Raw genomic sequence first — 44,793 nt, forward strand, 5'->3', positions numbered from 1 at the left:
CAGCGTCGCCGCCGCGACCGCGTCCTGCACCGCCAGGTTGATGCCGACGCCGCCGATCGGCGACATCGCGTGCGCCGCGTCGCCGATGCAGAGCAGCCCGTCGACGTGCCACTTGCGCAGCAGGTTGAGCCGCACGTCGAGGAACTTGACGTCGTCCATCGTCTTCAGCTCGTGCACCCGGTCGGCGAACTCGGGGCAGATCTGCGTCACGTTCTCCCGGAACGCCTCGATGCCCTGGGCACGCAGGTCCTCGCCCTTCGGCGCGAGGTAGGCGACCTGGTAGAAGTCCGGCCGGGGGAGCGGCACCGCGAAGCGCCGGTCCCGCATCTTCGGCATCAGCATGCCGCCCTGCTCCGCCTCTTGGCGGGACAGCCGGAACCACCAGACGTCGAACGGGCAGTCGTACTCGTGGGGCACCAGGCCGGCCTCTCGGCGGGCCAGCGACCACCGGCCGTCCGCGGCGATCACCAGGTCGGCGCGGATTTCGCCGGTCTCGCCACTGGTCGTGCGGTAGGTGATGCCCACGACGCGGCCGTGCTCGCGGACCAGGCCGGTGCACTCGGTCTCCATCCGCTGGACGAAGGTCGGCTCCTTCCGGGCGCTCTCGGCGAGCAGGTCGAGGAAGTCCCACTGCGGCACCATCGCGATGTACGGGTGCGCCACCTTCAGCCGGGTGAAGTCGGCCAGCTTCATCAGCTCGCCGTTCTCCTGGGGGAACCCCGCCGCGGTCAGCTCGCTGTGCGGCAGCGCGTCGAACTTCTCGCCGAGCCCCAGTTCGTCGAGCAGGGTGAGCGTCGACGGGTGCACCGTGTCGCCGCGGAAGTCGCGCAGGAAGTCGGCGTGCTTCTCCAGCACTGTCACCTCGACGCCGGCCCGGGCCAGCAGAAGTCCCGCGACCATCCCGGCCGGCCCGCCACCGATGACGACGCAGGTCGTGCGCTCGGTCATCTCGACCATCTCCCTTATTCATCACTTGTTGAATAACCTGAGGATGCACCCTCGCGAGGCCGGCGTCAAGCGGTGTGGCGAGGGATACGCTGATCGGGCGACGAGCGGGGTGCCGGTGGTCCGTCCGTGTCCTCGTGTGTTTCATCCGCGTTTCGCGGAGGGCCGGGGGCGAGAAACCGTCCAAACGCGACCGTTCGGCGGAGCTGGTCCACCATCGTGGGTACGGCTTCGCCCCCGGACTGCTGACGGACCCTTGTGGACAGACGAATTCCCCTTGGGTGGCAAGGGTTTCCGGCCGGAAAGCGCCGGCACCGGCCGGTCCGCGGCGAGGTGCGCCGCGGGCGGCGCGCCGTGGCCGGATAACCAAAAGAAGACGGTTCGCCAACTGGGAGTAGAGCCGGTGCGCCGGAACAGGCGAGCGGCAATCACCTCTTTGGCAGCGTCGCGAACGCGGCGGTTGCCCTAGCCTCACTGGGTGGATTTCGCCCTGGCACCCCGGACCCCTTCGCGAACCGCCCCGCCCGCCGCGGTGGCGCACGAACCCTGGGCGCCCCCCGAGCTCCGGCTGGTGTGCCTGGACATCGACGACACGCTCATCGACTGCACCGCCGCGATCCGCCGCAGCCTCCACATCCTCACCGGCCGGGGCGATCTGTGGCCGTTGTGGGACTTGATCACCGAAGAGCACGTCGCCCTGGTCGTCGCCGGCGAGCTCGACTACGCCACGATGCACCAGCGGCGCACGGACTGCTTCCTCGCCGAGATCGGCATCTTGGCCGACGCCGAGCAGGTCAGTTCCTTCGAGCGTCGCCGAAGAGAGCTGCTCGACCACTCGTGGCAACTGTTCGACGACGTCATCCCCTGCCTGGAGTGGCTGCGCACGGCCGGGCTGACCTTGGCCGCCGTGACGAACGCCTCGGGCGTCCACCAGCGGAAGAAGATCGCCGACCTGGGCCTGGCGCCGTTCTTCGACCACATCGCCATCGCCGGCGAGCTGGGGGTGGCGAAACCCGATCCGGTGATGTTCCACACGGTCTGCCTCGGCATGGGCTGCGCACCGGCCCAGGCGGTCCACGTGGGGGACAAACTGGACACCGACGCGATCGGCGCCCGCGACGCGGGCCTCGGCGCGGTGTGGCTCGACCGCGACGGCATTGGCGAGCGCGCGCCCGAAGGCGTCCACACCGTCGCCGGCCTCGCCGAGCTGCCTGAGCTGCTGGTTTCGGAGTACGCCACGATCGGGGTCCCCGCCCAGCGCGGCACGGGCACCCCCGCGTTCACCGTCCGGAACGGCGTGCTCTAGTATTTCTCCTCGTGCGGTGCTGAACCGGCCAGCCGGGGCGGTACCTCACTGGGGTATGGTGTAATTGGCAGCACGACTGGTTCTGGTCCAGTTAGTCTAGGTTCGAGTCCTGGTACCCCAGCTGCGGAGAGTGACCCCCCTGCGGGGCGAGAAATCGCCTCTGGTAAGTTCTCTCCAGCAAGAAAAACAGAAAAGCCCCTGGGAAACCAGGGAAGATCCTAAGCCCCCGTCGTCTAGCGGCCTAGGACGCCGGCCTCTCACGCCGGTAGCGTGGGTTCGAATCCCATCGGGGGTACCAGCAACACTCCGAACTCGGTTGGTCGATCTTCGACCAGCCGTGTTTGTCGTTTCCGGGCCGCCCGCTTCGGCCGGAAACGCTTTCACCGCAAGGAATCGGACGCCGATCGCGCATCCCTCGCCTCGAGTGCATTGTGGACGCCGCCCGGTCGGCGGTAAGGATCCGGTCAGCTCGGCGCACAGGTCTCCGGGGCACCGTGAGAGCCGTCCACGACCCCGGAGCGTGGACTCCGCTCGGACAACGGAGGAGATACGCATGCGTCGATCCACCAGGCCCCTCGTCACGCGGGCCGTGAAAACGCTGCTCGCCATGACCCTGCTGGTCGCCGGCTTCGGGGTGGCTGCCCCCGCCGTGGCGTCCGCGGCCCCGGCGAACACCGCGGTCACCGCCGCCGCGGCCCCGATGGCCGGGAGCTTGAGCGCGGCTCCGCGGACCGCCGCGAGTGCTGTCTTCACCTGCAACTACTTCTCGCGGTCGCCTTTCGTGGTCGTCGACTTCACCTGCCAGGTCACCTCGGGGGCCATCCGCGTCTACATCATCTGCTTCAACGGATCGCGGTACAACAGCGCGCCGCTGCCCGCGGTGGGGACCTACAACGTCCGCCTCAGCTGTCCCGTGGGGCGGGTGAACCTCCTCGGCTGGGAGTCCCTCACCTAGGCCGAGCCGTCGGGTCCGGGACGCCGGACCCGACCGCCGCGGCGTAGCCGCGCAACAGCGCGTGGCAGCTGTAGTGGCCGGGAGCCTGCTCGGTGAGGACGTTGGCGAGCGTCAGCTCGGCCAGCAGCGGCTCGACCCGGTCGGCCGGGATCCCGGCGAGGCTCGCCGCGGCCGCGACGGTGACGTCCGGCCCGGGAGATGCGCCCAGCAGGCGGAACAGCCGGCGCGCCCCCGGGCTCAAGGCGGCGTAGGACCAGGAAAGCACGCTGTGGAGGTCGGTTCCCGGGTCGTCGCCGGACAGGGCCGACAGCCGGGACCGCGCGTCGCGAAGCTCCCGGGCCAGGACGGCGAGCCGGAGCCGGGGCCGGGCCGCGGCCCGGGCGGCCGCGATCGCGAGGGCCAGCGGCAACCGCTCGCACGCCGTGACGATCCCGGCGACCGCCGCGGGTTCGGCGTCCGTGCGGGTCCGGCCCAGCCGGGCTGCCAGCAACTGCCGTGCCTCGGCGTGGGACAGCAGGTCCAGCGGGAGGAGACGGGCCCCGTGCGCGGCGACGAGCCCGGTCAGTGTCGTGCGGCTGGACACCAGGACGAGGCAGCCGGCCGTGCCCGGGAGCAACGGCCGCACCTGCTCGGCGTCGCGGGCGTTGTCGAGCACGACGAGCATCCGCCGTCCCGCCAGCAGACTGCGGTAGAGCGCGGCCCGGCCGTCCAGGCCGGCGGGCACGCGCGCGGCGGGAACGCCGAGGCCGTCGAGGAGCAGCCGCGTCGCCTCCGCCGGATCCGTCGCCTGCCCGCTCCGGTCGAACCCGCGCAGGTTCACGTACAGCTGCCCGTCGGGGAACCGGGCGCGGACGCGGTGGGCCCAGTGCACGGTGAGCGCGGTCTTGCCGACGCCCGCGGTCCCCGACACCGTGATCACGCGCTCGGCGGCCAGCTCGTCGAGGCGGGCGATCTCCGCGCGGCGGCCGGCGAACCCCGCGACGTCGGCCGGGAGCTGGGCCGGCACGACCAGGGGACCGTCCGCGGCCGGCGGCACCGGCAGGGGTTCCCCGGCCAGCAGCGCCCGCCGCAGGGAAAGCAGCTCGGGGCCGGGCGAGACGCCCAGTTCCCGGCGCAGCCGGTCGCAGGCGGCCCGGCACTCGGCGATCGCTTCGCCGGTCCGGTGGCCGGCCGCCAGGGCCCGGACGAGTTCCGCGGTCAGCCGTTCCGCGTGCGGGTGGTCGTCGGCCAGGTCCCGCAGCACCGGGACGACGGCGCCGGGCCGGCCGAGGCGCAACGCGGCGCGGGCCCAGGCGACCACCGCGTCCAGCCGTTCGGACTGCCAGCTGTCCCGCTGCCGCGCCGCCCAGTCGCCGCCGAGACCGGCCAGCGGCGTGTCCTGCCACAGTTCCTGTGCCTCGGCCAGGAGCGCGACGCGCTCGGTGTCGGGACAGCCGGGACGGCGGGCGGCTCCGGTGAGCCGGCGGAACCGGTGGAGGTCCACCTGGCCCGGGTCCACGTGCAGGACGTACCCGCCGGGCTGCCACGACACCGGCGGCTCGGGCGCGCCGGCACCGGCGAGTACCTTGCGCAGCCCGGCGATGCGCGTCCAGACCGCCTGGTGGGCCTGCGCCGGCGGGTGGTCGCCCCACACCCGGTCGATCAGCTTCGCGACCGGTACCGGCCGGGGCGCGGCGACGGCCAGGACCGCCAGCATCAGCCGCAGCTGCCGCCGTCCGGTCGGCACCGGCGTCCGGTGGGTCAGCACCGCCACCGGGCCCAGCAGCCGGATCTCCATCCCGCAACCCCCTGTGCGCTCGTCGAAATCCGGCGACGAGTCTGCCCCGGCCCGCTTTGGTGATGCATTGGTCCGCAGGTCAGCCGGTGGGCCGGCCCACGACGAGCCGCAGGTCGCGGGGCTCGAGCCCGGCCAGGTGACGGCGGACCCGGTCCGCGTCGGCCGTGCGCTGCTGGACCCGGTACAGCTCCAGCGCCCGTTGCCAGGACCGGCGCGCGCACTCGGTCTCGCCGAGTGCGAGGTGGGTTGCTCCGGTGAAATCCAGCACGGTGCCTTCGTAGTAGGTGTTGCCGACCTCGCGCAGCAGGGCGACGGCGTCGCGGTAGAGGGCGAGGGCGTGCCGAGGCGGGCCGGTGTGCTGGGTGATGAAGCCGAGGATTCCCGTTGCCAGCCCTTCGTCCTCGCGGTACCCGTGCCGGCGCGCCGACTCGAGCGCGGCCTCGGTGTTCACGCGGGCTTCCGTGAAGTCGCCGAGCCGGGCCAAGTACCAGCCCGACACCGTCAGCTCCCGCGTTACGCCGGCCGGCATGCCGAGGGCGCGGTAGAGCCGCAGTGCCTCGCCGGCGTGCTCCAGCGCCCGGTCGTCCGCCCCGCGCAGCGACCACGACCAGCCCAGCGCGTGGTGGGTGTACGCCTGCCCGGCGAGATCACCGCTCCGCTCGGCCAGCGCGAGGTGGCGCCGGGCTTCGGCGTGCCGCCCCAGCTCGGCGAAGATCGCCCCGAGGAGCTGGTGGGTGCCGGTGTGCACGGCGGGGTCGTCGAGCTCGTTCGCGGCTTCCTGCCCGGACTTCCACGCGGCGAGCGCGGCCTCGAAGCGCCCCTGCCGGTACAGGAACGTCGTCTGCAGCCAAGCCAGCTGCCACCGGACGACCGGCCGGCCCTGCGCCGCGGCCAGCCGCTGGACGGCGAGCAGGTTGTGCTGTTCGGCCGCGAACCAGGCGAGCGCCGACGGCTGGTCGGCCAGCGCGAGGACCTGGCAGCCCGGATGCGGTTCGCCGAGCCGGATCGGCGGGAGCAGCGGCTGCAGCAGCCGGTCCCCGGCGTGCGCGGTGTGCAGGTAGAAGTCGGTGAGCCGGCGCAGCGCGGCCGTGCGGACCGCGGCCGGAAGATCGGCTTCGGCGCGCTGCGCCGCGTCCAGCCGGATCAGGTCGTGCATCCGGAAGCGGCCGGGAACGTGTTGCTGCACAAGGGAAGCCTGTTCCAGCTCACGTAGGAGGCCCAGGGTGCCGGCGGCCGGCTTCGCGAGCAGGCAGGCCGCCGCGGGCACGCCGATGTCCGGTCCGGCGGCGAGTCCCAGCAGGCCGAACGCGGCGGCGGCTTCGCCGGAAAGGGCGTGGTACGACCACGAGAGCACGGCACGCAGGTTGACGTCGGCGTCGGCGGTGTCCAGCGCGGCGAGCCGCCCGGTTTCGTCGCGCAACTCGGCGGCCAGCGCGGCGAGCGGGAACCCGGGGTGCCGGCCGGCGCGGGCCGCCACGATGCCGATCGCCAGGGGAAGGCCCGCGCAGTGGCCGAGGAGTTCGGCGACGGCACCGGGATCGGCGGTGACGCCGTGCCGGCCGAGGTGCCCGGTCAGCAGCTGCCGCGCCTCCGCGCCGGTCAGCACGTCGAGGGCGAGCGACCGGGCACCGTGCGCGGTGACCAGGCCGTCGAGCCGGTGGCGGCTGGTGACGAGCACCACGCACGCCGGGCTGCCCGGCAGGAGGGGCACGACCTGCCCGGTGGTGCGGGCGTTGTCGAGCACGATCAGCATCCGTTTGCCCGCGAGCACACTGCGGTACAGCCCGAGCTGTGCCTCCCATTCCGGCGGCGTGGCTTCGGCCGCGACGCCGAGGGCGTCGAGGAATCCCCGCAGCGCCGTGGCCGGCGGCACCGGTTCGCCACCGGGGTCGAAGCCGCGCAGGTTCACGTACAGCTGCCCGTCGGGGAACGACGCGGCGTGCTCGTGGGCCCAGTGCAGCGCCAGCCACGTCTTGCCGATGCCGCCGGGACCGTTGACGACGACCAGGGGCACGCCCGCGCTCCCGGGCTCGGTCAGCGTGGCGGTGACGTCGGCGAGCTCGGCGGCCCGGCCCGTGAACGACCGTGGGGCGGCGGGCAGCTGGCGCGGCACGGGCACGGCCGGGCTCCGCCCGACGGCCAGCGCCGGGTCCGTGGTGAGGATCCGCTGGTGCAGGCGCCGCAGCGCGGGACCCGGATCGGTGCCGAGCTCGCCGGCCAGCCGTTCGCGGACGCGCCGGTAGTGCTCGAGGGCGTCGGCCGCGCGGCCGGTGCGGTAGAGCGCGAGCATCAGCTGCCCGGCCAGCCGTTCGTCCAGGGGTTCGTCGCGGGCCCGCTCGGCCAGGCCGGGCAGCAGCTCGGCGTGCTTTCCCTGGCGGAGCCGGATGTCGGCGAGGTCGAGCTCGGCGGCCCGGCGCCGCTGGACGAGCGTCGCCCGGAATTCGGCCAGCCACGGGACATCCGAGCCGGCGAAGGGTTCGCCGTGCCACAACCGAAGTGCTTCGTCGAGCAACGCGGCGGCGCGCGGGCTGTCACCGGCCGTCCGCGCGTCCGCGAGCAGCCGGTCGAACCGGTGCAGGTCGACGGTGCCGGGGTCGGTGGTGAGCTGGTAACCCGGGTGCCGCCAGGTGATCGAGAAACCCGGCACGGGCGCGAGCGCGGCGCGCAGCAGGGCGACGCTGTGCTGGAGCGCCCCGCGCGGCCGCCGCGGCAGGCGCCGGTCGCTCCACACGCGGTCGATCAGCCGGTCGGCCGCCACGACGTGGTTCGCCTCGACGAGCAGCAACGCCAGCACGGATCGCAGTTGCGCGTAACCGAGGTCGATCGGTTCCCCGGCCAGCCGCGCTTCGACGCGGCCGAGCAGCCGGAACTCCACCGTCGCCGAGCCGCCCCCCGCTGCCACCGGTCCAGCCTCGCGGATCCCGGCCCCGGGGCTCAACCGTTACCCCGGGATACGCCCAGGACGACGATGATCGCGCAACCGGCGGGCAACCGGAGTGGGCGACGCCCGGGTGGGGGTTCGTCGCGTCCTGCCGGGTGAAGAGGCAGTACCGCGGCGCGATCGGGTGGTCTCCTGGTTGGGCCTTTCCGCTGTGCGGCAGTTCCGTGTGTTCCGAAGTGACGGACGACAAAAGGATCGCCCATGTGCAGTTATGCGCTCGACAACGCAGCCGCCGAAACCGCGGACCGCTTCACCGCCCTCGAATTCTGCTACGACGCGGCCACCGAGAAGTCCTTGCGGCAGACCGGACTCACCACCGGGTGGAGCTGCCTGGAAATCGGCGCCGGCGGCGGCTCGATCGCACTGTGGCTGTCGGACATGGCCGGGGCCGGCGGGCGGGTCACCGTCACCGACATCGCGCCCGGTCAGGCGAAGCCGGAACTCCTGACGCGGGCGGGCGTCCGCGTGCTGCGGCACGACGTGGTCGAGGACGCCCTGCCGGAGGCGGAGCTCGATCTCGTCCACGCCCGCCTCGTGCGCCGGCGCTTTCCGGAAAGTGATCCTTTCCCGGTGTGTGCCGGTGGCGGCGGCCGTCGACATCCCCGCCACCTACCTGCGCGGGCGGGCCGCCAACACGCCGGCCCGCTCCTTCCCCATCAGGTCCGGTACGACGGCCGCCGCGGGGTTCTGTCCCGAGACCGTCCTCGAAGCCGGCCCCGACCGGGTCGTCTCGACCCGGCCGCTGGCCGGTACCCGGGCGCTCGGTGCCGACGCCTGCGTGCCGGCGTCGGTCGTGGCGAACGAACTGCTTTCGGTCGAGGAACGGGGGAGCGTGCAGCACCTCGCGTCGCGGGTCAGCGGGACGCTCTCCGGCGGCCAGACCGCTTGGGACGCCCTGGAAGCGGTCTTCCCCGGGGTCACCGCTTCGGGCATTCCCAAGGCCGAGGCGCGCGAGTACATCGCCCGCACCGAACCGAGCCCCCGCGGGCTGTACGCGGGAGTCGTCCTGACGGCGTCCAGCGACGGCGCTCTCGACGCCGGCCTGGTCCTGCGCGCGGTGTTCGAAACGGACGGGCGGTGGTGGCTGCGCGCGGGCGCGGGCATCATCGCCGAATCACGGCCCGATCGGGAATACGAAGAAACCTGCGAAAAGCTGCGCAGTGTCGCACCCTATCTCGTTCCCGGCCGGCGGCGTGCCCTTTGAGGCGGCCTTTCCCGCCCCAAGGCCGGTAGCGCGCCGGGGGTGATCTTGGGTTTCCTTTTCCCAGGAGCCGATCCGGTCGGCTCTCCGGCAGAGGGAATCCACCATGACCGGTTACGCCGGAATGGACCGCGCCCGTTATCCGGGTCCGGTCACCATGCAGAAACTCATGAGCGAAACGAATCTCTACTGGACGGGCTACTACCTGACCCCGGCCCCGTCGCAGGGCCACCCCCTCGGCTGGATGGGCACGCGGCCGCGGCTGGCGGACATGGGCTGGGGCTTCGCTCCGGTCTACGTCGGACAGCAGGATCCCGCGGCGGGAACGGGGAACAGCACGATCCTGACGTCCGCACAAGGCGGCATCGACGCCGAGAACGCCGTCGCGCTCGCTTCGGGCGAAGGCTTCGGAACCGGCTCGGCCGTCTTTCTCGACGTCGAGATCGGCGGCCCGGTCAGCCAGGCGAACCTGGACTACATCGGCGCCTGGCTGGAGGGGGTGTTCTCGGCCGGCTACACCGGCGGCGTCTACGGCAACGCCGCTTCCCGGGTCACCGACCAGGTGCGTGCCCTCGATTCCCGGGCGCTCCTCTGGGGGATCGGGCTCGGCCGCTACTCCGCCCCGGCCGCGACGACGCCGCCCTACCCCGAGCCCGACCCGGCCGGGTGCGGCTTCGCCGACGCGTCGCTGTGGCAGCTGCTGCAAGGCAGTGTGCTGCGGGACGCGAACGGGACCGCCCTGAAGGACGACTTCGGCGCGCCGCTGACGATCGACCTCGACAGCGCCCTGAGCCGTGACCCGTCGTCGCTCACCACGCCGCCGTCGGCGACCGTGCCCGAGGTGGCGTCGGTCAGCCCGGACAGCGGCGGCCAGGCGGGCGGGGAGCAGATCACCGTGCGCGGGAGCGGGTTCACGAACGCGACGGCCGTCGGGTTCGGCGACACCGGCTCGCCGGACTTCGTCGTGGCGTCCGACGAAGAACTCACCGCCGTCGCCCCGCCGGGGACCGGGAACGTCGAAATCTCCGTCTTCGGCCCGGGAGGCGTCTCGGCGCCGAACTCCCCGTCCGACGAATACGCCTACCTCAGCTGATCACCCGAGCCAGAAACGGATCCGTCATGACCGCTCCACTCACCGCCGCCGGCCCGCTTTTCGGCCCCGACTTCGTGCTCGTCGTCGCCAACGACGAAAACGGCGTCCCGCAGACGCTGCAGATCTACCCGGACGCCAACAACCTCGCTCTCCGTTCCGCGGGCCTGCCGGCGCAGTACTACTGGCAGCCCGCGCGCATTCAGCTCGCGAAAAAGCCGTCCGCTCCCGAGGACTTCGACTTCGGGATGACGATCTTCAAGGGCCTGATGACGTCGGAGACCACCGTCGGCACCGAGGACGAGACGGAAATCGGCGGTGGTTTCTGCACCTTCACCACGACGCTCGGGATTTCCGAGAGCGTCATCGCGAACGCCCTGAAGGCGCTCAAGGAGGGGCAGCATTCCGCGCCGGTGCCCCGGATCTCCGGGCTCTTCTTCGACCACGGCCCGAACGACCCGGACCCGCTGCTGGGCCCGGTCACGGTGCTCGAAAACACCGTCACGATCAACGTGCCGCTTCCCGACACCGAGACCCAGGCGAAGGCACCGCTCTACTTCAACGCGCAGGGCGGCGGCAAGGGGTCCATCGAAGAACACGGCTTCAGCTCGTTCCTGGTGACCCTGAACGAATACGCGGCGGGCATCGTGGCCGGCGGCCTGAAGAACGGCAACCCGCCCTTCCTGGTCACCGCGAGCCTGCACGAGATCTTCTACGTCAACCAGGCCACCGTCACCGTGCACGTCGACGTGGACAAGGTCTACGACGCCGTGTCCTTCGCCGCCGGCGGCGGCATCTTCGGCGGCATCTTCAGCGCCACGCTCGAACACAGCTATTCGAGCCTGATCACCAGCGGCGGCATCCGGGTCGAGATCGAGAGCAACGACGCCGTCATGAGCCCCGAGGCCAAGCAGTGGCTGATGAAGAACGCCGACGACATGCGCACGGCGGCCTTCAACCTGGTCAAGCAGGAGATCTTCGACTGGAAGCCCAACGAGCTGGCGCCGGCCAACCTCGGCAGTGACCGCGGCTGGTTCAGCAGCATCTTCGGCGGTGCCTCGGTATCGCTGAAGTCGACCTACCAGCGCCGCGGGCTGAAGTTCGACCAGCAGATCTCCCTCAAGGGAACGATGTCGGCCACCCACACCGTCTCCGGCGATCTCACCGACCTCGGGCCCGCGGTCAAGGCCCACCTGGAGCGCTACCTGGCCGTCGTCGACATCGGCGAGTACTTCAAGAAGATCCAGGTGGCCGGGGCGAGCGCGGTCAACTTCGGCGAGAAGCTGCCGGACGGCACCGATCTGCGGGACCCGATCCAGTCGGTCCAGCTCGAGGTCAGCTACCCCGACTACTCGGCCGCGCAGAACGGGCAGGTGAACCTGGTCACCCAGGCGCAGGGGCAGCACTACCTGCTCGGCCAGCCCGGGCAGAAGGGGCCGACGCAGCTGGCGATGTGGACGAAGGACAACCCCCGCGACATCGTCAACATCTCGGCCCTGCGCCTGGACAAGGACCTGCCGAACTGGCCGGCGGACCAGGTGAAGCTGACCAAGACCATCGTCTTCGACGGCGACGACCCCCGGGTCGAGCTCGCCGACGGCACCAGCGTCTACACCATCGTGACGACCGGGACCGCGCACGCGCCGAAGCTGACGGCCGACGAGGTCGGGTACGTCTTCGTCCGGTTCCTGCCCGACCGGGTCCTGCAGAAGGACAACATCACCATCACGGTGACCGCGCGGATCGGCGCCCGGACGGACACGATCACGATCACCAAGCAGAACCAGAAGGTCGCGCTCTGGGAGATCTTCTCCGACAAGTACGTGAACGAGACGTCGTTCAGCTACGGCCTGCAGGTCGAGGTGACCGGCCCGAACTTCACCGACGAGCCGGTCGTGTGGGGCACCACCACGCCGATCACCGTGCCGCTCAACAGCGGCCGCCTCAAGTGCCTCAACCCGCTGCGGCTGGTCCTGCCGGCGCCGCCGTCGGACAAGGTCGACGTGATCAACACCTACATCAAGAACTACCCGGTGAGCTGACCATGACCACGACCGGCCGCCTGACCACCGGCGTGACGGTCTCGTCGACGATGCTGGAGGCGGCGGGCATCACCGCCGGCTCCGGCACGTCGAGCGGGACGCTGCCGCCGGGAACGTCCATTCCGGACCCGAGTGACGCCGCGATCATCTGGTGGGTGCCCGAATACGTGCTCGCCACCGACCCCGACACGGCCTTCGCCTTCACCGCCCACCAGGACGACGCCGACGCGCAGGGCAACCCGTTCGCGACCGCCGAACTCACGCTGTCCCTGCGGAAACTGCCCACGCCGTCGGGCGGCGAGGCGATGCTGGCGGCCGTGTCCGACGGCGGCGATCCGGGCGGTGGTGTCCGCGAGCCCGACCCGACCTACCGGGACCTGCCGCTCAGCAGTGCCGCGGCCGTGCTTTCCCTGCCCTACCGCGACTCCGGCGGAAACCTCCAGGCACTGACGTTCCCAGGGCAGGTCACGACCTCCGGCGACGGTCTCGTCGTCACGGTCAAAGGCCTGCTCGGCAGTACCGTCATCCTCGCCTACACGGCGCTGACCGCCACCGGCGACATCAGCGTCGAGCTCGACTGCGCCTACCCCGGCCTGCCCGGCAAGGGCCGCACACACGTCGACTACCTCGTCCCGCCCGCGCTCGCCGCGGACGACCCGGGGGTCGGCGCGCAGCCGAGCCTGCTCAACGGCAACCGGACGACGTTCGCGATCGGGCTGAAGTACGCGTCGCCGTCCTACACCCCGCGCTACACCGTCACGGCGGGCGGCGCCACGGCGACGATCACCAGCGCGGCCCAGCTGAAGAACTTCGACGTCCGCCAGTCGGAGTACTTCGAGGTGACCGCGCTCGGCGACATCGCCTCGAAGTACCCCTCGTTCCGGGCGCTCTACCTCGGCTCGGTCAGCGGCACGGCCTTGGCCGTTCCGGCGGCGTACGGCACGATCCGCGGCCGCGACGGGTGCGCCCAGGAGTGCGACGCCGTGCTGGACGCGGGGGCGAGCGGCGGCTGCACGTTCCAGCTGTCGTTCGACCTCGGCCCGGTGGTCGACCCGGTCGACCTGGAACGGCTGCGGGCCGACCTGGCGGCCGCACCGCTGGTCCGCGGCCGGTGGACCTACCTGACCATGCCGTCCCTTGTGGACACTCGAAGCCCGCTGGCGTTCTCTTCGCCGCTGGTGGACCACGTCGTCTTCACCGGCGGGGTCGCGCCGCAGACCTTCGCGCTGACCGCGTCCATCGGCGACGGCGGCGACGGCCTCCCGGCCATCGTCAAGGCCAACCTGGTCCTGAAGCAATTGTGCAGCCCGGTCACCGAGCCGCTGGTGGGGCGGTTCGCGCTGCGGCTCGACGAGGCCCACGAGGAGACGATCCCGGCGACGGTGGTGCTGAACCTGCGCACCACCGCGGGATCCGACGGCGACATCGCGGTCGACGTGACCGACCCCGCGGCACCGGTCGTCCGCAACGCGATGCCCAGGACCGGTCTCCGCCTGACCGGGTTCGCCGCGCGCACCGGCGGCGTGCTCACGACGACCGCGCTGGACACCGTCCTGGCACCGGGGGAGACCGCCAAGCTGGCTCCGCCGCCGGACACCGACGCGATCTTCGTCCGGCGCACGCTGGCGGTGCCGAACCCGCTCCCACCGGGCGCGCTGACCGACTACGTGACGGTCAACACCGAGACCGTGCAGGCCGCCCACCACGTGATCGGGCTCAACGCGACCGGCGTGGACTTCGCCAGGGCGAAGCTCAAGGAGATCGCCGTGGCCGTCACGCTGACCGGGCTGCCCGACCTGGCCGTCCCGGTCCTGCACCTCGCCCCGGGCGCCCAGGCGGCGAGCACCCAGGTCGACATCCCGATCCTCTACGGCCTGACCGAGGTGGCCGCGGCGCTCGCGATCACCCTGGTCAGCTCGGAACCCGGGACCGCCGATCGCCGGGTGAGCCTCACCCACGACTTCGGTGAGCACCCGATCCGCGTCCTGACCAGGGGCGAGCTCGGCTTGCCCGGATGACTCACGCCGGGCGCGGATCCCCGTAGCGGTCGGCGATCGCGGCGGCGCGGTCGCGCAGGGCGGTGCGCAACGACGTCGGCGCCAGGGCTTCCGCGTCCGTGCCGAGCTGCCACAGCGCCCACTCGGCGTGCCGCGAATCCTGGAACGTCACTTCCAGCCGCAGCCGGCCGTCCGCCTCCGGTTCCTCGGCGCGGACCGCCACCGCGGTGTTCAGCAGGTCCTCCCGCCGGGCCGGGTGGACCAGGACGAGCACGGCGAGGTGGCCGTCGGCGAGGAACCGCGCACAGCGCTCGCGCCAGATCCGGGCCAGGTCCACCCGGTTCGGCCGCTCGGCCGGCTCGGGGAGGTCTTCGGCGGCCAGCACCCGCGAAAGCCGGTAGGTGCGGTCCTCACCGGATCGCGTGGCCAGCAGGTACGTCCGTTCGCGGACGGTCACCAGGCCGATCGGGTCCACCGTGCGCCACCGGGGTTCGGAGTCCGTGGCGGCGTAGTGGATGCGGAGCTTGTGCCCGGCGAGCACCGCGCGCCGGACCGTGAGCATCGTCCCGCCGGGTAGTTGTTCGGTGACCGCCCGGCGGGAGAGCAGGTCCGTCTCCGGCTCGACGAGGAACCGCTGGGCCGCGTCGTTCGCGGTGACCCGGTGGCTTTCGGGCAACGCGTCGACCACCTTGCGCATCGCCGAGGCGAGCGCCGGGCCGAGGCCGAACACCTGCTCGCGTCCCGATCCGGTGGTCAGCAAGGCCAGGGCCTCGTCGTGGTTCAGCCCGGTGAGCTCGGTCCGGAACCCGGGCAGCAACGCGAAACCGCCGTGCCGGCCGCGTTCGGCGTAGACCGGGACACCCGCCGCGGACAGCGCCTCGATGTCGCGGAGCACCGTCCGGGTGGACACCTCCAGCTCGCGGGCCAGCGCGTCCGCGGTCAGCCGGCCGCGCCGGCGCAGCAGGAGCACCAGCGAAACCAGCCGGTCGGCGCGCATGCGGAAACCCTAGCGAAATCACGACACAGGATGTCGTGATTCGCCGAGAGGCTTCCCGCGGGTATCCGATGATCCGAATGGAGCTGAAGTGGCAGTCGAACGAACCGCGGTCAACCCGGTGACGTGGTCACTGGGGATGGGGTTCAACCAGGGCGAGCTCGTTTCCGGGCACACCCGGACCCTGTACTGCTCGGGGCAGACCGCGATGAACGGCGAGGGCAAGCCGGAGCACGACGGCGACCTGGCCGCGCAGCTGGCGCTGAGCCTCGACAACCTGGAGGCCGTGCTCGCCGAGGCCGGCATGTCGCTGGCGAACCTCGTCCGGCTGAACGTCTACACCACCGACGTCGACCTGCTGTTCCCGCACTACGGCGTGCTGGCGGCGCGGCTGGGCGCCGCCGGGGTGGCACCGGCCACGACGATGCTCGGGGTGACCCGGCTGGCGATCCCCGGCCAGCTGGTCGAGCTGGAGGGCACCGCCGTCGCCTGAGGCGACCATCCACTGTGGACATCGCTGCTCCCGGGGGCGGCCGGGCCTTGACACACGGTCCTTGTCATTCATACATTCGATGTCCGGTTGTATGAATGACGTGGGGAGTTGGTCCGCATGCGGCTCGGCAAGACCGCCGTCGTCCTCGGGGGCAGTGCCGCCGGTCTGTGCGCCGCCGGGGCGCTCGCCGGGCACTTCGACCGGGTGCTGGTCCTGGAACGCGACGAGCTCCCGGCCGGTGCCGAACACCGCCGCGGCGTGCCGCAGAGCAAGCACCCGCACTTCCTGCTGAACTCGGGACGGCGGGCGATCGGCGCGCTCTTCCCCGGCTTCGAGGACGACCTCATCGCCGCCGGCGGGCTGCACCTGATGCCGTCCATGGACGCCGCCTACCTCGACGGCGAGGGGTGGTCGGCCCGCAAGCGCGGGTCGATGACCATGGTCTACGGCTCCCGGATCCTCATCGAGCGGGTGTTGCGCGACAAGGTGCGGGAGCTGGCCAACGTCGTCGTCCGCGAGGGAGTCACGGTCACCGGTCTGACCACGCGGGACGGCGGCGTCACCGGGGTCGACTTCACCGCCGCCACCGGCGACGAGCACGTCGACGCCGACTTCGTGGTGGACGCGCTGGGCCGTGGTTCCTCGGTGGGCGACTGGCTGGCGGCGGCGGGCTGGCCCCGGCCGGAAGTCCAGACCCTCGACGCCAAGGTGACCTACACCTCGCGCTGGTACGAGCTGCCGGCGCGGCGGCCCGCGTCCTGGTGGTGGCGGCACCTGGTGATCATGCCGACCCCGGACAAGGGCGAACACCCCGCCGAGCACGAGTTCCTGGTCAACTTCTTCCCGATCGAAGGCAACCGCGTCATCGCCTGCATGGGTTCGTGGGGCCTGGAAATGCCTCGGACTCCCGACACCTTCGTGGAAACCGCGCGCCGGGTGCGGACGCCGTTGTTCGCCGCCGCGATGGACCGGTGCGAGCCCGTCTCGGAAGTCCACCTGACCCGCTCGACCGGCAACAAGTGGCGGCGCTACGACCGCCTCCGCACCCCGCCGGCCGGCTTGGTGTTCGTCGGCGACTCGATCTGCGCGTTCAACCCGTTCTACGCCCAGGGGATCAGCTCGGCCGCGGCGTCGGCCCTGTTGCTGCGCGACCACCTCGCCCGCGCCGGGCGGCTCGACCCGGGGTTCTCCGCGCGGTTCCTCGCCGCGCAGCGCAAGCTGCTCCGCGTGCCGTGGCGCTTGGCGATGGCCAGGGACCAGGGTTACGCGTGCGCGGTGGGCACCGAGCAGCTGCCGGAGTGGCGGCGGCGGATCGTCGCGGCCGTGTCCGCTCCGGCGTTCAGCCTCATCGTGGGGGCCGCCCGCGAGTACGACGTGGTCGACGAGCACTTCGCCAAGGTGTTCAACCTCGACGAGTCGCTGGGGGAGATGATGCGCAACCCGCGCGTGCTCGCCGGGCTCGTGCGCTACCGCGTCCGGGCGGCACTGGGCAGGCACCGCGTCCCCTTCGGATTCGACCCGCAGGCCGAACCGCCGGCCACGGACTACTCGCCCGGCGCCCGCGAAAGCACCGCGACGACGGCGGCCGCGCGGTGAGCGCCGGGTGCGGGCCGGAGGCCGACGCCGTCACCCGCGGCCTCGGCTTCGACTGCCACGACGTCGCGCCGGTGGTGTCCGTCCGCCCGCCGTGGGCCCTCGCCCACTGGACGATGCCGCTGCTGGAGGTGCTCGTCGTCGGCGGCGCGGTTTTCGCGCTGGTGCACGCGGTGCGGCGGCACCGCGCGGGCGACCCGGTCAACCTGGCGCTGTGGTTCGCCTCGCTGGTCTACCTGTTCGTCACCGAACCGCCGCTGTACTTCCCGGAGTGGTTCGGCCTCGACCGGCTGTACGGCTTCATCTTCGCCCACAACCGGTTCACCGTGCAGTTCATGGGGGACCGGCTGCCGCTCTACATCGTGGCGTTCTACCCGGCGTTCAGCCAGCTCGCCTACGAGCTCGTCCGGTCGTTGGGGATCTTCCGGCGTCGCGGCGCCCTGGCCGGCTCGGTCGCCGTCGCCTTTGCCTGCCAGGTGTTCTACGAGGTCTTCGACCAGCTCGGCCCGCAGCTGAAGTGGTGGGCCTGGAACCCGGGCAACGACGTCGTCAACCATCCCGCGCTGGCGTCGGTGCCGATGACGAGCATGCTGCTGTTCGCGTCCGTTTCCCTGGCGGCCATGACGTATCTGGTCGTGCGCCTGACCGGCGGTGGTCCGCGTCGCGGGTGGCCGCTGGTGTGGCGCACCTCGGCGGCCGGCGTCCTCACCCCGCCGGCCATGGCGGTCGCCGGCATCCCGTCGAGCCTGGCCGGCACGAACACCACCGCGCGGGCCTGGATCCTCGGCGTCGAACTGGGTCTGGTCTGGCTGGCCGGCGCCGGGATCGTCGGCTCGCACCTGCGGTCCCCGGACCGCGGGCCGGCCGAACCGTTGTCCGCCTTCGCCCGCTTCTACCCGGCCGGCTACCTCGGGGGGATGGCGGTGTTCTGGATCGGCGCCCTCCCGGCGTACTTCGCCGCTCACGACGGCGTCACCGATGAGGGCACCCCGATCGGGAGCGGGCTCTACGCGCTCGCCTGCTTCGCCGGGGCCGGGCTGCTGCTGGTCGCGCTGTACCGCGAGGCGCACGCCAAGGCCCCTGCTCCGGCCTGAACGGCCGTGCTCGGGGAAGATGGAGTGCATGGGGCACCACGGATGGCAGGGCAACCCGCCCGGCACGGAAGACGAGGCACGCCGCCGGATCGTCGAAGCGGCGACGGCGTGCCTCGACCGCGTCGGCCTGGCCAAGACCAGCCTGTCCGACGTCGCCGCCGAGGCCGGCGTGACCCGGCAGACCGTCTACCGCTACTTCCCGAGCCTCAAAGACATCCTCCGCGCGGTCGCCCTGGCCGGGGTCGAAGAGTTCGCCGGGCGGATGGAACGCCACCTGGCCCGGTTCGGCAGCGCCGCCGAGGCCGCGGTCGAGTCCGTGGTGTACGCCGTCCGGACTGTCCCCGGTGAGCCCCACCTGGGGCTTCTGCTGCAGGCGGGCGAAGCCGACTTCTTCACCGACGGGGTCATTTCCCCCTTGGCGTTTTCGTTCGGCGCGCGGATCCTCCGCAACGTGCCGGTCGACTGGGCGGGTGCGGGGATCGAAACCGAGGACGACCTGCGGGGGCTCGCCGAAGTCCTGATGCGGCTCTTCATGTCTTTCCTGCAGTACCCGTCGGCACCGGCACTCACCGACGACGGGCTGCGGGCGCTGGTCCGCCGGTGGATCGGACCGGCCCTGCGCGGGTGATTCCGCCGCGCGCGGAAATCCTGCGGAAAACTTCGCGAACTTCGCGGAGCCGACGGCGGTGGTGATGCCGGGCACGGCCTCCGTTGGCGGCGAGGGTGTTCAGCCCTGGCCGCCAACGGGTCGGCTGCCGTGATCTTCCCCCAGCGATCTCCCGGCCATCGCGTTACTTCTTCGCGGCGGCGACCTTCTTGCGCGGGGCACGCTTGCGCGGGGCGGCGGGCGCTTCGGCTTCCTCGACCTGGGCCGCCTCGTAGGCGGCGATCACCTCGGAGGAAAGGCGTCCCCGCTCGGAGACCTCGTAGCCGTTCGCGTTGGCCCAGGCACGGATCTGCTGGTTGCGCTCGCGGTCGGTGGTGCTGGTCGTGGTGGACTGCCCGGTCGCGACCCGGACCTTCCGGCCACCGATGCGACGGCCGGCCGCGATGTAGCGGGCCAGTTCGTCGCGCAGGGCGGTGGCGTTCTCGTCCGACAGGTCGATTTCGTAGGTGACGCCGTCGAGACCGAACTGAACGGTCTGGGCGGCGGTGCTGCCGTCGATGTCGTCCAGGATCTCGACGAGGACTTTCTGGGCCACGTGAATGCTCCTCAGTTGGATGTGCGTCCGGGGAACGCGACGTGTGACAAGTTGCACAATGGTCGGCGTTCTTCGGTGGAGTGTATCCACCCGAGGATAGGTACGGCAATTTCCCACCGGTCTCGCGGAACGGCCGGTGGCCCGGATGGTCCGGAAAGGACCGGCCGCCCGGGGGTAATAGGCGTAAACGCGCCTCAGGTTCCCGACGGCGTGGAGCCCTGCTCGCCGTGGTGGTAGGGCGGATCCGTGACCGGCACTTCGCCGTCTTCGCCTTCGACGGGATCGCGCAGATCGGCGTCCTGCGCGGCCTCTTTCGCCTCCTTGATCTGCTGCCGGCTCCGGGCGAGTTCCGCTTCGGGGCCTTCCGGGGAGTTTTCGCTCGCGGTCATCGCCACTCCTTGCCGAGGTCGTCACACAGCTTTCTCACAGGAACGGCTACCCCGGAAGGCGGGAACGCAACCGTCGGCGGTGTTCACCCCAATGAGTGGGCGCCGGAATGGGCCGTCGGGGAGCGGCGGGGGAATTCTTCCGGGACCGGTTCCGGGGTCCCCTGCCCGCCGAGGAGCCGAGAACGGCGTTCAAGCGTGTTCCCGGTCGACTCGGGCCGGGAACGGCCGTAGAACGTTGATGAGGCCGCGTGCCGGGGGCCTGGTGTCGCACATCCGGGGCGCTGACGGCGGCCCGAGATGCGCCCCAATGTGGCGTTGGTTGCGTCCAACGCACCCAATGTGGCGTTCGGTGCGTCCAACGCACCCAACGCCACATTGGGGCGCTTGGGACGCACGGCTCCACGCCGGCGCCGGCCCCTGCCGCCGGACCGGGGGCAGGCCCCGGAATGCCGAAGGGCCCCGCACCAGGCTGGTGCGGGGCCCTTCTGGGAGATGGAACGGGTGTTACTTCTTCTTGGCGGCCGACGTGCGCTTGGCCGGGGCCTTGGCGGCGGCCGGCTTCTTGGCGGCGGCGGTCTTCGTCGCGGCCGGCTTGGCGGCGGCGGTCTTGGCCCGCGTGGTGGTCGCCTTCGCCGTGGTGGCCTTGGCCGCCGTGGTCTTCGCCGCGGCCGCCTTCGGGGCCGCCTTGGTGGCGGTGGTGGCCTTGGCGGCCGGCTTCGCCGCGGTGGCGCGGGTCCGCGTGGTCGTCGAACGCGTGGTGGCCGGCTTGGCGGCCGCGGCCCGCGTGGTGCGGGTCGTCGTCGCCTTGGCCGGGGCCGCCGCGGCGGCGGTCTTGGTGGCCGTCGCCCGCGTGCTGGTGGTGGCCGCGGTGGCGCGCTTGACCGGGGTGGCCTTGGGCAGCTTCTTGGTGCCGGAGATGACGTCCTTGAACGTGGTCCCGGCGCGGAAGGCGGGCACGTTGGTCTTCTTCACGCGCACGGCCTCACCGGTGCGCGGGTTGCGCGCGGTGCGAGCGGCGCGGGCGCGCTTCTCGAACACCCCGAAGCCGGTGATGTTGACCTTTTCGCCCTTGTTGACCGTCCGGATGATGATGTCGACCAGACCGTCAACAGCCTGCGAAGCCACCTTCTTGTCGCCCAGACGCTCCGACAGCGCCTCGATCAGCTGGGCCTTGTTCGTCATTCCAGTCCTCCATAGTGGAACTACTAGTCACGGCCCATCTCGGCCGACACTGCACACGGTATTACCAATACCGCACAAAATCCAACTGGGGGTCGAAATATTTCCTTGTGCGGGGGCGGGTTCCGCCCCCTGCGGGCCCCCGGCCGGGCGCCGGCGGGAACGTGAACCGGATCCCCGGCACGGCTCTGAGCAGGCAAAACGCACCGACCGGGCCGTCCACAGTGGTCGTCCATATAGGACCCGAGGCCCCTCCGGAGAACTTTTCGCCCGACACGCCGGTCCGGGGTGTCGGAGCGGGTGGCCGAGCCCACAGCGGGCCCGATCCCGCGCGGCGGCGGAGGATCGCGGCCCGCCCGGAGGGCCCGCCGGCGCCGCTTCGCCGTGGAGCCAGGCGGAAGCGGACGGCGGCGAGCCCGGCGCGGCCGGACCGGCGTTGCGGCGCAACCGGTGTGCCCGCCGCGGGGAGTCCACCGGATTGCCTGCGGGGCCGGAAAGATCTTCCCCGAAGGGTGAACTCACTCGTTCGGCGCAGCCGGGCCCCGCCGAAACCCCGGGCGTCACAGCAGCCACAACGCCGTGTTGGGCGCGGGACTGTCGGTCCGGCGGGCTAGTCTGCCGCTCGGAGCAGGCCCAGAGGAAGCGCCGGGTGTGACAGGGAGAACCGTGGACCAGGAGACGCTCACCACCGTGGTCGGACGGGTGGCAGGCACCGAGGACTCGACGCCGTTGCAGTTCTGCGTGGCCATCGACCCGGACGCCTATCTGCAGCTCGACGACGTCGTCGTGACCCGGCGGGAACTGCCCGGGCTCGGCGAAGTCACCTCCTACGGCGTCGTGACGCAGGTGAGCGCGCGGCACGAAGGGGCCAGCTTCGGCAGCGACGTCTTCCTGATCTCCGACGGGGTCCTGCCCGCGCAGGTGCAGGAGATCGCCGAGATCGCCACCACCCGCGTCGAGCCCGAATGCTACGTGCCGCCGCGGCCGGGGTCGGTCGTGTCCCGTGCGGTGGGAGAGGATCGCGCGCAGGCACTGTACTTCGACAACATGACCCGCCAGGTGGCGGTCGGCCTGGGCCGGGACGGCGAACCCGTCTACCTCAACATGGACTTCCTCGACGGCACCCGCGGCGCGCACGTCAGCATCAGCGGCGTCTCCGGCGTGGCCACGAAGACGTCGTTCGCGTTGTTCCTGCTGCACTCGATCTTCCGCGGCGGCGCCCTGCCGAACGCCCACAACGCCAAGGCCCTCGTCTTCTCGGTCAAGGGCGAGGACCTGCTGTTCCTCGACACGCCCAACGTCCACCTCGACGAGAAGCTCAGGGACGAGTACCTCAAGCTGGGGCTGCCCGCGGAGCCCTTCGCCTCCGTCGGCTTCTACGCGCCGCCGACGCCGTCGGACACCACGGGGAAGCCTTACGTCACCGGGCGGACCTCGGGGGTCGGCGCGTTCTGGTGGACCATCGCCGAGTTCTGCGCCAAGGACCTGCTGCCGTACGTCTTCGCCGACGCCGAGGACGAGCGCAACCAGTACACGATGGTCATCCACCAGGTCGCGAACCGCCTGCGGCAGGACAGCGTCCCGGCGGGCAAGGACGGCTCCGCCACCGTCGACGGCGTCCTGTGCCGCACCTACGCCGAGCTGATCGACGTCATCTGCGACCGCGTCACCGACGAGGAAACCCGCGCGAGCTGGGCGGGTGCGGTCACCGGCGCGGGCACGGTCAACGCGTTCATCCGCCGGCTGCGGTCCAGCCAGCGCGCGCTCTCCGGGCTCATCCGCGGCGACCTCGCCGACCACCCGGCGCGCCAGTTGTCCACGGAGAACCAGCAGGTGACCGTCGTGGACATCCACAACCTCGTCGAACGGGCGCAGCGGTTCGTCGTCGGCGTCACGCTCGCCGCGGAGACCGCGCGCAAGGAAGCCGCGGGTCCCGGCGGGCTGCTGTTCACCATGCTGGACGAGCTGAACAAGTACGCGCCGCGCGAAGGCAGCAGCCCCATCAAGGAGGTGCTGCTGGACATCGCCGAGCGCGGCCGCTCCCTCGGCGTCATCCTGATCGGCGCGCAGCAGACCGCCAGCGAGGTCGAGCGCCGGATCGTAAGCAACAGCTCGGTCCGCATCGTCGGCCGCCTCGACGCCGCGGAGGCCTCGCGCCCCGAGTACGGCTTCCTGCCGCAGAGCCAGCGGGTCCGCGCGACGCTCGCCACGCCGGGCACGATGTTCGTGAGCCAGCCGGAGATCCCGGTGCCGATCGCCGTCGGCTTCCCGTTCCCGGCCTGGGCCACGCGGCTTTCCGAGGCCGGCGCCATCCCGGCGGCCACGACAGGGTCGTCTACGGCGAAGAAGGCCGATCCCTTCGCCGGCCTGCCCACGCGCGGTGCCGATCCGTTCGACGACGACCCGCCTCCGTTCTGAGCCCGCCTTCGCCCGCTACCGAAACGGAAGGAAGCCGTGTGAAGTTCCTGCACACCTCCGACTGGCACATCGGCAAGACGCTCAAGGGCCGCAACCGCCTCGACGAGCAGCGCGCCGTGCTCGGCGAGATCGTCCGGATCGCCCGCGAACAGGCCTTCGACGCGATCCTCGTCGCGGGCGACCTCTACGAGACGTCGGCGCCGTCGGCGGCCGCGCAGGAACTCGTGGTGCGGGCCCTGATGGCGCTGCGCGAAACCGGTGCCGAGGTGATCGCGATCGCCGGGAACCACGACCACGCCGCGACGTTCGAGGCGTACCGGCCGCTGCTGCTGGCCGCGGGCATCCAGCTCACCGGCGATCCGCGGCCGGTGCACGACGGCGGTGTCTTCTCGTTCGACGCGCGTTCGACGGGGGACCGCGTCAACGTCGCCGTGCTGCCCTTCCTTTCCCAGCGCTACGCGGTGCGTGCCGCCGAGCTGCTCACCGGGACCCCGGCGGACAACGCCGGCCAGTACGACCAGCGCGTGCGGGACATCCTGGAGCACCTCAAGACGGGTTTCACGCCCGGCGCGGTGAACCTCGTCATGGCGCACCTGACGGTCACCGGCGGGACGATGGGCGGCGGGGAACGCGCGGCGCAGTCCATCTTCGAGTACCACGTGCCCGCGACGGCGTTCGGTGCCGAACCGCACTACGTGGCGCTGGGCCACCTGCACCGGCGCCAGTCGCTGCCCGCCGCGTGCCCGGTGCACTACAGCGGTTCGCCGTTCGCCGTCGACTTCGGCGAGCAGGACAACACCAGCGTCGTGCTGTCGGTCGAGGTGACGCCGACGACGCCGGCGAAGATCACGGACATCCCGCTGACCGCGGGGCGGAAGCTGCGGACGGTCCACGGCACGGTGGCGGAACTCGCCGGCCGCGCCGAGGAGTTCGGCGAGGACTACCTGCGCGTCTACATCCGGGAAGCGACCAGGGCCGGGCTGCGGGAGGAGATCCAGGAGGCCCTGCCGAACGCCCTGGAAATCCGCATCGACCCGGAGTTCGCCGCGCCGGTGACGACGTCGGGCGGCGACCGCGCGGTCGCGGACCGTTCGCCGGGGGAGCTGTTCGCGGCCTACTGCGAAGAACGGACGGTCGAGGACAAGCGCGTGCAGGCGCTCTTCGCGCGGCTGCACGACGAAGAGACGAGCGGGGTGTGACATGCGGCCAGTGCTGCTGGAGATGACCGGCTTCGCGTCCTTCCGCGAGAAGACCGAAGTCAGCTTCGAGGACACGGACTACTTCGCCCTCGTCGGCCCGACCGGCGCGGGCAAGAGCACCGTCATCGACGCGCTCACCTTCGCCCTCTACGGCTCGGTCGCGCGCTGGGACCACGAAGGCCTCGTCGCGCCCGCGCTCGCCCCGACGACCAACCGCGCCACCGTGCGGCTGGTCTTCGACGCCGGCGGCGACCGGTACCACGTCGTCCGCGAAGTCCGGCGCGGCGGCGGGAAGAAACCCACGGTCAGCGTCAAGAACGTGCGCCTGGAACGGCTCGCCGACCCCACCGCGCTCGGCGGTCCCGACGACGACGCCGAGGCGGTCGCCGCGGACTCCGAGGTCACCCCGGCGGTCGAACGCCTGCTCGGGTTGACGTTCAAGCACTTCTGCACCTGCGTGGCGCTGCCCCAGGGCGACTTCGCGGAGTTCCTGCACGCGAAGGCCGCCGACCGGCAGAAGATCCTCATCAAGCTGCTGGGCCTCGAGGTCTACGAGCGCGTCGGCCGCCGCGCCGGCGTGACGGCGGAGCAGCAGAAGCAGCGCGCCGCCGTCCTCACCGAACAGCTCGGCAGCTACGCCGACGCCACCGAAGAAGCCGTCGAGGCGCTGGCCGCGCGGATGACGGCGCTCGCGGACCTGGACGCGCGGGTCAACGCGGCCTTGCCGGGACTGAACGACGCGACGCGCACGCACGACGACGCCCGGCAACGCGTCGCCACGCTGACGAAGGAACTGAGCGTCCTCGACGCGCTGGAGCGTCCGGAAGGCGTCGAAGATCTCGAAACCCGGCGCCGGACCGCGGCGGACGCGGCGACGGCCGCGCGGGCCGGGCTGGAAAAAGCCGAAACGGCGGACGAAACGGCCCGTGCCGCGCTGGCCGCCGCACCCGGCCGGGCCGAGCTGGAACGGATCCGCGCCGCGCGTGCGGAACTCGTCGAAGCCGAGAAGGCCCTCCCGGGGCTGGAAGAAGCGGCGAAGACGGCGTCGGCCGAGAAGGAGGCCGCCGCCAAGGCCGTGACCGAAGCCGTGTCCGTCGCCGAGACGGCCCGGGCGACCCGGGACAAGACGGCTCGCGCCGCCGAGGAGGCGACCGCCGAAGCGGCGCGTGCCCGGCAGGACCGCGACCGGCTGGCCGGGCTGCGGCCGCCGTCCGATCTCGGGGACCTGACCGCGGAAGCGGCGCGGGTGGCGAAGCGCACGGCGGACGCGGCCGCCCGCCTCGGCGCGGCCGAAGCAGCCGATGCCGAGGCACGCGCCGCGTTGGCCGCGCAACCGGACGTCGCCCCGCTCGCGGCCGCGCGCTCCGACGCCCGCACGCTCTACGCGGTGTGCGAAGCACAACGGAAGGCCGCACCCGAGCAGGCCGCGCACCGCAAGGAACTCGAAGCGGCGCGAAGCGCCTTCGCCCACGCTGACGCCGAAGTCACGGCAGCGAAGACGGCGGTGACCGAAGCAGAACGAGCCGGGCAGGCGCTGAGCCTGCGGGCCGGGCTCGCCGTCGGCCACCCGTGCCCGGTGTGCGAGCAGGAAGTCTCGGCGCTGCCCGACGCGGGCGGCCATGCCCACCTGGCCGAGGCCCGCGAACGCCTCGAGCGGGCCGAACGCGACCGCACCGCGGCCGAGTCCGCGCTGCGCAAGCTGGAACGAGCTGTGGACCGCGACGCCGACTCGGCCGCGTCGGCGGCCGCCCAGGCGGAGGAACTGCGTGCGGTGCTCGCCGAGGTAGCCGGACCGCCGGAGTCGGCGGTGCTGCGGCGGCCGGTCGAGGCTTCCTTCTCCGAGCAGGACTACGCGGACCTCGTCGCCGCCGTGCGCGAGCGCGGCGAGTGGCTGTCCGCGACGATCGAGGGCCGCACCCGCGTCGCCGAAGCCGCGAACGCCGCGGACAAGGAGCTGGCGGCGGCCCGCGCCGAACGCGCGGCGGCCCAGCACGAAGCGGACGTCGTCGAGAAGTCGTTCGCGGCGGCCCGGGAAGCACTGCGCGCGGCCCGCGATCCCCTGGTGGAGCTGGGCGCGCCGGCGATCGACGGCGACGACGTCCCGGCGGGCTGGCAGCGGCTCACCGCCTGGGCGGCCTCCGCGCTCGAGGAGCGGCGGACGGCGCTGGCCGCGCTCGAAGCGGCCGCCGAAGCCGCGGGCAAGGAAGCCGCCGTCGCGGCGGACGACCTCGCTTCCGCCGAGCGGAACGCCGAGCAGCGGCGGGCCCGTGCGGTCGACGCGGGACTGGCCGAGCAGTCGGCGACCACCACCCTGGACACGACCCGGCGCCGCCACGGCGAACTCGTCACGGCCCTGACGGGAGCGCCGTCCGCCGAGGTCGTCGCCGAGCAGCTCGCGAAGATCGCTTCCCTGGAAGAAGCCGCGAAGAAGGCGGACGCGGACCTGCGCACCGCCCGCGCGGCCGCGAAACAGGCCGCGGAAGCCCAGGAACGTGTTGCCCAGCAGGTCGACGCCGAACGGCAGAAGCTGTTCCGGGCACGCGACCCGCTGGTCGGCTTGGGTGCCCCGCCGATCGATGGTGACAGTCTCCTCGGCGCCTGGACGGCGTTGACGGACTGGGCGGCCGGGCAGGCGAACGCCCACCGCGACAGCCTGGCCGTCGCGAAGGCGGCCGAGAGCGAAGCCGCCGAAGCACTTCATGCGGCCGAGCGCGCTGTCGCCGACGACGTCACCGCGCTCGACGTCCCGCTGGAGCCGGGTCCTGTGCGGGAGCGGGTCCCGGTGGCCGTCGCCACCGCGCGAGCGCGGGCCGAAGCCGACCACACGGAGATGAAACGGCGTGTGGCGCACGTGGCCGGCCTGCACGGCGACATCGCGGCCGCGGAGTCCGAAGCGCAGGTCGCGCGGCTGCTCGCGGATCTCCTGCGCTCGGACAAGTTCCCGCGCTGGCTCATCGCCGGGGCCCTCGACACGCTGGTCGCCGAGGCGTCGGCGTCGCTGCTGGAGCTGTCGGGCGGCCAGTTCGAGCTGACCCACGACAAGGGCGACTTCCTGGTGGTGGACCACAACGAGGCCGACGCCCGCCGCCCGGTCAAGACGCTGTCCGGCGGCGAGACGTTCCAGGCGTCGCTCGCCCTGGCGCTGGCGCTGTCGTCGCAGCTGGGCGCGATGGCCGCGGAAGGCGCGACACGCCTGGAGTCGATCTTCCTCGACGAGGGCTTCGGGACGCTCGACGAAGCTACCCTCGACGTCGTGGCGTCCACTTTGGAGAACCTCGCCGCCACCGGCTCGCGGATGGTCGGGGTGATCACGCACGTGCCCGCGCTCGCCGAGCGCGTCCCCGTGCGGTTCCTGGTGACCCGCGACGGCACCGGCTCGCACATCGCCAGGGAGGGCGCGTGACCGCGGTCGCCGGGATGCACTTCAGCATCGACGCCTGGGACCCGGGCTACGGCAGCTCGATGGAGGCCGAGGAGCTGGCGCGGTCGGGCGCCGAAGTCGAGCTCGACGTCGAGGTCCCGGCGGCCGAATGGGCCCCGATCGACCCTTCGCCGGTTTCACCGCCCGAGGCCGTGTTGTTCGTCGACGGCGTCCGCCGCATCGACGCCCGCGTCTGGATCGACGACCCGGGCGCGGCGAACTCCGCGTCCATCGGCGTCTGCGCGTCCTACGCCGCCGGGGTGGTCTGCTGCTGCGCGGGCCGGGCGCACGTCGTCGGCACCGACGTCCGGCGCGGGCTGTTCACGGTCGCGCCCGAGGCCGACGACATCGCGACTCCGGCGGGCGTCTACCGGGCGTTCCGGGCGACGGCCAAGGAGGACAAGCCGCTGCCGGTGGTGCTGTCCTCGGCGCTGCAGGAGCAGCTGGCCGAAACCGAGCTGGACACGGCGACGGAGGCCCGGAAGGCGATCGCCGGGCACGCCGGCGACGACCTGCTGGTCGTGGACGGCCCGCTGAGCGGCCGCACGCACCTGCCGCGCGCGGTCGGGTTCATCAAGAGCCACCAGACGACGTACCTGCCTGGCGACCTCAACGCGCTGGTCGGCCGGCTCGGCCCGCACCAGCGCACGCCGGTGTTCCTGATGGGCACGACGTGGGTCCGGCACTCGTGGTACCTGCGCCTGCCGTCGGCGGGCGGCCCGCCGTGGTCGGGGGTCGTGCGGGTGGAGGCGGCACCGCACCTCGGGCGGCCCGAGGTCGCCGCGCTGGCGAACCTCACGCAGTCCGTGCTGGGCCGGTTCGCGTCGGTGCCGTACAAGGACTCCCGGGCACCGCAGAACCTCTACCCGATCGCCGGCCTCGAACGCGACCTGCGGCACCGCCTGGGGGACCAGCAGTTCGTGTACCGGGCCCTGCGCCTGGCCGCGGCCCGCTGAGTCCCGGGGCGCCGGATGTCTTGAACGACTCGTTCAGGACATCCGGCGACAGGAAAGAGTCGTTCAAGACACCGGGGCCGGGGGCGACGGCCGTGCACCGGCCACCGTGTCCTTTGTGGATGATCAGCCCAGCGAGCCGTCCCCGGTCTGCGGCGCCCCGGCCGGCTTGACCGCGACCTGCGGCTTCGCCTGTTTCGGCGGCGCGGGCTTCGAGGCGGCCGGCGGCTTCGGCTTGGCCGTCCGGGACGGCATCGGGGTGCCCAGGATGACGAACGAGCCGGTGGCCACGCGCCCGTCCGAACACGTGAACTTCGCGGTGTAGCGGCCGGGGTTCTTGATCGCCGTGGTGTGCCCGCCGGCGCGGCCCCAGTTCCCGCCTTCGGTCCACTTCAGCGGCGCCGCGAACCCGTCCGACGTCACCGGCGTCGCCGGGCTGCAGCCGCTGAGCGCCGCGTGCGTCTCCGCGTCGACCCGGCCGCCCGGCTCCACGTGCTGGGTCAGTCCCCAGCTCACCTCGGCCGCACTCGCCGGTGCGGCCACCGCGAGTGTCGCGGCGCTCGCGGCCATTAGGCCGATCAGGGTTTTCTTGACCATCGTCGTTCCCCTCTCCTCGGGTACCTCTTCCACGCTTGAGCCGGGGAAACGGTTGGTCCCCGTCTCCATTCACGAATATGAACAACAATCGAGCCTATGTTTCCCGGTCACGTATGCGTTAGCTTGGGCTCCCGTTTTGACGAGGGAGACTCGATGCGCAACGGACCGCTGGTTCTCGTCGTGGTTCTGGCTTTGTCGCTGGCGGCCCCGGCGGTGGCGGAGGCACAACCCTGGCGTGACGCCCGCCAGTCACCCGAAAGCCGGGCGGTCGAGCTCATCGCCGCGATGACCCTCGACGAGAAGATTTCCCAGCTGCACCTGCAGCCCGACGCCGAACACCAGCGGTTCGTGCCGCCCATTCCGCGGCTGGGCGTGCCCGGTTTCCGGATCGCCAACGGCCCGGCCGGTATGGGCCCGGCCGACGACAAGCCGCAGAAACCGGCGACCGCGCTGCCGGCGACCATGGCGCTGGCGTCGACGTTCGACACCGGCCTCGCGCGCCGGTACGGCCGCCTGATCGGCGACGAGACCCGCGCGCTCGCGCACAACGTCTCCGAAGGCCCCGACATCAACATGGCCCGCGTCCCGCGCAACGGCCGGACGTTCGAGGGGATGGGCGAGGACCCGGTGCTCGCCGGGGCGCTGGCCGCCGCCGACATCCGCGGCATCCAGGAAAACGGCACGATCGCCGAGGTCAAGCACTACGCGGCGAACAACCAGGAGACGAACCGCCACGGCGTCGACGAGCGCATCGACGAGCGGACGCTCAACGAGATCTACCTGCCGCACTTCGAACAGGCGGTCAAGCAAGGCCGCGCGGGCTCGGTGATGTGTGCCTTCCCCAAGATCAACGGCGTCTTCGTGTGCGAGAACCCCGCGTTGCTGCAGGACAAGCTGCGCGGTGAGTGGGGCTTCAAGGGGTTCGTCCAGTCGGACTGGGGTGCCGCGCACAGCACCGTCGGCTCGGCGAACGCGGGCATGAACCTGGAAATGATCGACGGCACCTGGTATGGCGAGAAGCTGAAGCAGGCCGTGCTCGCCGGGCAGGTCACCGAGAAGCGCGTCGACGAGCTGCTGCTGCCGCGGTTCCGCACGATGTTCGCCTTCGGGCAGTTCGACCACCCGCCGGTGCTCGCCCCGCTGCCGACCGCGGAGCACGACGCCGCGGCGAAGCAGTTCGCCGAACGGGGCATGGTGCTGTTGCGCAACGAACACGCGCAGCTCCCGCTGGACGCGGGCGTGCGGTCGATCGCCCTGATCGGGCCGTTCGCCACCAAGGCCAAGACCGGCGGCGGGGGCAGCTCGGCCGTCATCCCGACGTCCACAGTGGACCCATTGGCGGGGCTCCGGCAGCGCGTTCCCGGTGCGTCGGTGACCCTGGACGACGGCAGCGACCCGGCGCGGGCGGCCGCGCTGGCGCGGGGCGCGGACGTCAGCGTCGTGATGGTGGGGGACAACGAGACCGAAGGCAAGGACCGGCCGAGCCTCGCTCTGGACGGCAACCAGGACGCCTTGGTGAGCGCGGTCGCCGCGGCCAACCCGCACACGGTGGTCGTGGTGAAGAGCGGCGGGCCGGTGCTCATGCCGTGGGCGGCCGGTGTCCCGGCGATCCTCCAGGCCTGGTACCCCGGCCAGCAGGACGGCGCGGCGGTGGCGGCGGTCCTCTTCGGCGACGTCAACCCGTCGGCGAAGCTGCCCATCACGTTCCCGGCGGCGGACGCGGACACCCCGGCGAACACGCCGGCGCAGTTCCCCGGCGTCGACGGCGTCGCCACGTATTCGGAGGGCTTGCGGATCGGCTACCGGTGGTTCGACGCGCAGGGCCGCACGCCGCTGTTCCCGTTCGGGTACGGCCTGTCGTACACGACGTTCGCGTTCTCGGGGCTTTCGGTGCGCAACACCGGCGAAGGCGCGACGGCGACGTTCACCGTCCGCAACACCGGCCGGCGGGCGGGAGCCGAGGTCGCCCAGCTCTACCTGGGCTTCCCGGCGGCCGCGGGCGAGCCGCCGCGGCAGCTCAAGGGCTTCGAGCGGGTCGAGCTGGCGCCGGGGCAGTCCCGCCGGGTGACGATCCGGCTCGGCGCGCGCGACTTCTCGGTCTGGGACACGGCGAGCCACGCGTGGCAGCCGGTGCGAGGCGGGTTCACGGTGCAGGTCGGCGACTCGTCACGGTCCCAGCCGTTGCAGGCGCAGCTCAAGCGATGATGGCGGGGTGACGTTCTTCGGCATCCAGGGGTACGAACCGCGGTGGCTCGCCGGCCGCAGTGGTCCCTCGGCGACGATCCGGCGTTCCCCTTGTGTGGCGCACCGGCGCGCGCACTGAACTGGCCGCGCCGCGGTTCGTCTTCGCGGGCGGCGGGATGACGATCCACAACGCCTTGGACGAGAACGGCTTGGAGTTCGGCGAACCGGATCCCGCCTACCGCAGCCACCGGCCCGCTCATGTCTTGAACGAGTCGTTCAGGACCTGGGGTGTCTTGAACGACTCGTTCAAGACACCGGTTGTTGTCAGGCCGCGGCGAGCGTCCCGCCCAGTGCGCGCACGCCTTCGTCGGTCAGCTCGGCGCGCGTCCACTGCCCGACGGCCACGACGGCGCCCCGCGCGGGCCGGATCAGGCCGGCCCGCGCCAGCTCGTGCGCCGTCGCCTGGTCGCAGCACGGCAGGCCGTCGACCCGCAGGTCCGGTTCGCAGCTGCAGGTCAGCTCGGCCCGCCCGGCGCCGACCGCCCGCAGCATCGCCAAGGCCCTTCGGTTCATCATGTCGTCCCCCTCGGTTGGTGCTGACCTGAAGGAGACGTGTCCGGCGTCACCGAATACGCCACTTTCGCGAGGTTCCCCCGAACGGGGGCACGCGAGGTCACGAAGAGGGAGTCAGAGGCGTTCCTGCAGGGCGTCCGCCGCGGCGAGGAGGTCCGCCGCCCAGCGGGCACCCGGCTTGCGGCCGATGCGCTCGATCGGGCCCGACACCGACACCGCCGCCACGACCGTGCCCGCGGAGTCCCGCACCGGCGCCGAGATGCTCGCCACGCCCGGCTCGCGCTCGGCGACGCTCTGCGCCCAGCCCCGCCGCCGCACTTCCAGGAGCGTCCGCTCGCCGAAGACCGCGTCCGCCAGGATCGTGCGCTGCGTGTGCGGATCGGCCCACGCCGCGAGCACCTTCGCGCCCGAGCCGGCCGTCATGGGCAGCCGCGAGCCCACGGGCACCGTGTCGCGCAGCCCGCTCGGCGGCTCCGCCGTCGCGACGCACACGCGCTGGACGCCGTCACGCCGGTACAGCTGCACGCTTTCGCCCGTGACGTCCCGCAGCTTGGGCAGCACGACCCCGGCCGCGTCGAGCAGGGGGTCCGTCGAACCGCCGGCCAGCTCGGCCAGCGCGGTACCGGGGCGCCAGCGCCCGTCCGGGCCGCGGCGCAGCAGCCGGTGCACCTCCAGGCCGACCGCGAGCCGGTGCGCGGTGGCCCGGGGCAGGCCGGTCCGCGTGCACAGTTCCGCGAGGCCGCAGGGGTCGTCCGCGACCGCCTGCAGGACGGCCACTGCTTTGTCCAGTACTCCGATACCGCTATGCTGTCCCACGACCCGATACTAGCGTCCCGCACTTTGGGAAGTCCAGCATCTGGGAAAACCCTGAACTCGAGCTGCGCCCCTCCTTCGCGGCTCGCATTCGCCCCCGCGGTGCGCGCCCGAGTTCCGACGTCGAACCGTGGAAGGAGCCGGAGATGACCAGCCCGACCGGCAAGGCCCGCACGCTGGCGGAGAAGGTGTGGGAAAGCCACCTCGTGCGCCGAGGCGAAGGCGCCGAACCGGACCTGCTCTACATCGACCTCCACCTGCTGCACGAAGTGACCAGCCCGCAGGCCTTCGACGGCCTCCGCCTGGCCGGGCGGCCGGTGCGCCGCCCCGACCTCACCATCGCGACCGAGGACCACAACGTCCCGACCGTCGACATCGAGCTCCCCATCGCCGATCCGGTCTCGCGCACCCAGGTCGACACCCTTCGCCGCAACTGCGAGGAGTTCGGCGTCCGGCTGCACCCGATGGGGGACGCCGAGCAGGGCATCGTGCACGTCATCGGCCCGCAGCTGGGGCTCACGCAGCCCGGCATGACCGTGGTCTGCGGCGACAGCCACACCTCCACGCACGGCGCGTTCGGCGCCATCGCCTTCGGCATCGGCACCTCCGAGGTCGAGCACGTGCTGGCCACCCAGACGCTGCCGCTGCGTCCTTTCAAGACGATGGCGATCACGGTCGACGGCGAGCTGCGCCCCGGCGTCACGGCGAAGGACATCATCCTCGCGGTGATCGCCAAGATCGGCACCGGCGGCGGCCAGGGCTACGTCCTGGAGTACCGCGGCAAGGCCATCGAGGCCCTCTCGATGGAGGCCCGGATGACCGTCTGCAACATGTCGATCGAGGCCGGCGCCCGCGCCGGGATGATCGCCCCGGACGAGACGACGTTCGAGTACCTGAAGGGCCGTCCGCACGCTCCGCAGGGCGCTGACTGGGACGCCGCCGTCGCCGCGTGGAAGGAGCTGCGCACCGACGAGGGTGCCGAGTTCGACGCCGAGGTGCACCTCGACGCGAGCGAGCTGACGCCGTTCGTCACCTGGGGCACCAACCCCGGCCAGGGCCTCCCGCTGGGCGCGGAGGTGCCCGACCCGGAGCTGATCCCGGACGAGAACGACCGCATCGCCGCCGAAAAAGCCCTGTCCTACATGGATCTCAAGCCCGGCACGCCGCTGCGGGAGATCGCGGTCGACACCGTCTTCCTCGGCTCGTGCACCAACGGCCGGATCGAGGACCTGCGGGCGGCGGCCGAGGTGCTGCGCGGTCGGAAAGTGGCGGACTCGGTCCGGATGCTGGTGGTTCCCGGCTCGATGCGGGTCCGCAAGGCCGCCGAGGCCGAGGGGCTCGACCGGGTCTTCACCGAAGCGGGCGCGGAGTGGCGCCAGGCGGGCTGCTCGATGTGCCTCGGCATGAACCCGGACCAGCTGAAGCCGGGCGAGCGCAGCGCGTCGACGTCGAACCGCAACTTCGAGGGCCGGCAGGGCAAGGGCGGCCGGACGCACCTGGTCTCGCCGCTCGTGGCCGCCGCCACGGCCGTCCGGGGCACGCTTTCGTCGCCGGAAGACCTGCTGACCGCCGCCCGCTGACCCACCCGAGGAGCTACTGCCATGGAACCGTTCACCCAGCACACCGGCGTCGGCGTCCCGCTGCGCCGGTCCAACGTGGACACCGACCAGATCATCCCGGCGGTCTACCTCAAGCGGGTGACCCGGACGGGCTTCGAAGACGGCCTGTTCGCCGCCTGGCGCGGCGACGAGGACTTCATCCTGAACCAGGAGCCGTTCCGGAACGGGAGCGTGCTGGTCGCGGGACCGGACTTCGGAACCGGTTCCTCCCGCGAGCACGCCGTCTGGGCGCTGATGGACTACGGCTTCAAGGTCGTCATCTCCGCCCGGTTCGCGGACATCTTCCGCGGCAACTCGGGCAAGGGCGGCCTGGTGGCCGCCCAGTGCGAGCAGCACGACGTCGAGCTGCTCTGGAAGCTGCTCGAGAACGAGCCGGGCACCGAGGTCACGGTCGACCTCGAGACCAAGACCGTGCGGGCCAAGGACTTCACCGCGCCGTTCCAGATCGACGACTACGTCCGCTGGCGGCTGCTGGAAGGTCTCGACGACATCGCGCTGACGTTGCGCCATGCCGGTGAGATCGACAGCTTCGAGGCGGGCCGCCCGTCCTGGAAGCCGACGACCACGCCGGTGACCGCCGGCTAGCCCGTTTCGGAGGCGGGATCCCTTGCCCAGCAAGGGATCCCGCCCCGCCTGGCCCCATCGCCAAACGGTCCTCCGCGAGCCCTTCTGCCGGGCGTCGCGCGAGGCGGAACCCGTCCCGGGACAAGGGAAAGTTCCGCGTACCGTTTGGAATTTGTGCTGCCTTGGTAATACCGTGTCGCTAGTCGGCCCGATGCGGCCGTGGAGCCTTCCTGGAGGACTGGACATGGCCAACAAGGCCCAGCTGATCGAGGCGCTGACCGAGCGCCTGGGCGACAAGAAGGCCGCTTCCGAGGCGGTCGACGGTCTGGTCGACATCATCATCCGGACGGTCAACAAAGGCGAAAAGGTCAACATCACGGGCTTCGGGGTGTTCGAGAAGCGCGCCCGCGCGGCGCGGACTGCCCGGAACCCGCGGACCGGTGAGGCGGTGCGGGTCAAGAAGACCAACGTGCCGGCCTTCCGCGCCGGGACCACCTTCAAGGACGTGATCTCCGGCGCGAAGAAGCTGCCGAAGGCGACCCCGGTCAAGCGGGCCACGACGGGCACCCGCGCGGCGGCGGCGACCTCTCGCGCAGCGGCGGCGAAGCCCACGACGACGCGCTCGACGACGACGCGCACCCGAGCGACGGCGGCCAAGCCGGCCACGAGGACGACGGCGGCGAAGCCGGCGGCCACGAGGACAACGGCGGCCAAGGCGGCCCCGAAGACCACGGCGGCGAAGTCCACCACGACGCGGGCGAAGGCGGCTCCGAGGACGACGGCCGCGAAGAGCACGACGGCCGCGAAGCCGACGACGGCGGCGAAGTCGACCACGGCGGCGAAGAGCACGACCGCCGCGAAGCCGGCGGCGGCGAAGACCACCACGGCCCGGAGGACCACGGCGGCCAAGGCGACGGCCGCGAAGACCCCGGCCAGGCGGACCTCGACGGCGGCGAAGAAGGACTGACTCGCCCGAAACTGTCGGCCCCCTGCGGTAACGTGAAATTCGGGGGTCCCCCTGGCGGGCTACCCGCCGCTAGGCGAGCGGTTTTTCGGCTGGGCCCCGCGCGAGCTTCGCGCGGGGCCCAGCCGCATCTCCGGCACCGGAAGGGATCGGCGGGGCGCAAGCCGGAAGGGTTGTGCTCGCGCCCCGCGCACCTGATCAGCCGCACCGAGACAGGGGCGGCATACCTACGCGGCTGTCTCGCGCACTGGGCGGTCGGCCCACGTACTCGGAGGGTCGGCTCGCGTACTCGAACAGTCGGCTCGCGTACTCAGGCAGTCGGCTCGCAACCGACTGTCCCGGCACGCGAGCCGACCATCCAGGTACGTGAGCCGACCGCCCAGGTACGTGAGCCGACCATCCAGATACGTGAGCCGACTGTCCGGGTACGCGAACCGGCCGCCGGAGGCGTGAAGTGGCAGGCGCGGCGAAAGTCACTCAAAGCCAACGACCGCCGCCCGGACGGGACCCGTATACCACCCGCACGGCGGAACCCGCGCGGCCGAAAGCGGTTCCGCCGAATTTCGCGAACTCGCTTGAGCGCCCGGCCGAGTGATGCCACGCTGCCTTCCTCGGGGCCCGCGTCCGGCGGGGCCGGCGGTGTGCGAGGCGAACCTGGGGGCGACCACCATCGACATCCGGCTGCTCGGCCCGTTCCAGGTGCTCGTCGACGGTTCGCCGGTCGTGCTGACCAGTTCCCGCCAGCGCGCGCTGCTCGCCACTCTCGCGCTGGCCGCCGGGCGTCTGGTGTCCATCGATGCCCTCGCCCGCGGGGTTTGGGGCGAGACCCCACCCGCGCACATCCGGGGCAGCCTCCAGACCTACGTCATGCGGCTGCGCCGGCTCTGCGGCGAAGACACCGTCGTCACCGAGCCGGACGGTTACCGGCTGGTCGTCGACCCGTCCCGGGTGGACGCGCTGCGGTTCCTCCGCATCCTCGACCAGGCCGCGGCCACGACGGACTCCGCCCGCCGCCGGGAGCTGGTCACCACCGCGCTCGCCGGCTGGGGCGGTACTCCGCTCGAAGGCGTCGGATCGCCCGCGCTCGCCGCGGAATGGGGACCGCTGCTGACCGAGCGCTACCTCTTCGCCGTGGAACAGCGCATCGACCTCGACGCCGGGCTCGTGCCCGACGCGCGGCTCGTCGCCGAGCTCACCGATCTCGTCGCCCAGCACCCGCTGCGGGAGTCGTTGTGGGAACGGCTGGTCCGGGCCCTCGCCCGCTCCGGGCGCCGCGCCGAAGCGCTGGCCCGCTACGCCGGCCTGCGGGCGTTGCTGGCCGACGAACTGGGCGTCGAACCGGGCGAAGGGTTGCGCCGCCTGCACGCCGAACTGCTCGCCGTCGACGCCGGGCCCGCCGTCCACACCGTGCCGCGGCAGCTGCCCTTCGACGTCGCCGGGTTCACCGGCCGCGAACCGGAGCTCGCCGAGCTGGACCGGCTGCCGCCCGGTGGGGCCTCCGGCATCGTCGTCATCGAAGGGACGGCCGGGGTCGGGAAGACGTCGCTGGCCGTGCACTGGTCCCACCGCGTCCGCGACCGCTTCCCCGGCGGCCAGCTGTTCCTCGACCTGCGCGGCCACTCCGCGGACACCCCCGTCACGCCGGACGTCGCGCTGGCCGGGTTCCTGCGCGCCCTCGGCGTCCCGCCCGACTCCCTGCCCTCCACAGTGGAGGAACGCTCGGCGCTGCTGCGCAGCAGGCTGGCCGGCAGCCGCACCCTCATGCTGCTCGACAACGCCCGCGACGCCGACCAGGTCCGCCCGCTGCTGCCCGGCACCGGCAACCTCGTCGTCGTGACCAGCCGCAACCAGCTGCGCGGGCTCGTCGCCCGCGACGGTGCCCGCCGCATCGCCTTGCGCTCCTTCGACGACCGCGACGCCACCGCGTTGCTCGCCGGGAGCGTCGGCCCGCAGCGCCTCGCCGCCGAGCCCGGCGCCGTCGCCGAACTCGTCCAGCTCTGCGGCCGGCTGCCGCTGGCGCTGGCCCTCGCCGGGGAACGCGCTTCCCGGTTTTCCGGCGTCTCGCTCGCCGGGATCGTCGAAGAACTGCGCGACCAGCGGCTGCGGCTCGACACCCTGCGCGATCCCCAGGACGCCGGCACCGACCTGCGGGCCGCGTTCTCCTGGTCCTACAAGGCGCTGCGCCCGGCCGCCGCCCGCTTCTTCCGCCTGCTCGGCCTGCACCCCGGGCACGGCTTCAGCCTGTCTTCGGCCGCCGCGCTCGCCGGCGTCGACGTGCGCGAGGGCCGCGAGCTCGCCGACCAGCTCGCCGCCGCGCACCTGCTCAACCAGCCCGGCACCGACCGCTACCAGTTCCACGACCTCCTGCGCGTCTACGCCGCCGAACTCGTCGAAACCGAATCGACGCCCGCCGAACGCGCCGCGGCCCTGCGGCGGCTCCTCGACTGGTACCTCGCCACCGTCGCCGAAGCGAACAAGCTCGTCCGCCCCGACCTGCTCACCGAAGACATCACCCTCGATCCGGCGCCGGTGCCGGCCGTCCGGTTCGGCCAGCACGAACAGACGACCACCTGGTACACCACCGAACGTCCGGCCCTCACCGCGCTCGTCGGCATCGCCGCCGCCCACGGCTGGACCGCGCACGCCTGGAAGCTCGCGTGGCTCCTGCGCGGGTTCTTCGCCGAACGCCACGACCGCGACGACTGGATCACCACCGCGCGCACGGCCGTCGCCGCCACCCGCGACGCCGGCGACAGCACCGGCCTCCAGTACAGCGCCAACAACCTCGGCTCCGCCTACCTGCGCACCCTCCAGCCGGACAAGGCACTCGAAGCGCTCGAGGAAGCCCGCGCCGCTTCCGAGGCCGGCGAAGGAACCGCGCTGACGGTGGCGATCCTCTCCAACCTCGCCGGCGCCTACTACGTCCGCGCCGAATACGCCGAAGCCGAACGGCACGCGCTCCAAGCCGTCCGCCTCGCCCGCGACCACGGCCAGCGCACGTTCGTCCCCCACGCCCTCCTCAACGTCAGCGCCAGCCGCATCGGCCTCCACGACTACGACCACGCGGCCGAAGCCGCCCAAGCGGCCCACGAAGCCTTCGCCGAACTCGGCGACCGCTACCACGCGGCACTGGCGCTCGGGAACGTCGCCGAAGCCCTCGCCGGAGCCGGCAGACACGACGAAGCGGAGCAGGCCGGCGTCAAAGCCCTGGCCGAACTGAGGGAACTCAACGCCGACTACGGCACCATCGACGTCCGCATGACCCTCGGCCGCCTCAAACGCCGTACCGGACGCTTCGCCGAGGCACGCCGCCACTGGGCCGAGGCACTGGCGGTCAGCCAGCGCCTCGGAGATCCCCGCGTGACGGAGATCCAAGCCCTGCTGGCCACAGTGCCGACAGAAAGGCCCTCGCCCGGGGATGCGCCGTACCCCTAGCCCGGCGCAGCCCAGCGGGACCCGGGACAAGTACACCAAGATCGACTGTCAGGACGCTGTCTCGTGACAGCGGGGGGTGCGGACCCCGCTCAGGAGCGGCTGGGGGAGGGGGCCGGGAGCGCGCTCGGGTGGTAGTCCGCCGCCAGCAGGAGCGGGCCTTCCTCGGCCGTCGGCGGGCGGAACGACAGGACCCAGAACGAGCCCTTCTTGCTCGGCACCACGCCGCCGCGCGCCGCCGCAAGCTCCACGCCGTCGCGGTCCGCCAGCGCGCTCACCAGGTCCGGGATCACGCCGCCCTGGCTGCACACCACCGGTGTCCCGCCGTTGCCGGCCACCGCCAGCAGCCGCGCCACGCCCAGCACCGGGTCCGGCCAGTAGCCTTCTTCCGACAACAACGGCTCGTGCCGCACTTCGCCGCCGACGTCCTCCGCGACGCCGTGCACTGTCTGGACACACCGCAGGCGCGGCGCCGACAGCACCCGGTCGGGCCCGAACAACGCCAGCACCCGCCGCAACGCCGCCGCCTGCCGCAGGCCCGCCTCGGACAACGGCCGCAGATCGTCGTCGCCCGTCCACCCGTCCCGCTTGCCCGCCTTCGCGTGCCGGACCAGCAGCACCGTCGTCAGGCCCACCGGCAGCTCGCAGAAGGCCCGCAGCACCCGCACGTCGTCCGGCCGGGTCAGCGCTTTCTCCGCCGCCGTGGGCTCCAGCCAGCGCAGCTCGTCGACCTCGTCGTTGGGCACGAACTCGCCGGACACCGCTTCCGCGGCGAAGTAGTCGACCGTCTTCGGCACCGTGCCGGAGCCGTTCCGCGACGGCACCGGGTACGAAGCCCGGGCCAGGTACCGGCCGAGCACCGCGGTGAACCCGGTCTCTTCCCGCACCTCGCGCACCGCGGCCTCGGCGGTCGTCTCACCCGGATCGAGCTTCCCCTTCGGCAACGACCAGTCGTCGTACCGCGGGCGGTGCACCAGCGCGACTTCCGTCACGCCCCCGGCGACGCGCCACAGCACCGCGCCGGCCGCCCGTACCTCCTGGGTCATCCGGCGGCCCCGTGCAGCTTCGCCAGTTCGGCCTGGTGGTCCCGCACGCGGGAGCCGTGCGCCGGGAACGGCGTCCATTCGCCGCTCGCGGTCAGCACCCAGCACCGCGTCTCCGGGTCCAGCGCCGAGTCGAAGATGTCGTCGAGCTGCGCGGTCAGCTTCGGGTCCTTGACGCGCACCAGCGCCTCGATCCGCCGGTCCAGGTTCCGGTGCATCATGTCCGCGCTGCCGATCCAGTGCGTGCCACCCGCGCGGAAGTTGAAGATCCGCGAGTGCTCCAGGAACCGGCCGAGGATCGACCGGACGTGGATGTTCTCCGACAGCCCTTCGACGCCGGGCTTCAGCGTGCAGATCCCGCGCACCACGATCTCGACCGGCACCCCGGCCTGTGACGCGTGGTAGAGCGCGTCGATGATCTGCTCGTCGACGAGGGAGTTGCACTTGATCCGGATCCCGGCCTGCTGCCCGGCCCTGGCCAGCTCGATCTCCTCGCCGATCGCGCGCACGATGCCGCGGCGGATCCCGTGCGGCGAGGTCAGGATCGTCCGGTAGGTGTCCTGCCGCGAGTAGCCGGTCAGCACGTTGAACAGGTCCGTGACGTCCGCGCCGATGCTCGGGTCGGCGGTGAACAGGCCGATGTCCTCGTAGAGCCGCGCGGTCTTCGGGTTGTAGTTGCCGGTGCCGATGTGGCAGTAGCGGCGGATCGTCGAGCCCTCCTGGCGCACGATCATCGACACCTTGCAGTGCGTCTTCAGCCCGACCAGGCCGTACACGACGTGCACGCCCGCGCGCTCCAGCGTCCGCGCCCAGGTGATGTTGGCCTGCTCGTCGAACCGGGCCTTGATCTCCACGAGCGCGACGACCTGCTTGCCCGCCTCGGCGGCGTCGATCAGCGCGTCGACGATCGGGGAGTCACCGGACGTCCGGTACAGCGTCTGCTTGATCGCGAGGACCTTCGAGTCGGCCGCCGCCTGCTCGATGAACCGCTGCACGCTGGTCGAGAACGAGTCGTACGGGTGGTGCACCAGCACGTCACCCTCACGCAGGGTCGCGAAGACGCTCTTCGGCGTCTCGCGCTCGCCGAACGCCGGGTGCGTCGCCGGGACGAACGGCCGGTCCTTCAGCTCCTTGCGGTCCACACCGGACAGCTGGTGCAGGCAGGTCAGGTCGAGCAGCCCGGGCACCTCGACGACGTCGGCCGGGTCGACGTCCAGCTCGCGCAGCAGCAGCTCGAGCATGTGCTCGCTCATGTCCTGCGCGACCTCGAGGCGCACCGGCGGCCCGAACCGGCGCTGGGCCAGCTCGCGCTCGAGGGCCTGCAGGAGGTCCTCGTCGCGGTCCTCGTCGACCTCGAAGTCGGCGTTGCGGGTGACGCGGAAGACGTGGTGCTCGGTGACGTCCATCCCGGTGAAGAGCTCGCCCAGGTGGGCGGAGATGAGCTCTTCGAGCGGCAGGAAGGTCGCCGTGCGGCTGGTGCGTTCGGTTTCGACGCGCATCAGCCGTGGCACGTTGCTCGGCACCTTCACGCGGGCGAAGCGCTCGGTGCCACCCTCCGGGTCGCGGACCGTCACCGCGAGGTTGAGCGACAGGCCCGAGATGTAGGGGAACGGGTGCGCCGGGTCGACGGCCAGCGGCGTGAGCACCGGGAAGATCTGCTCGGAGAAGTAGCTCGACAACCGCAGCTGGTCGGCGCCGGACAGGTCGGACCAGCCGACGATCCGGATGTCGTGCTCGGCCAGCTGCGGGCGCAGGTGCTTCTCGAACGCGCCGGTCTGCCGCTCGACCAGGTCCTGGTTGCGCTTGGAGATGTAGTCCAGCTGCTCGCGCGGGGTGAGCCCGTCCGCGCTGCGCACCAGCAGGCCGGTCTCGTCGCGGCGCTTCAGGCCGGCGACGCGGACCATGTAGAACTCGTCCAGATTGGACGCGAAGATGGCGAGGAACTTGGTCCGCTCCAGCAGCGGCTGCGACTCGTCCTCGGCCAGCGCGAGCACCCGGGCGTTGAAGTCCTGCCACGACAGCTCGCGGTTGAAGTACCGGTCGTCCGGCAGCGTCTCGACGGCGGTCGGCGCGGCGGTGACCGCGGGCGGCGCCGACGGCACGGCGCGGAACTCCTCGGCGCCACGCGGGTTGCCCTGCGTGGCGCTGCGGCGCCGCGTCGTCGCCGGGGTGGCCGCGGCGGCGGTGGTCTTGCGGGTTCGCGGCTTGCCGGCGGTGGCACGGGCGGCGGTGTCGCGCGCGGTCGACTTCGACGGGACCTTCTTGGCCGCGACCGGCTTGGCCGCGGCGGGTTTGGCGGCGGCGGGTTTGACGGCGGCTGATTTGGCGGCGACCGGCTTGGCCTCGGCGGCCGGTTTGGCGGCGGTGGTTTTGGCGGCGGCGGCCGGCTTGGCCACGGCGGCCGGCTTGGCCGTCGCCGGTTTGGCCGCGCTCGTCCGGGAGGTCGTCTTCTTCGCCGTCTCCGAAGATCCGTTCGCCGGGTTCCGTCGCCTCCGCGGTGCGGGCGTGCCGCCGTCGTCTGTGCTCACGGCCCCCATTCTTCACCAAGCCACGCCGGATTGCGCAGAGCGCGGTGAAGGTCAGATGAACAGCTCAACGCGATCCCTCGCCCGGTTCGCCGAGGTGGGCGGACGTGTGTTTTCCGACACCCAGCGCGCGGACGTGGGCGAGATCGTCCGGGGTGTCGACGTCACTGCGCAGGGTCGGCAGCGACCGGCCGAGCGGGACCGCCCCGGACGCCGCGTGCTTCCGCGCCGAGCCGGGCCCGAACTCCGGGGCGAGGGGTTCGCCGGGCGCGGACAGCAGCAGGGTGGTGCCGGTGCCCTGCCGATCGGCGACGAAGGAGCGCCGCCCGGCCGCTTCCGCGAGGGCGGCTGTCAGGTCACCGGCGCGCAGGGCGGGGAGGTCGGCTTGGAGCGCGCCCACGACGGCGGCCGGATCGTCGGCTTTCAGGAGGGCTTCGCCGTGGCGGAAGGCGGCGTTGAGGGTTCGTTCCCCGGACTCGGCGACGATCTCGACCCCGAGTGCCCCCAGCTCGGCGACGGCGAGCGGATCGGCCGCGACGAGCAGCACCCGCCGCACGCGCCCGGCCGAGACGACGGCGGCGAGCGTGTCGGCGGCGAGCGCCAGGACCAGCCCGGCGTGCCGCTCCGCCTCGACGGCACCACGCAGCCGCGACTTGCCGTCGCGGGGGTGTTTCATCGGCACGACCAGGTCCACGTCCACCCGTCCATCTTTACCTGAAAGGCGCGGCGGGGGTGGTCGGGTCGGGTGGGTTGTCCACAGGCGACGGGTGTTGTGGACAACTTCGGGCTTGGGGCGGTTCGGGACACGGTTTTGTCGGGTGCGGGCGATAGCGTCGAATTCGGGGGTGCCCCGTTGGGGGAGGGTGGCCCCCTGGGAGGGCGGGCTGCGGCAAAGTCGCGCCTGGACTCCGGGCACGCAGGTCCGCCCGCCGCCCGAGTCCCCGGCTCGCTCTCCTTGACCGCTGCGAGGCCGGTCGCCGGGGCCTGCCGCGCTGCCGAAGGTCGCGAATGAGTCATTGGGGACCTCGCACGTCCCGAATGAGTCATTCGCGACACCCGGCCGGCAGCTCACAGTGCCACTTCCGCCACGGAGCACCGTGGCAGCGATCGACTTTGCCGGAACCCTGCCTGGGAGTGGCGGGGGAGTTTCGGGGCGGGGCTCTCCGGCACTGCGCCTTCGCTCGCAGTTCGGTGGCCCACCACCCCGAAGCCGGATTGTGACTACGGCCGGTAGCACCGCGTCAAGGCGGGAAAGCGTGCCTTGACCCGGCACTACCGGCCGTGTTCTGG

General features: G+C 72.1%; 32 protein-coding genes and 2 tRNA genes (1 of these 34 cut by a window edge). 21 read left to right on the top strand and 13 right to left on the bottom strand.

The window, feature by feature from the left end; translation table 11 throughout:
* Positions 1-957: the 5' portion of an FAD-dependent oxidoreductase gene (locus AB0G28_RS20900; RefSeq protein ID WP_361091074.1), read on the bottom strand. The gene continues 294 nt to the left of window position 1, outside the view; 957 of the gene's 1,251 nt are visible here — the first part of the coding sequence; it begins with the start codon at positions 955-957; its stop codon lies beyond the left edge, outside the window.
* 559 nt (positions 958-1,516) lie between these two features.
* On the opposite strand from AB0G28_RS20900, the gene AB0G28_RS20905 reads away from it, so the two are divergent.
* The 4 genes from AB0G28_RS20905 (at position 1,517) to AB0G28_RS20920 (ending at position 3,206) form a co-directional block, all read left to right on the top strand.
* Positions 1,517-2,251 carry an HAD family hydrolase gene (locus AB0G28_RS20905; protein WP_361091166.1) on the top strand — a complete coding sequence of 245 codons (735 nt, stop codon included), beginning with the start codon at positions 1,517-1,519 and terminating at the stop codon, positions 2,249-2,251.
* 49 nt (positions 2,252-2,300) lie between these two features.
* Positions 2,301-2,372, top strand: a tRNA-Gln gene (locus AB0G28_RS20910).
* A gap of 101 nt (positions 2,373-2,473) precedes the next feature.
* A tRNA-Glu gene (locus AB0G28_RS20915) sits at positions 2,474-2,549 on the top strand.
* A gap of 255 nt (positions 2,550-2,804) precedes the next feature.
* A complete protein-coding gene (locus tag AB0G28_RS20920; RefSeq protein WP_361091077.1) occupies positions 2,805-3,206 on the top strand; it encodes a hypothetical protein in 402 nt (133 codons plus the stop codon).
* Here the strand turns inward: AB0G28_RS20920 and AB0G28_RS20925 are convergent.
* Positions 3,199-4,983, bottom strand: a complete 1,785-nt coding sequence (locus tag AB0G28_RS20925) for a BTAD domain-containing putative transcriptional regulator (RefSeq protein ID WP_361091080.1) — start codon at positions 4,981-4,983, stop codon at positions 3,199-3,201. The two genes, AB0G28_RS20920 and AB0G28_RS20925, sit on opposite strands and share 8 nt — an antisense overlap.
* 79 nt (positions 4,984-5,062) lie before the next feature.
* On the bottom strand, positions 5,063-7,885 hold the full coding sequence (locus AB0G28_RS20930) for a BTAD domain-containing putative transcriptional regulator (RefSeq protein WP_361091083.1): 2,823 nt from the start codon (positions 7,883-7,885) through the stop codon (positions 5,063-5,065).
* A gap of 553 nt (positions 7,886-8,438) precedes the next feature.
* Between AB0G28_RS20930 and AB0G28_RS20935 the strand changes: the two genes are divergently transcribed.
* The 4 genes from AB0G28_RS20935 to AB0G28_RS20950 all read left to right on the top strand — a co-directional run bounded on the left by AB0G28_RS20935 (position 8,439) and on the right by AB0G28_RS20950 (position 14,275).
* Positions 8,439-9,128 (top strand): chorismate-binding protein, encoded by a 690-nt coding sequence (locus AB0G28_RS20935; protein ID WP_361091169.1) that lies wholly within the window; start codon positions 8,439-8,441, stop codon positions 9,126-9,128.
* Positions 9,129-9,294: 166 nt separating this feature from the next.
* Positions 9,295-10,218 (top strand): glycoside hydrolase domain-containing protein, encoded by a 924-nt coding sequence (locus AB0G28_RS20940; protein ID WP_361091086.1) that lies wholly within the window; start codon positions 9,295-9,297, stop codon positions 10,216-10,218.
* Positions 10,219-10,244: 26 nt separating this feature from the next.
* Positions 10,245-12,257, top strand: coding sequence for a hypothetical protein (locus AB0G28_RS20945; RefSeq protein ID WP_361091089.1), 2,013 nt, complete (start codon positions 10,245-10,247; stop codon positions 12,255-12,257).
* Positions 12,258-12,259: 2 nt separating this feature from the next.
* Positions 12,260-14,275: a hypothetical protein gene (locus tag AB0G28_RS20950; RefSeq protein ID WP_361091092.1), complete on the top strand. Its 2,016-nt coding sequence runs from the start codon at positions 12,260-12,262 to the stop codon at positions 14,273-14,275.
* A 1-nt stretch (position 14,276) separates the two neighbouring features.
* Here the strand turns inward: AB0G28_RS20950 and AB0G28_RS20955 are convergent, their stop codons facing one another.
* A complete protein-coding gene (locus AB0G28_RS20955) occupies positions 14,277-15,251 on the bottom strand; it encodes a WYL domain-containing protein (RefSeq protein WP_361091095.1) in 975 nt (324 codons plus the stop codon).
* A 136-nt stretch (positions 15,252-15,387) separates the two neighbouring features.
* Between AB0G28_RS20955 and AB0G28_RS20960 the strand changes: the two genes are divergently transcribed.
* The 4 genes from AB0G28_RS20960 to AB0G28_RS20975 all read left to right on the top strand — a co-directional run bounded on the left by AB0G28_RS20960 (position 15,388) and on the right by AB0G28_RS20975 (position 19,056).
* Positions 15,388-15,741: a RidA family protein gene (locus AB0G28_RS20960; RefSeq protein WP_361091173.1), complete on the top strand. Its 354-nt coding sequence runs from the start codon at positions 15,388-15,390 to the stop codon at positions 15,739-15,741.
* A 117-nt stretch (positions 15,742-15,858) separates the two neighbouring features.
* Positions 15,859-17,337, top strand: coding sequence for an FAD-dependent monooxygenase (locus AB0G28_RS20965; RefSeq protein ID WP_361091098.1), 1,479 nt, complete (start codon positions 15,859-15,861; stop codon positions 17,335-17,337).
* Positions 17,334-18,428 carry a hypothetical protein gene (locus tag AB0G28_RS20970; protein ID WP_361091101.1) on the top strand — a complete coding sequence of 365 codons (1,095 nt, stop codon included), beginning with the start codon at positions 17,334-17,336 and terminating at the stop codon, positions 18,426-18,428. Before AB0G28_RS20965 ends, AB0G28_RS20970 begins: the two co-directional genes overlap by 4 nt.
* Before the next feature lie 28 nt (positions 18,429-18,456).
* Positions 18,457-19,056 (top strand): TetR/AcrR family transcriptional regulator, encoded by a 600-nt coding sequence (locus AB0G28_RS20975; protein ID WP_361091104.1) that lies wholly within the window; start codon positions 18,457-18,459, stop codon positions 19,054-19,056.
* A 163-nt stretch (positions 19,057-19,219) separates the two neighbouring features.
* On the opposite strand, the gene AB0G28_RS20980 is transcribed toward AB0G28_RS20975, so the two are convergent.
* The 3 genes from AB0G28_RS20980 to AB0G28_RS20990 form a co-directional block, all read right to left on the bottom strand.
* Positions 19,220-19,630 carry an Lsr2 family protein gene (locus tag AB0G28_RS20980; RefSeq protein WP_361091107.1) on the bottom strand — a complete coding sequence of 137 codons (411 nt, stop codon included), beginning with the start codon at positions 19,628-19,630 and terminating at the stop codon, positions 19,220-19,222.
* A 194-nt stretch (positions 19,631-19,824) separates the two neighbouring features.
* Positions 19,825-20,019 carry a hypothetical protein gene (locus AB0G28_RS20985; protein WP_361091110.1) on the bottom strand — a complete coding sequence of 65 codons (195 nt, stop codon included), beginning with the start codon at positions 20,017-20,019 and terminating at the stop codon, positions 19,825-19,827.
* Positions 20,020-20,523: 504 nt separating this feature from the next.
* Positions 20,524-21,201, bottom strand: a complete 678-nt coding sequence (locus tag AB0G28_RS20990) for an HU family DNA-binding protein (protein ID WP_093950764.1) — start codon at positions 21,199-21,201, stop codon at positions 20,524-20,526.
* 663 nt (positions 21,202-21,864) lie between these two features.
* Between AB0G28_RS20990 and AB0G28_RS20995 the strand changes: the two genes are divergently transcribed.
* The 4 genes from AB0G28_RS20995 to AB0G28_RS21010 are packed head-to-tail and all read left to right on the top strand — an operon-like array spanning position 21,865 to position 29,192.
* Positions 21,865-23,616 carry an ATP-binding protein gene (locus AB0G28_RS20995; protein WP_361091114.1) on the top strand — a complete coding sequence of 584 codons (1,752 nt, stop codon included), beginning with the start codon at positions 21,865-21,867 and terminating at the stop codon, positions 23,614-23,616.
* A 38-nt stretch (positions 23,617-23,654) separates the two neighbouring features.
* Positions 23,655-24,815: an exonuclease SbcCD subunit D gene (locus AB0G28_RS21000; protein ID WP_361091117.1), complete on the top strand. Its 1,161-nt coding sequence runs from the start codon at positions 23,655-23,657 to the stop codon at positions 24,813-24,815.
* Position 24,816: 1 nt separating this feature from the next.
* The gene (locus AB0G28_RS21005) at positions 24,817-28,218 is read left to right on the top strand and encodes an SMC family ATPase (RefSeq protein WP_361091120.1); all 3,402 of its coding nucleotides are present in this window, start codon (positions 24,817-24,819) and stop codon (positions 28,216-28,218) included.
* On the top strand, positions 28,215-29,192 hold the full coding sequence (locus AB0G28_RS21010; RefSeq protein WP_361091123.1) for a hypothetical protein: 978 nt from the start codon (positions 28,215-28,217) through the stop codon (positions 29,190-29,192). The genes AB0G28_RS21005 and AB0G28_RS21010 overlap by 4 nt, the downstream gene beginning before the upstream one ends.
* Positions 29,193-29,315: 123 nt before the next feature.
* Here the strand turns inward: AB0G28_RS21010 and AB0G28_RS21015 are convergent, their stop codons facing one another.
* On the bottom strand, positions 29,316-29,786 hold the full coding sequence (locus tag AB0G28_RS21015) for a hypothetical protein (protein ID WP_361091125.1): 471 nt from the start codon (positions 29,784-29,786) through the stop codon (positions 29,316-29,318).
* 153 nt (positions 29,787-29,939) lie between these two features.
* On the opposite strand from AB0G28_RS21015, the gene AB0G28_RS21020 reads away from it, so the two are divergent.
* A complete protein-coding gene (locus AB0G28_RS21020; RefSeq protein WP_361091128.1) occupies positions 29,940-31,991 on the top strand; it encodes a glycoside hydrolase family 3 C-terminal domain-containing protein in 2,052 nt (683 codons plus the stop codon).
* A gap of 303 nt (positions 31,992-32,294) precedes the next feature.
* Here the strand turns inward: AB0G28_RS21020 and AB0G28_RS21025 are convergent, their stop codons facing one another.
* Both AB0G28_RS21025 and AB0G28_RS21030 read right to left on the bottom strand, forming a co-directional pair.
* The gene (locus AB0G28_RS21025; RefSeq protein ID WP_361091131.1) at positions 32,295-32,546 is read right to left on the bottom strand and encodes a hypothetical protein; all 252 of its coding nucleotides are present in this window, start codon (positions 32,544-32,546) and stop codon (positions 32,295-32,297) included.
* Between the two features lie 111 nt (positions 32,547-32,657).
* Positions 32,658-33,359, bottom strand: a complete 702-nt coding sequence (locus AB0G28_RS21030; RefSeq protein ID WP_051183801.1) for an IclR family transcriptional regulator — start codon at positions 33,357-33,359, stop codon at positions 32,658-32,660.
* A gap of 143 nt (positions 33,360-33,502) precedes the next feature.
* On the opposite strand from AB0G28_RS21030, the gene leuC reads away from it, so the two are divergent.
* The 4 genes from leuC to AB0G28_RS21050 all read left to right on the top strand — a co-directional run bounded on the left by leuC (position 33,503) and on the right by AB0G28_RS21050 (position 39,938).
* Positions 33,503-34,936, top strand: coding sequence for a 3-isopropylmalate dehydratase large subunit (gene leuC / locus AB0G28_RS21035; protein WP_361091133.1), 1,434 nt, complete (start codon positions 33,503-33,505; stop codon positions 34,934-34,936).
* Positions 34,937-34,957: 21 nt separating this feature from the next.
* Positions 34,958-35,560, top strand: coding sequence for a 3-isopropylmalate dehydratase small subunit (gene leuD / locus AB0G28_RS21040; protein WP_361091136.1), 603 nt, complete (start codon positions 34,958-34,960; stop codon positions 35,558-35,560).
* Positions 35,561-35,783: 223 nt separating this feature from the next.
* Positions 35,784-36,506, top strand: coding sequence for an HU family DNA-binding protein (locus AB0G28_RS21045; protein WP_361091139.1), 723 nt, complete (start codon positions 35,784-35,786; stop codon positions 36,504-36,506).
* A 636-nt stretch (positions 36,507-37,142) separates the two neighbouring features.
* Positions 37,143-39,938, top strand: a complete 2,796-nt coding sequence (locus AB0G28_RS21050; RefSeq protein ID WP_361091142.1) for a BTAD domain-containing putative transcriptional regulator — start codon at positions 37,143-37,145, stop codon at positions 39,936-39,938.
* A gap of 89 nt (positions 39,939-40,027) precedes the next feature.
* Here the strand turns inward: AB0G28_RS21050 and AB0G28_RS21055 are convergent, their stop codons facing one another.
* The 3 genes from AB0G28_RS21055 to cofC are packed head-to-tail and all read right to left on the bottom strand — an operon-like array spanning position 40,028 to position 44,203.
* Positions 40,028-40,981 carry an NUDIX hydrolase gene (locus AB0G28_RS21055; protein ID WP_361091145.1) on the bottom strand — a complete coding sequence of 318 codons (954 nt, stop codon included), beginning with the start codon at positions 40,979-40,981 and terminating at the stop codon, positions 40,028-40,030.
* Complete coding sequence (locus AB0G28_RS21060; protein ID WP_361091148.1) at positions 40,978-43,515, bottom strand: RNA degradosome polyphosphate kinase; 2,538 nt, start codon at positions 43,513-43,515, stop codon at positions 40,978-40,980. Before AB0G28_RS21060 ends, AB0G28_RS21055 begins: the two co-directional genes overlap by 4 nt.
* 55 nt (positions 43,516-43,570) lie before the next feature.
* Complete coding sequence (cofC, locus tag AB0G28_RS21065) at positions 43,571-44,203, bottom strand: 2-phospho-L-lactate guanylyltransferase (RefSeq protein ID WP_361091151.1); 633 nt, start codon at positions 44,201-44,203, stop codon at positions 43,571-43,573.
* Positions 44,204-44,793 lie beyond the last annotated feature (590 nt).

Origin of the sequence: Amycolatopsis sp. NPDC021455 (assembly GCF_040640995.1) — a bacterium.
GTDB lineage: Bacteria > Actinomycetota > Actinomycetes > Mycobacteriales > Pseudonocardiaceae > Amycolatopsis.

Coding starts and splice junctions, on each gene's coding strand:
- AB0G28_RS20920 (WP_361091077.1), top strand. CDS start 2,805: ATGCGTCGATCCACCAGGCCCCTCGTCACGCGGGCCGTGAAAACGCTG.
- AB0G28_RS20925 (WP_361091080.1), bottom strand. CDS start 4,983: ATGGAGATCCGGCTGCTGGGCCCGGTGGCGGTGCTGACCCACCGGACG.
- AB0G28_RS20940 (WP_361091086.1), top strand. CDS start 9,295: ATGAGCGAAACGAATCTCTACTGGACGGGCTACTACCTGACCCCGGCC.
- AB0G28_RS20945 (WP_361091089.1), top strand. CDS start 10,245: ATGACCGCTCCACTCACCGCCGCCGGCCCGCTTTTCGGCCCCGACTTC.
- AB0G28_RS20950 (WP_361091092.1), top strand. CDS start 12,260: ATGACCACGACCGGCCGCCTGACCACCGGCGTGACGGTCTCGTCGACG.
- AB0G28_RS20955 (WP_361091095.1), bottom strand. CDS start 15,251: ATGCGCGCCGACCGGCTGGTTTCGCTGGTGCTCCTGCTGCGCCGGCGC.
- AB0G28_RS20960 (WP_361091173.1), top strand. CDS start 15,388: ATGGGGTTCAACCAGGGCGAGCTCGTTTCCGGGCACACCCGGACCCTG.
- AB0G28_RS20965 (WP_361091098.1), top strand. CDS start 15,859: ATGCGGCTCGGCAAGACCGCCGTCGTCCTCGGGGGCAGTGCCGCCGGT.
- AB0G28_RS20975 (WP_361091104.1), top strand. CDS start 18,457: ATGGGGCACCACGGATGGCAGGGCAACCCGCCCGGCACGGAAGACGAG.
- AB0G28_RS20985 (WP_361091110.1), bottom strand. CDS start 20,019: ATGACCGCGAGCGAAAACTCCCCGGAAGGCCCCGAAGCGGAACTCGCC.
- AB0G28_RS20990 (WP_093950764.1), bottom strand. CDS start 21,201: ATGACGAACAAGGCCCAGCTGATCGAGGCGCTGTCGGAGCGTCTGGGC.
- AB0G28_RS21005 (WP_361091120.1), top strand. CDS start 24,817: ATGCGGCCAGTGCTGCTGGAGATGACCGGCTTCGCGTCCTTCCGCGAG.
- AB0G28_RS21015 (WP_361091125.1), bottom strand. CDS start 29,786: ATGGTCAAGAAAACCCTGATCGGCCTAATGGCCGCGAGCGCCGCGACA.
- AB0G28_RS21020 (WP_361091128.1), top strand. CDS start 29,940: ATGCGCAACGGACCGCTGGTTCTCGTCGTGGTTCTGGCTTTGTCGCTG.
- AB0G28_RS21025 (WP_361091131.1), bottom strand. CDS start 32,546: ATGATGAACCGAAGGGCCTTGGCGATGCTGCGGGCGGTCGGCGCCGGG.
- leuC (WP_361091133.1), top strand. CDS start 33,503: ATGACCAGCCCGACCGGCAAGGCCCGCACGCTGGCGGAGAAGGTGTGG.
- leuD (WP_361091136.1), top strand. CDS start 34,958: ATGGAACCGTTCACCCAGCACACCGGCGTCGGCGTCCCGCTGCGCCGG.
- AB0G28_RS21045 (WP_361091139.1), top strand. CDS start 35,784: ATGGCCAACAAGGCCCAGCTGATCGAGGCGCTGACCGAGCGCCTGGGC.
- AB0G28_RS21055 (WP_361091145.1), bottom strand. CDS start 40,981: ATGACCCAGGAGGTACGGGCGGCCGGCGCGGTGCTGTGGCGCGTCGCC.
- AB0G28_RS21060 (WP_361091148.1), bottom strand. CDS start 43,515: ATGGGGGCCGTGAGCACAGACGACGGCGGCACGCCCGCACCGCGGAGG.